The sequence below is a fragment of the Streptomyces sp. NPDC049813 genome, assembly GCF_044465085.1.
Taxonomy (GTDB): domain Bacteria; phylum Actinomycetota; class Actinomycetes; order Streptomycetales; family Streptomycetaceae; genus Streptomyces.
Genome location: NZ_JBITLI010000004.1, coordinates 112,759 through 170,429 on the forward strand (window position 1 = coordinate 112,759; position 57,671 = coordinate 170,429).

The window sequence follows — 57,671 nt, forward strand, 5'->3', positions numbered from 1 at the left end:
GATCGGGTCCTGTGCCGCCTGCTCACCGGGGTGGTCGTACTGCTGGGTGGGTGCCATGGGCTCATCGTGCCGTACGCCGCCGACAACCGTGAATAGCGTTTTCGACCGGCACGCGCGCGTGGCGGCTGGAGCCTCCTACAGGCGTGCGCCCGCCGGTCGCCGGCGGGCAGCGCCCTTCCGGGCGCGTCGTCCCGCTCCACGCGCGCCTCTGTGGTCGTACCGCTCCGCGCGCGCCTCTGTAGTCGTCCCGCTCCGCGCGCCCCTGTAGACGTCAGATGCGCCGTCGCGCCTTGCGCACGCGGCGTACGACCGCCGCGGTGCCCAGGAGCGCCACGGTCGCGCCCGCGGCCCCGGCCGCCGTCGCGTCCTTGCGGCCGAGCCGCCGGCCGGCCACTGTGCGCCGTCCCGCGACCTCTTCGAGCAGTTCGGCGAGGACCTCCTCGTTCGTCCACCGGGGGCGCCAGCCCGCGTCGTGCAGCCGGCTCCCGCTGACGACCCAGGGGTACATCGTGTAGGCGAGGTCCCCGGCCGGGGAGGGCGTCAGGCCGATCCGGTGCAGCCGGGCCGCGGCGCCGAGCGCGACGGCGGAGGGAAGTTCCATGCGCCGGATCCCGCTGAGCTCCTCGACCTCCTCCTGCTCCAGCCAGCCGTCGCAGCCGACCGCGAGCTCCCCGTCGACCTTCTCCAGGACCGCGTACTCCAGCGCACTGCACAGGTCCTCCACGTGGCAGAACTGCCAGGCGGGCCGGGAACCCGCCACCACAAGGAGGCGCGGCGACTCGAAGTACCGGGTCAGAGCGGTGTCCGTGCCGCCCACGAGCACCGCGGGACGCACCACGGTGACGTTGAGGCCGGGGTGGGCGCGCGGGGCGCGGCGCGCGAGCCGCTCGATCTCCAGCAGGTCGCCGACGCCCGTGGCCTCCGCCGTGGCACGCAGTTCCGCGTCCTCGGAGAGCGGCAGCTCGTTGTCGTCGAGCGCTCCGTAGACCATCGCCGAGGTGCAGAGCACGACGCGGTGCACACCGGCGGCGGCCGCGGCGGTCAGCACGGTCTGCGTGCCGCGCACGTTGTAGGCGGTGCGGGCCGCGGCGTCGGACTCCAGATCGAGATCGAGCGCCAGGTGGACGACGACGTCGGCACCGCGCAGCTTCTCGGCGATGGCCGGATCCCGCACGTCCAGGATGTGCCAGACCGCGTCGGCGCACTCGCCCCGCCGCTCGTCGATGGCGAGCACCTGCTTGATCTCCTCCGAGGCGGCGAGCCGCTCGGTGAGCAGGGCTCCGGTGCCGGAGGCTGCACCGGTGACCGCGACGACGGGGCCGCGGCCCGGCGGACGGGCCGAGGGGTTTCGCGCTGCGCGAACCTGCGGATCTGGGGAACTCACCGGGCGTCTCCAGCGGTTGTCTTCAGTACGGGCGCTTATGACGCGTACGTACCAGGAGGCATCCATCCTGCCGCAGGCCATGAGTTGGCGAAGCACCGAGGCCCGATCCCGTCACGGTGTCTACGCTGGGTGTGTGTAGTCGGGCAGTCGCCGCCGGGAGAGAAACCGGTGGCCTTACCAGCCGAGGAATCCCGTGAGTGACACCCCATTTGGTTTCGGCCTTCCCCCGGAGGAGCCGGACGACGGCGACGAGGGCAAGAAGAAGGACCAGCAGGGCGGTGGCGGTCAGGGACCTGCCAACCCCCTCGGATTCGGTTTCCCGGGCCTGCCGGGCGCCGGCGGACCGGGCGGCGCGGGCGGGGACAACCCGTTCGCGGCGATGTTCGGCTCGATGAATCCGAACGATCTGGGGGCGGCGTTCCAGCAGCTCGGCCAGATGCTCTCGTACGAGGGCGGCCCGGTGAACTGGGACATGGCGAAGGACATCGCCCGTCAGACCGTCTCCCAGGGCACGCAGGACGGCGTGAAGGACGCGAGCGTCAGCGCGGCCGACCGCACCGCCGTCCAGGAGGCCGTGCGCCTGGCCGACCTGTGGCTGGACGACGCGACGTCGCTGCCTTCGGGTGCCGGTTCCGCGGTGGCGTGGAGCCGCGCCGAGTGGGTCGAGGCGACCCTCCCGGTCTGGAAGGAGCTCGTCGACCCGGTCGCCGAGCGCGTCGGCCTGGCCATGGGCGATGTGCTGCCCGAGGAGATGCAGGCCATGGCGGGCCCGCTCATCGGCATGATGCGCTCCATGGGTGGCGCCATGTTCGGGTCGCAGATCGGGCAGGCCCTCGGCGTGCTCGCGGGCGAGGTCGTCGGCTCCACGGACATCGGCCTGCCGCTGGCCCCGGCCGGCAAGGCGGCGCTGCTGCCGCTGAACATCGAGGCCTTCGGCAAGGACCTCGGCATCCCCGAGGACGAGGTCCGCCTCTACCTGGCGCTGCGCGAGGCCGCCCACCAGCGGCTCTTCTCGCACGTGCCGTGGCTGCGCTCGCACCTGTTCGGCGCGGTCGACGGGTACGCGCGCGGGATCAAGGTCGACACCTCGAAGCTGGAGGACGTGGTCGGCCAGTTCGACCCGCAGAACCCGGAGCAGCTCCAGGAGGCGCTCCAGCAGGGCATGTTCCAGCCGGAGGACACGCCCGAGCAGAAGGCCGCCCTGGCGCGCCTGGAGACGGCTCTCGCGCTCGTCGAGGGCTGGGTCGACGCGGTGGTCCACGCCGCCGCGAAGCCGCGGCTGTCGTCCGCCGACGCGCTGCGCGAGACGCTGCGCCGCCGCCGGGCCTCCGGCGGCCCCGCGGAGCAGACGTTCGCGACGCTGATCGGCCTGGAGCTGCGTCCGCGCCGGCTGCGGGACGCCTCGCGCCTGTGGGCCTCGCTCACGGACGCGCGCGGGGTGGACGGCCGGGACGGTCTGTGGGAGCACCCGGACATGCTGCCGACCGCCTCCGACCTGGACGACCCGGACGGCTTCGTCCACCGGGAGCACCTGGACTTCTCGGAGCTGGACGCGATGCTCGGCGAGGCGGCCGGCGGCAAGCCGTCCCTGTCCAAGAAGGACACGGACGGCGGCCCGGACACGGACGGCGCCGGCCGTTCGGGCGACACCGGCGCGCCCGGCGGCACGAGCGACTCGGCCGGCCCGGCCGACGGGACCGACACGCCCGGCAAGAGCGACGAGGGCGATGGGGGCGTCGGCGACAAGTGACTCTGTACGACGACGCGGTCCTCGTGCTCAAGAGCTACGAGGACCAGCCGGAGCTGCGCCAGGGCTACCTGGACCACCTCGCGGCCCACGGTGACGCCGCCCTGTGGAAGCCCTGCACCGCGGGTCACCTGACGGCGAGCGCCCTGGTGATCGACCCGGAGCGCGGGCGCGTCCTGCTCACACTCCACAAGAAGCTGCGGATGTGGCTCCAGATGGGCGGTCACTGCGAGCCGGGCGACCCGACCCTGGCCGCCGCCGCGCTGCGGGAGGCGACCGAGGAGTCCGGCATCTCCGGGCTCACGCTCCTGGGCGGCGGCCCGGTCCGGCTCGACCGGCACGCCATCCCGGGTCCGTGCACGGAGCACCTGGACACCCAGTACGCGGCGCTCGCGCCCGCGGGCGCCACGGAGGCGATCAGCGACGAGTCGCTGGACCTGCGCTGGTTCCGCTACGACGAGGTCGCGGAGGTGGCCGACACGTCGGTGGTGCGGCTGATGGAGGCGGCGCGGAGCCGTCTGTAGGACGTCTTGGGGCTGAGGACGTCTTTGAGGCTGTAGGGCGTCGACCGTGGGTGGTCGGCGGACGAGTGAGGGGCGGGCACCTGGGTGCCCGCCCCTCACCTTCGTCCACGTGAGCGTCAGCTCCAGGCGTTGCCCTGGTTCTGACCGTGTGCCCCCTGCTGGCCCATTCCGTACTGGGCCGCGATCCCCTGCCCCACCACCGCGTTCTGCGGCGGCAGTAGCTCGCTGGGCTGGACGAGCGCGTAGCCGTGCCCCATGAAGCTCAGCTCCCAGCCCTCGCCCGTGTTGCCGCGGCGGCGCCAGACGCCCGACGAGTGGGTCTGCGCCTGCATCTGCACCCGCAGCCCGGTCGACCAGGCGACGACGGCGTCCGCGTCGGCGTTGACGTAACGGTCCGGTGTGACCTGGAGCATCAGCGGCTGGCCCGACGTCATCAGCGCGACCTTGCCGCGCCCGGTGATGTTGAGCTGGTACTTGCCGGAGCCGGAGATACCGAACTGGCTGTCCACCGCGATGACCTCGTGGTGCAGTGCCGAGTCCATCGCCAGCACATAGCTGCTGTCGACGGTCAGCCCGTCCTGCTCGACGTCCACGACGTGGATGTACTGGGCGAGGTTGGCGAGGTAGACGGTGCCCTGCCCGTGGCACCGCATCAGGTCGAGGCCCTCGCCGGTGTACGCGCGCGAACGGCGCTGGCCGGCCGTCTGGATCTCGCCGTCGAACTCCATCAGCCCCTGGTAGGCGACCATCGAGCCCTTACGGGCGAGGATGTCGTCGTGGCCTTCCAGGGAGACCCGCAGCATCTGAGGGTTCTGCACCGTGTAGCGCTCCTGGGTCTGCTGCTCGGTGTACGCGAAAAGCGGGCTCTGCATGGTGGTCGCTCCCCCTCAGCCCCGTGCTCGGAGACGGTCGGTGCTGTCTTCACTGGGCTGTACGACGACGATGCCCTCCCCGGAGAAGCCCATCTGGTAGGCCTCGCCGCTGCCGCGCCCGATCAGGGAACCGGCCTTGAAGCTGCGCTTGCCCTTCACCTTCAGGTTCGGTGACCAGGCGATGAGCGCGTCCGGGTCCACGTAGGTCTCGTCCTCGCCCCGGCCGCAGTCGACGACGATGGGGGTGCCGCGCGAGGTGAGGGCGACGTGCCCCTGCCCGCTGACCTTGATGTTCCACAGGCCCTGTCCGGCGAACTTGGCGAGGCCCTTCACCCGCTCGACGCCCCACTGGAGGTGGGCGTCGAAGGCGAGCAGGTTCGTGCCGTTGACGGAGATCGAGTCGCCGCCGAGATTGATGACGACGACGTCGGCACCGTAGTCGGCGAGGTAGAGCAGACCGTCCCCGGAGCACTTCATGAGGGGTGCGCCTTCGCCGGTGATCCAGTCGCGGGCGATCTGGCGTACGGCGGGCGGGTTGGGCTCGTACTGGACGAAGCCTTCGTAGGCGACCATCGAGCCCACGCGCGCGTAGAGGTCGTTGCCGGTCTGCATGGCGACCTTCAGCATGTTGCTGCCGTGGTTCTCCATGCGGGCGGCTACGGGTGTCGGGGCGAAGCCCGCGAGCGGCTGGTTCATGACGGGCTCCCTCAGACCTCGTACGGCTGGACGATGATGAAGTTGCCGGGTGCGCCCCGGAACTGGAGGTTCACGCTCTCCCCGCTGTGTCCGGGGTAGGCGTTGCGCCGCATCCGGACCTGGCTGGAGATGATCGCCTGCGCCGCCGCCGACCAGGCCACGACCGCGTTGCAGTCGGCGAAGGTCGTCGGGGTCACCGGCAGCACGACGGGCGTGCCGTGCGTCTTCACGACGACGGTCCCGGTGCCCTGGAACTGCATGACGAACAGGGCGCCACCGGGGATGCCGTGCCCCTCGATGCGGCGCACCTCGTGCTGGAGGCTCTCGTCGAAGGCGAGGACGTTCTCCGCGGAGACGCAGATCGCGTCTCCCTGGAGCTCGATGGGGTGCAGGTAGGTGGCCTCCTCCGCGAGGAAGACCTGACCGCGGCCCGTGCAGCGCATGAGCTGCATCTCCTGGCCGGTGGCGTTGCCGACGACCCGGCCGGCGAAACCCGCGCCCTTGTAGTTGAACTCGACCTTGCCCTGGTAGAGCACCATGCTGCCCTGTCGCGCGAGCACGGGCTGGTCGCCGCCCGCGCCGAGGTCGACCCGGATCAGCTTCTTGTTCTGCAGCGTCCAGCGCTGGCCGGTGGGGGCCTCGCGGTACTTCTCCAGCGCGGCGGCCACACCCGGCGGCCCGGCCTGCTGCGGGGCGCCCTGCGGCGCGCCGTAGGGGGACGGAGCGGCCGGCGGCTGGGCGTAGCCGGGGGGCGCGGTCGGCGCCGGGGACTGCTGGCCGTAACCGGGCTGCGGGCTGTACCCGGGCGGCAGGCTTCCTGCGCCCTGCGCGGGAACCTGCCCGTACTGGGGCGGCTGCTGCCCGTACGGCGCGGGGGCCGGAGGCGGGGGCACCGAGCCCGGAGGGGGCGACATCGGCGCGACGATGGTCGGCGCCGCGTGGACGGAGGGCGTGGCCGGGGCGGGCGCCGGGGGCGGCGTGGCCGTCTGCGGCTGCGTCGGGGCGGCCGGCGGCGCGAAGTGCTGCGGGGCGGCCGGGGTGGGCGCGGCGGGCGCCGGGGCGGGCGCGGCGGGAGCCGCGAAGGCGGGCGGGGCCGTGGCCTGGGCGGGCGGGGCGAACCCGGGAGCCGCGCCGGACTGCGGCTGCGCGGGCTCCTCTTCCGCGACCTCGCCGCCGAAGTTCTTCAGCAGCGCGTCCAGGCCGCCGTCGAACCCCTGTCCGACGGCCGCGAAGCGCCAGACGTCCTTCAGGTAGAAGTCCCCCAGCATCACCGCACGCTCGGTGGAGAACTCACCGCCGTGGAAGGAGTACCGCGCCACTTCCTCGCCGCCGGCGACGATGCGGATGTACCCGGGTGCCACCTGGGACAGCTGGCCCGGGCCGTCGAGCGTCGCCGTGAACGACAGCTTCTGGATGTGCGCGGGGATCTTCTCGAGCGTGACGCGGAAGGACTCCGCGTCACCGGCCTGGGCGCCGAGCAGCTGGACGGATTCCTCGGGCGTCTTCGGCTGGTTGAAGAAGACGAAGTACCGGTCGTCGGAGAGCCGTTCGTCCGCGTCGAGCCCGAAGCAACTGATGTCGAAGGTCAGTCCGGGGCCGGTGATCTGCACGCCGACGTACAGGTCCGTGCCCGCGGTGAGGTCGCTGATCTTGGCCTTGTGGCCGCGTTGGAATTCCCTGGCCATGCGTAACGACCGTCCCCCATCCGGATGTGATTGCGTCGCGTCAGGCTAACCGCAAACACCGGGGCCGGAAGAAGTCGGTACAGCCCTGGTACAGAACGGGGCCGCTCGGTCCCTCACTCGCCGCGCGCGGGCGGCGAGTGCGGTAGCCGGTCCGCCGCCACCACCCCTTCGAGGTACCCGCGCGCCCGCTCGGTGCGGGGGTAGGCCTCCAGAAGCCGCCAGAAACGCGGGCCGTGGCCCGGGACCAGCAGGTGGGCGAGCTCATGGACGAGCACGTAGTCGACGACGTACTCGGGCATTCCTTGCAGGCGGTGCGACAGCCGGATGCTGCCCTCCGCGGGGGTGCAGGAGCCCCACCGGGTGTTCTGGTTGGTGACCCAGCGCACCGAGTCGGGTCTTGCCTTGCCGTCGAGGTACAGCTCCGACAGCCGCGCGGCCCGCTCGACCAGCTCCGCGTCGCCGAGGACCCGCTTGCTCTCCTGCGCCGCGAGCTTGTCGAGCATGACCGTGACCCAGCGCCGCTCCTCGGCCTCCGACATGCGGGCCGGGATGAGGACCACGGTGCGATCGCCCTCGCGGTACGCGGAGACCGTCCTGCGGCGACGAGCGCTCCTGCGGACCTCGACCGCGCTCACTCCTGGGCCGCCGGAGGGCGGGCTGCTCATGCTGCGCAGCGGTTTCGTGGCACGGTGCGGAGGGTCGGCGGGCACGCCCCGACGTTACCGGTAGAGCAGGGTGGAAGTCCCGCCTCCCGGACGGTTCGGTGTGCTCCCGCGCACCCGACCGTTTGACTTGTACGACTATCACCCCCTGCCTGTGGACAACGCGCGTCACGCAGCCGGCGGACCGGGCAGGCTGGCCATCGATCGACGCGGACAAGCGACAGCGACGACACACATGGCGGCACGGGGGAAGCAATGCATCCGATCCTGAAGCCCGCGCTGCGGCGCGGCTGGCACGACCTGAACACGGTGCAGTTCGGACTGACACCCGCGCACGCCGTGGTGCTCGGCCCGGTCGACACGGCCACCGGCAGTTTCCTGACGCTGCTCGACGGGACTCGCGGGGTGCCACTGCTCCGGGAGGAGGCGCAGCGCATGGGCCTGCGCGACGGGCACGTGGACGCCCTGCTCGAGCGGCTCAGCGGGGCGGGACTGCTCGACGACGCCACCGGCGGCGGCCCGGCCGCGGAAGCCCTGCGTAAACAGACGCAGGTGATGGACCGGCTGCGCCCCGACCACGCCGCGCTGACGGTCACCACGTCCGAACCGGCCGAGGCCGCCCGGAAGCTGGCGGCCCGGCACGACATGCGGGTCCAGGTCAGAGGCGCGGGACGGGTCGGGGCGGTGGTCGCCGCGGTGCTCGCCGCGGCGGGCGTGGGCCATGTCGACGTCCGGGACGGTGGCCGCGTCGAGCCGTGGGACGTCGCCCCGGGCGGCCAGCCGGTGGAGGCGGTGGGCGAGCGCCGCGACGTGTCGGCGCGCCAGGTGGTGCGTGCCGTCGCCCCGGCCCGGGCGCCCCGGCCGGACCGGCGCAGGGCGCCGGCCCGACCGGCCGAACGGGAGGAGGCGGAGGCCGCGCTCACCCTCGTGGTGCTCGCCCCGCGCGACGGGCTCGCGGTCCACGCCCCCGACCCGTCGGCCGCCGAGGACCTGATCGCTGCGGGGATCCCCCACCTGTACGCGGGTGTGACCGAGGCGACCGGCATTGTGGGTCCCCTGGTCCTGCCCGGCGGCACCGGTTGCGCGCACTGCCTGCTCCTCGGACGCACCGACCGCAGTCCGGCGTGGCCGCGGCTGCTGGCGCAGTGGCGCTCGGGCCATGCCGCCCGCCAGGTCCAGGCCTGTGATCTCGGCCTCGCCACCGCCGTGGCGGGCCTGACCGCGGCCCACGCACTGACCTTCCTGGACGGGGAGCTGCCGTCGTCCACCGGGGCCCGGTGGGAGGCGTCGGCACCCGGCCTCGACTGGCACGCCCGGCCGGTGTGGCCGCATCCGGAGTGCCCGTGCGGTGCGGGTGAGGGAGGTAACGGGAAGGAGGCCCCCGTTCAGGGAGGGCCGCACGACACAATGGTGGAGTAAGCAACGGCTAGGGCGTCATGACGCCAGGGCATGCGCGGCACGGCTGTCCGGCACTTGGAGGGGTGTATGTCTGATCTTCCCCGGAAGGCGGTTACCCGTACCGCCAAGCTGGCCGCACTACCGATCGGCTTCGCCGGCCGCGCGACCTGGGGCCTCGGCAAGCGCATCGGCGGTAAGTCCGCGGAGATCGTCGGGCGCGAACTGCAGCAGCGCACGGCCGATCAGCTGTTCAAGGTCCTCGGCGAGCTGAAGGGCGGGGCGATGAAGTTCGGACAGGCCATGTCCGTCTTCGAGTCCGCGCTGCCGGAGGAGGTCGCCGGCCCGTACCGGGCGGCCCTGACGAAGCTCCAGGAAGCCGCGCCACCGATGCCCACCCGCACCGTGCACGCGGTGCTGGAGGAGCGGCTCGGGGCGGGGTGGCAGGAGCTGTTCCTGGAGTTCGAGGACAAGCCGTCGGCCGCCGCGTCGATAGGCCAGGTGCACCACGCCGTGTGGCACGACGGGCGCGAGGTCGCGGTGAAGGTGCAGTACCCGGGCGCGGGCGAGGCCCTGCTCTCGGACCTCGGCCAGCTCAGCCGCTTCGCCCGCCTGCTGGGTCCGCTGGTCCCCGGCATGGACATCAAGCCGCTGATCACCGAGATGCGGGACCGGGTGACCGAGGAGCTGGACTACGGCCTGGAGGCGGCGGCTCAGCGCGCGCACGCCGAGGAGTTCCGCGACGACCCCGACGTCGTCGTCCCCGACGTGGTGCACCAGTGCGACCAGGTCCTGGTGACCGAGTGGATCGAGGGGACGCCCCTCTCCGAGATCATCAGCGACGGGAGCCAGGAACAGCGGGACCGCGCCGGGCAGTTGCTGGCCCGCTTCCTGTTCTCGGGCCCGGCGCGCACCGGTCTGCTCCACGCGGACCCGCACCCGGGCAACTTCCGGCTGCTGCCGGACGGTGCGGCCGGATGGCGCCTCGGCGTCCTGGACTTCGGCACCGTGGACCGGCTTCCCGGCGGCCTCCCCGCGCCGATCGGCACGTCGCTGCGGATGACCCTCGACGGCGACGCGTCCGGTGTCTACGAGCTGCTGCGCGCAGAAGGCTTCGTCAAGGAGTCGATCGCACTCGAACCGGACGACGTGCTCGACTATCTGCTCCCCATCATCGAGCCGGCCCGGGTCGACGCGTTCACGTTCACCCGGTCCTGGATGCGCGGTCAGGCGGCGCGCATCGCCGACATCCGCTCCCCTGCCCACCAGTTGGGCAAGCAACTGAACCTGCCGCCCGCGTACTTGCTGATCCACCGGGTGACGCTCAGCACGATCGGGGTGCTGTGCCAGCTCGGCGCGACGGTGCGGTTGCGGGACGAACTGGAGGCGTGGATGCCCGGGTTCACGGTCGAGCCGGACGCGACCGGCCAGGAGACGAGCGCCGAGGCGTGAGCGCCGCCGGCCGAGGCGCCGGTCCGGTCGCGGTGCGGCTCACCACCACTCGGAGTCGAGCCGGCCTTCGATCGCCCTGATGTGCTCCCGGGCGCACGCCGCACAGAAGTACCGCCGCACACCGGCTTCGACCGAGCAGGTCCAGGTCAGGGGCGGTCCCTGGGCAGTCGTGCCGCACCGGGCGCACACGACGTCCGCGGGATCGGGCTGCTGCGCGGAGTCCCCGCAAGGAACAGACGTCACGTCGCGACGATAACCCCATGGGCCGATGATCGTCCGGCTCAACGCACCGCGGGGGCCGACCCCTTCCGGGCCGGCCCCCGCGGGACCACCGCGCTGCATGGCGGTGCGGATCGGTTGTGACCGATCACTCGTTACTGCATGACGGCCATGGCCAGGGCGCGCCGGGCGCGCAGCGACGCGCGCTCGGCACGACGCTGCATCCGGCGGGCGACCACCAGGCGCAGCGCCTGGCGTTCGGCGTGGGCGTCCCGCAGCTGTTCGTGCATATGCGCACGAGCCAGGGCTTCTGGGATGAGTTGCATCTGACGGGTCCTGTTCTGACGCGAGTCGTGTGCGTCGGACGGGGGGAAGTCTGGGATCGCCGAGCCGGCGGGCTCGCTCGTGGACGGCTTCATCGGGGCCTGCTTCTTGGGGTCGTGCGTCAGGGGGCGGTCGATCGTTCCTCGGGTGTTCATGCGGCGACCGGGTTCTTGCGCGGGCGGCCACGCGGCCGCTTCCGGGCGACCACGACGCCCTGGACGAACAGCTCGCCACCCCAGACGCCCCAGGGCTCACGCCGCTCCTTGGCGCCGGCGAGGCAGGCCTCCATCAGCGGGCAGGTACGGCAGAGGGACTTGGCGTACTCGACGTCCGCCGGCGACTCCGCGAAGAAGACCTCCGGGTCGTAGGCACGGCAGGGGACGGGCACGCCGAGGTTCTCGATGGCGTCGTCGAGCGCGGTGAGCGCAGTCAGCGGGTTCAAGGTGGTGTCCTCCGTGGGCACGGGCGGGGGAAGAGGGTCCGAAGGCGGTACGGACGGAGCGTGCGCTTCGAGTTGCACGGTGTTTTCTTCCTCGTCTTGTCATTCCGGCCGGTGGGCCGAGTGGCGGTGGTGCCGGGTTCTTCAGTTGTCCCGAGGCCCCTAGGTTCCGGTTCCTCGGAAGATCGCTGGATCTTCCGGGAAAACAGAAGGGCCGCGGATCCCGGGTGGGGTTCCGCGGCCCTGAAGGCGCCTGTCTGATCGTCGATCAGACTGGATCACTCCAGGGTTCGAGCCCACGGAAGGCCCACATCGTGTGGTGCTGCGTCGTCTGCTTCCGGAATCCGGCACCGGCCGCGGCTGCGGCATAGGCCTGAGCCTGTGCCGTCGCTACTGCTTCCGGTGCCTTCGTCGGTCGCTCATTGCCCTCGCGAATGGGAAGACCCGCGAGAGACAGACCGGACTCCGGACGCATGGCGCTGACGCCAGACAGACCGGTGCCCACGTTCGAGAAGCCGAGCAGGCAGGAAGCGACGACCGAGAGATCGGTCATTTTCACGGTGCTGATGGAGCTGGTGTTGATGCTGATCACGGGAATCGCCTCCTCTCGGCGTCTTGGGGACCGGCGCGAACCGGTCCAACGGCTTGTCAGTACAGCACGGAACCAGGGCCTTCGAGAAGGCCGCTGCTTTCGTGCTTAAGAACCTATGGGGATTGCTGGGGCATGCGCAAACTATTTTTTCGACGAGTTCGCATCAGTCGCCCCCGTCGGCGTCCTCACCCTCTCCGCCCAGCACCTGACCTGCACAAAGAGCCAGCACATCGGATCCGTGAGCCCGAAACTTCCGCACACCGACGCCCGGGACGCGGGACAGCTCGCCCTCGTCCTCCGGCGCGCTCTCGGCGATGGCGATCAAGGTCTTGTCGGTGAAGACGCAGAACGCCGGCTGGCCCAGGGCGGCGGCCGTGCGGGCACGCCACTCGACGAGCCGCTCGTACAGCCCCTCGTCCATGTCCGAAGGACAGTCCTCGCAGCGCATCAGCTTCATCTCCGCCGCGTCGAGCGTGCGCCCGCACACCCGGCAGCGCGCCACCTTCCTGGCGCCCCTGCGGCGCCCCGCGCTCAGCGGCTCCCCGGCCGCCGCCCGCACCCCGTGCTCGACGCCACCGCCGCCCCCGCCCGCGCTCCGTCCCGCCGAACCGGTGGAACCCGGCCGCAGCCCGTCCAGGAAGCGGCTCGGTCTGCGGTTCGGCCGCCCGCCGGGCGAACGCGACAGCGCCCAGGACAGGCCCAGGTGAGAGCGGGCCCGGGTCACACCGACGTACAGCAGCCGGCGCTCCTCCTCGATCTGCTCATCGGTCTTGGCGTACGTGATCGGCATCATGCCCTCGGCGAGGCCGACCAGGAACACCACGTCCCATTCGAGGCCCTTCGCCGCGTGCAGCGACGCCAGCGTGACGCCCTCCACGGTCGGGGCGTGCTGCGCCTTCGCCCGCTCGTCCAGCTCCGTCACGAAGTCGGCCAGGGTGGCGGCGGGCTGGGCGCGCGCACAGTCCTCGGCCAGCCGCAGGAGAGCCGCGAGGGACTCCCAGCGGTCCCGGACCGCCCCCGACCCTGCGGGCGGCTCGGTCGTCCAGCCCTCGCCGGAGAGGACCGCCCGCACCTGGGAGGGCAGATCTCCGGCGGCGTCCAGCTCCGCGTCGTTGCCCCCGAAGCGGGCCGCCGCCCGCAGCGCCCGGCTGGCCCGGCGCACCTCCTCACGCTCGAAGAACCGCTCCGCCCCGCGCAACAGGTAGGGGACCCCGGCGTCGGCGAGCGCCTGTTCGTAGGTCCCCGACTGGCTGTTGGTCCGGAACAGGATGGCAATCTCGCCCGCGGAGACGCCGGAGGCGATCAGCTCCTGGATGCGCCGCGCCGCCCCTTCGGCCTCGGCGGGCTCGTCCGCGTACTCGGCGAAGACCGGCTCGGGCCCCCTGTCGCGCTGCGAGATCAGCTCCAGGCGATGCTCGGCGGCCCGGCCCCTGGCTCTGGCGAGGACCCCGTTGGCCAGGTGCACGACCTGGGGCGAGGAGCGGTAGTCGCGGACCAGCTTGACGACCGTGGCGCCGGGGTGGCGGGTGCGGAAGTTCAGCAGGTGGTCGGGGGTGGCGCCGGTGAAGGAGTAGATCGTCTGGCTGGCGTCGCCGACGACGCACAGGCTGTCCCGGTCACCGAGCCAGAGGTCCAGCAGGCGCTGCTGGAGGGGGCTGACGTCCTGGTACTCGTCGACGACGAAGTGCTGGTACTGGGCGCGGATCTGGTCGGCGATGTCGTGCCGGTCCTGGAGGATGCCGACGGTCAGCAGCAGCACGTCCTCGAAGTCGATGACCGAACGGTCCCGCTTCAGCGCCTCGTACCCGGCATAGATCTGGGCGATCTCCGCCGGGTGCCGGACGGTCTCCCGGCCGGTCTTGTGCGCCGCGGCCACGTAGTCCGAGGGGACGGTCTGGGTGACCTTGGACCACTCGATCTCCGCGGTCACATCGCGCAGCTCCCCGCGGTCCAGGCGCACCCGGCAGGCCGCCGCGGCGTCGGAGACGAGCTGGATCTTGCGGTCGACGAGCCGGGGCAGCTCCCCGCCGACGGCCCGGGGCCAGAAGAACTGGAGCTGGCGCAGGGCCGCCGAGTGGAACGTGCGGGCCTGCACCCCGCCCGCGCCGAGCTGCCGGAGCCGGCCGCGCATCTCGCCCGCGGCGCGGTTGGTGAACGTGACGGCGAGCACACTGGCCGGCTGGAGGATCCCGGCGCGGACGCCGAAGGCGATGCGGTGGGTGAGCGCCCGGGTCTTGCCGGTGCCCGCCCCCGCGAGCACACACACCGGCCCGTGCAGGGCCGTCGCCACGGCGCGCTGCTCGGGGTCGAGCCCGTCGAGCACCGCGTCGGCCGTTTCCGGGACCTGTGGGAACAGGGTGGAGTGCGTTGCTGCTGTCACCCCGCCATGCTGCCAGGTCGGCGGGGACGGATGCGTCGCGTTGTCCACAGGCAGCCGGTCCTAGTCGTACTAATGCGGGCGGCGAGTGGGAATGGCCGCCGCCTCGCATACGTTCGACACATTGCGTCGCCATGACGCACCCAAGCCACGAAGGAGCGCGAGGAACATGCCGGGCACTGTGACGATGTACAGCACCACTTGGTGCGGCTACTGCCAGCGACTGAAGAAGCAGATGGCGCGCGAAGGCATCGAGTACACCGAGATCAACATCGAGCAGGACCCGGCCTCGGCGGCGTTCGTCGAGAAGGCGAACGGTGGGAACCAGACGGTCCCGACCGTTCTCTTCGATGACGGCTCGACCCTCACCAACCCCTCGCTTGCCCAGGTCAAGCAGAAGATCGGCCTCTGAGCCCGGCGCTCAGAGCGCGTCGCTCGGCTTCGGCAGGGGCTTGCCGTACCACAGTTCGATCAAGCGGGCCGCGATCGAGATCCCGTAGGGAGGCATGACCTCTCCGGTCTCGAAGGCGGCCCGCAGGTCGTCCCGGGAGAACCAGCGCGCCTCGTGGATCTCGTCGCCGTCGACGTTGATCTCCGTGGACGTCGCGTGGGCCATGAAGCCCAGCATCAGGCTGGAGGGGAACGGCCAGGGCTGGCTGGCGACGTACTCGACGTCGCCGACCAGCACGCCCGCCTCCTCGAAGACCTCGCGGCGCACGGACTGCTCGATGGACTCGCCGGGTTCCACGAAGCCGGCCAGCGTCGAGAAGCGGCCTTCCGGCCAGTGGACCTGGCGGCCGAGGAGGATGCGGTCCTGCTCGTCCATGACTGCCATGATCACGGCCGGGTCGGTGCGCGGGTAGTGCTCCGCCCCGCAGGCCTGGCAGCGGCGGATGTGGCCCGCGGCGGCGATGACGGTGCGCTCGCCGCAGCGCGAGCAGAAGCGGTGCAGTCGCTGCCAGTTCTCCAGGGCGACGGCGTGCACCATGAGGCCCGCCTCCCGCTGCGACAGGAGCAGGCCCGCCTCGCGCAAGCCCGCGGGCCGCGCGGACTGGTCCATGCGGCCGGGGAGCGTGTCCTTCTGGAGCGCGAAGTAGCTGACGCCGTCCTCGTCGGTGCCCAGGAAGTAGCGGTGCGCCTCGGTGAGAGGCGCTTCGAAGGACGGGGTCATGACCAGTTCCGTAGCGCCGTCCGCCGTCTCGTCGATGAGCACCTGGCCGCCGGAGACCACGAAGACGCGGGTCGTGGGGTGGCTCCACGCGGCGGCGAGCCACGCCTCGTCGAGGCGGTGGTGTGCGGCGCGGTCGATGCCGCTCGGGGCGGCCAGTGCGAGCGGTCGGTTCGCTGCGAGATCGGTGCGGTCGGTCCAGGTGGTCACAGGTGCTTCCAACTCCCCCGGTGGTAAGGGTGCTTAGGCGGGCGGTTCAGCAGACGTGCGGCGGGTGGGGGTGGCTCGTTCAGGGGGCATCCGTCCAGCTCTCCGCGAGATCGCCCCACAAGTAGGCGGTGGTTTCCACGCCCTTCATGAGCAGATCGAGTTCGACCTTCTCGTTCGGGGCGTGCCAGCCGTCGGAGGGGACGGAGATGCCCAGGAAGAGCACAGGCGCTTCGAGGACGTCCTGTAGGTCGGCCGCCGGTCCCGAGCCGCCTTCGCGCGTGAAACGGATCTTCTGCTCGAACGCGCGGCCCATGGCGCGGACGACGGACTGCAGAGCGGGGTGGTCGAGCGGGGTGAGGCACGGCCGGGTGGCGGCCCCGAAGGTGAGGGTGTGGCTGATGCCGGCGGGCAGCTGCTCGGCGACCCAGGCGGTGACCGCCTTCTCGATGTGGTCGGGGTCCTGCCCGGCGACCAGCCGGAAGGACAGCTTGAGCCGCGCGGAGGACGGCACGATCGTCTTGCCGCCGGGGCCCTGGTAGCCGCCCCCGATCCCGTTGACCTCGGCGGTGGGCCGGGCCCAGATGCGCTCCAGGGTGGTGTGGCCGGCCTCTCCGTAGGTGGCGTGCGACTTGGCCGTACGCAGCCACTGCGCCTCGTCGAAGGGCAGCTCGGCGAAGAGGGCGCGCTCCCGGTCGGTGAGCTCGATGATCCCGTCGTAGAAGCCCGGCACGGCCACGCGCGCGTGCTCGTCGTGCAGGGCGGCGACGAGGCGAGCGGCGGCGGTCGCCGGGTTCGGGACGGCGCCGCCGAAGGAGCCGGAGTGGATGTCCTGGCCGGGGCCGTGCAGCTCGATCTCGCAGTCGGCGAGGCCGCGCATCCCGGTGCACACGGTGGGGGTGTCCTCGGCCCACATGCCGGTGTCGGAGACGATCACGGCGTCGGCCGCGAGGCGCTGCCTGCGGTCTTCCACGAGGGCGCGGAAGTGCGGGGAGCCGGACTCCTCCTCGCCTTCGATCAGCAGCTTGAGGTTGACGGCGGGGGCGGTGCGGCCGGTCGCCGCGAGGTGGGCGCGCACGCCGAGTGTGTGGAAGAACACCTGGCCCTTGTCGTCGGCCGCACCGCGCGCGTAGAGGCGGTTCCCGACGACGACGGGTTCGAAGGGCTCGGTGTCCCAGCCGTCCTCGCGGGCGGCGGGCTGGACGTCGTGGTGCCCGTAGACGAGGACCGTGGGGGCCCCGGGGTCGCCGGAGGGCCACTCGGCGAAGACGGCGGGGGCGCCAGGCGTCTCCCACACCTCGGTGGTGGGAAAGCCGGTCGCGGCCAGTTGCGCGGCGAGCCAGTCGGCGCTGCGCCGTACGTCCGCGGCGTGGTCGGGCTGGGCGGACACAGACGGGATGCGCAGCCATGCGGCCAGGTCGTCGAGGAACGCCGTCCGATGGGTCTCGACGTAGGCACGGACGGTGCTGACGACCTTGTCAGCGCTCGCGGCGTTCGCGGCGTTCTCACCGTGGTCAACGGGCTTGCTCATGCTCACGAGCCTAGTCCCCCGCCGAGCCGTGCTCGTCCGGCGGCTCCTCCAGGGGCGCTCCCGGCGGCTGAGGCTCTTCGGTGAGGAGCCGCTCCAGCTCGGCGCGGCCGGGCAGCCGCCGCGGCCGGACCGTCTCGCCACTGCGTACGTAGACGAAGGCGGCGCTGACCGACTCCAGGGGAACGCCCTGTTTCTCGGCCCAGGCGAGTCGGTAGACGGCCAGCTGGAGGGGGTCGCCGGTCTGCTGGTGGCCGGTCTTCCAGTCGACGATCTCGTACGTCGTGCGGTCGCCGTCGTCCTGCCTGTAGACGGCGTCGATGCGGCCGCGGACGACCCGGTCCGCGACGGCCAGCTGGAAGGGGAGCTCGATCCGGTAGGGGGTGCGGTGCGCGTACGGGGTGCGCTCGAAGGCTTCCTTGAGTGCCTGGAGGTCCTGCTCGTCGGCGATCTCCGCGTCGCTGCCGGGCAGCTCCTCCGGGTCGTGCATGGGCAAGCGCAGTGCTTCGAAGCGGGATTCGACCCAGGCATGGAAGCGCGTGCCCCGGCGCGCGGCCGGCTGGGGCGGGCGGGGCATGGGGCGGGCCAGCTCCTGGGCGAAGCCGTCGGGGTCGGCGGCCAGGCGCAGCACTTGGGACGCGGTGAGCGAGTGCGGCACGGGCACCTCGCGCACGCCGGCGCGGGCGCGCAGCAGCTCGCCGGTGAGGGCGTCGAGGTCGCGGTCCCAGGAGTCGATCGTGCGGGCCTCTTCCGCGGTCAGCTCGGACCCGGCGGTGAGCTCTGCCTCCGGGGCGGGTGCCGGGTGCGGGACGGCGGCGGCCGGCTGGGGCGCGGGTACGCGCGCGTGGGACGTCGGCGGCTCTGGGTCCGGTGCGGGGTGCGGGAGGACGGGCCGCTCGGTGGAGAGCGCGTCCCAGTCGTCGGGGTGGTCGCTGCCCGGTTCGTCCTCGGGCGGGGGCGGCCAGTCCGGGTCCTCGTAGGGGGGTTCCACGGAGGCGGCGGGGTGGGTCTGCGTGTGCGTGCGGGCCTGCGCGGGGTCCGCGCCGCGCTCCACGTGGGCCAGGACGGTGTCGGCGGCGGAGCGGCGGCGGGCCAGGGATGCCGCGTCGAGCGGCAGCGGCCAGGCGTGCTCGGCCGATGTCTCCGTCAGGGCCGGGTTCTCCTCGTCCTCCGCCGGCTGCTCCGCCCACACCTCGATCTCGCCGTGTCCGGCGGCGCAGTGCTCGTACAGGGCGTGCAGGAAGTCGGAGGGGCCGCGCTGCTTCTTCTGGGTCGGGCCCCACCAGTGTCCGGAGCCGAGCAGCAGTGTGCGGGGGCGCGTGAAGGTGACGTATCCGAGGCGCAGTTCCTCGGTGTGCTGGTGCTCCTTCATGTCGGCGTGGAAGGCCTTCATGCCGCGGGAGTCCCACGCCTCGATGTCGGGCAGGATGGCGGCGTCGCCGCGCAGGGCGTGGGGTAGGACCTTGCCCTGCGCCGTCCACTTCTCGCGTCCCTGGGCGCTGGGGAAGGTGCCGGTGACGAGTCCGGGGACGGCGACGACGTCCCATTCCAGGCCCTTGGACTTGTGCGCGGTGAGGACCTTCACGGTGTTCTCGCCGCCCGGGAGCGCGTTGTCGAGGCCTTTCTCGTACTGCGCGGCGGTGCGCAGGAAACCGAGGAAGGCGAGCAGGGACGCCGAGCCGTCGTGAGCCGCGAAGGAGGCGGCGACGTCGAGGAAGTTGGAGAGCGTCTCGCGGCGTCGGGCGGCCAGCGCGTGCGGGGACGCGGAGAGCTCGACCTCCAGGCCGGTGACGGCCAGGACGCGGTGCAGGACGTCCATGAGCGGGTCGGACAGGGAGCGGCGCAGGTCGCGCAGTTCGGTGGCGAGCCGTGCGAAGCGCACGCGCGCGTCCGTGGAGAACGGCAGTCCGTCGTCGTCCGCCTCGGCGTCGACGGAGGTCTCCAGGAAGGTGTCGAGGGCGTCGGCGAGCGATATCACCTCGGAGGGGTCCACGCCTTCGACGGCCTCGGCCAGGCGGCGGTCCGGGTCGTCGTCGCCCCCGCGCGCGTGGGAGACCAGCAGCCGGGCCCTGCGTCCCAGGAGAGCGAGGTCGCGCGGGCCGATCCGCCAGCGGGGCCCGGTCAGCAGCCGTACCAGCGAGGCATTGGCCCCGGGGTCCTGGAGCACCTCGCAGACGGCGACGAGGTCGGCGACCTCGGGCAGGTGCAGCAGGCCGGACAGGCCGACGACCTCGACCGGGATGTCGCGTGCGACAAGGGCCTTCTGGATCTCGGCGAAGTCGGTGGCGGTGCGGCACAGGACGGCGATCTCGCCGGGCTCCTTGCCGGTGGCCACCAGGTGGGCGAGGGAGTCGGCGAGCCAGTCGATCTCCTCGCCGTGGGTGCGCAGGAGGGCGCAGCGCACGATGCCGTCGCGCTCGGCGCCAGGGGCGGGCCGCAGGGCCTCCACGCCCGCGTGCATCGCGCGCAGCGGCTCGGCGAGACCGTTGGCCAGGTCGAGGAGGCGGCCGCCACTGCGCCGGTTCTCGCTGAGCGCGTAGCGGTCGGCGGGGCGGCCGTCGGCGTACGCGAAGTGGCGGGGGAAGTCGTCGAGGTTGGCGACCGAGGCGCCCCGCCACCCGTAGATGGCCTGGCAAGGGTCCCCCACGGCGGTCACGGCGTGCCCGGTGCCGCCGCCGAACAGACCTGCCAGGAGGATGCGTTGAGCGACAGAAGTGTCCTGGTACTCGTCGAGCAGGACGACACGGAACTCGTCGCGCAGGATCGCGCCGACCTCGGGGCGGGTGTCGGCGAGCGTGGCCGACAGGGCGATCTGGTCACCGAAGTCGAGGACGTCCCTGGTGCGCTTGGCCTCCCGGTAGCGGCTCACCAGCTCGGCCAGCTCCAGCCGGGCGGCGGCGGCCTCGGGGACCTTGCGCAGATCGGCGTTGCTCAGCTTGGCGCCTTCGAGGGAGCGCCGCAGTTCGCCGTCGTACGCCCGCAGATCCGCCGGTGCGACGAGATGCTCGGCCAGCTCGGCGTCGAGGGCGAGCAGGTCGCTGACCAGGTCGGCGAAGGAGCGGGTGAGGGCGGGATAGGGGCCGGGGGCCTCGCGCAGGACGCGTGCGGCGAGCTGGAAGCGGGTGGCGTCGGCGAGCAGCCGGGTCGTGGGTTCGAGGCCGATGCGCAGCCCGTGGTCGGTCAGGAGCCGGCCCGCGAAGGCGTGGTACGTGGAGATCACGGGCTCGCCGGGAGGATGGTCCGGATCGATGGTGTCGGGGTCGGTGACGCCGGCCCGGACGAGGGCCTTGCGGACGCGCTCGGCCAGCTCGCCGGCGGCCTTGTTCGTGAACGTGAGCCCGAGGACCTGCTCGGGTGCGACCTGCCCGGTGCCCACCAGCCAGACGACGCGCGCGGCCATCACCGTCGTCTTGCCGGAGCCGGCTCCGGCCACGATCACCTGCGGGGCGGGCGGCGCGATGATGCAGGCCGTCTGCTCCGGGGTGAAGGGGATGCCCAGCAGCTCCTTGAGCTGCTCGGGGTCGGTGAGGCGCGTGGTCACCTCATCGAGGCTAACCGGCACCACTGACAGCACCGGCCCGTTCCGGCGCAGCGGAGGCGCACGTCACTCCACGACGTGGTGGCCCTCGGGTCGCGCGCTGCACGAGGCACGGAAGGCGCAGTGCGTGCAGTGCTGTCCGGCGGTCGGGGTGAAGCGCTCGTCGAGGACCTTGCCGGCGGCGGTGGCGAGGAGGTCGCCGACCCACTCTCCTTCGAGGGGCTCCTGCGCCTGCACCTTGGGGAGCGTCTCCCCGCCGTCCTTCTTGGCGGCGCCCTGGCGCAACTGCACCAGTTCGGCGCCGCCGGGGTGGGGGCGGGCACCGTCGAAGGGTTCGTCGACGGCGCCCTCGCGCACGGCGAGCTGGTAGACGGCGAGCTGGGGGTGGCGGTCCACGTCGGCCGCGCTGGGGGCCTGCTTGCCGGTCTTGAAGTCGACTACGTAGGCGCGTCCTTCGGCGTCGCGCTCGACGCGGTCCATGGAGCCGCGGATGCGTACTTCGTAGGAGCCCGCTTCGAGGGTCACGTCGAAGGCGTGCTCGCTGGCGACGGGGGTGCGGCCGGTGCGGTCCATGACGTGCCATTGGAGGAAGCGTTCGAGCGCCACGCGCGCGTGCTCCTTCTCCTGCGCCGACTTCCAGGGGGCGTCGAAGGCGAGGGAGTCCCAGACCGAATCGAGGCGCTCCATGAGGACGGCGAGGTCGGCGGGGGTGCGTCCGGACGCGACCTCGTCGGCGAGGACGTGCACGACGTTGCCGAAGCCCTGGGCCGCGGTGGCGGGGGTGTCGGCCTTCACCTCGCGGCCCAGGAACCATTGCAGCGCACAGGTGTTGGCGAGCTGGTCGAGGGCGCTTCCCGAGAGCACGACGGGCTTGTCGCGGTCGCGCAGCGGCACCTTGCTCTCGGTGGGTTCGTACATGCCCCACCAGCGGTAGGGATGGGCGGAGGGCACCAAGGGCCTTCCGTCGTCGCTGAGGGCGGCGAGCCGGGCGAGGCGGCGGGCGGCGGCCTCCCGCAGGGCGTCGGAGGCGCGCGGGTCGACCGTGGTCGCCCGCAGCTCCGCGACGAGCGCGGCCACGGCGAGGGGGCGGCGCGGGCGGCCGGTGACGTCCTTGGGTTCGACGCCGAGCTCGGTCAGGAAGCGGGACGGCTGGTCGCCGTCGTCGGCGGGCGCCTTCACCGCGGTGACCACGAGCCGCTCCCGCGCGCGCGTGGCGGCCACGTAGAACAGGCGTCGCTCCTCGGCCAGGAGGGCGCCGGGGGTGAGCGGTTCGGCGAGGCCGTCGCGGCCGATGCGGTCGGCCTCCAGGAGGGAGCCGCGGCGGCGCAGGTCCGGCCAGAGGCCTTCTTGGACGCCCGCGACGACGACGAGCCGCCATTCCAGGCCCTTGGAGCGGTGTGCGGTCATCAGGCGCACGGCATCGGGACGGACCGCCCGTCCGGCGAGGGTGTCGGCGACGATGTCCTGCGCTTCCAGCTCCTCCAGGAAGTTGCGGGCGCCCCGGCCACCGGAGCGCTCCTCGGCGCGGGACGCGAGGGCGAACAGGGCGCATACGGCGTCCAGGTCACGGTCCGCGTTGCGGCCCGCCGCGCCACCGCGGCGGGCGGCGCGCTCCAGGCGCTGCGGCCACGGTGTGCCGTTCCACAGCTCCCACAGTGCCTCTTCCGCGGTGCCTCCGGCGTCGAGCTTGGCGCGGGCCGTGGCGAGGAGGGCGCCCAGACGCTGTGCGCCGCGCGCGTAGGCCGGGTCGTGCAGGGCGAGACGCTCGGGTTCGGCGAGCGCGCGGGCCAGCAGTTCGTCGGAGGACGGCGGCAGGTGGTTGCCCGCGGCGCGCTCCTCCTCGCGCAGGGCGCGGCCCAGGCGGCGCAGATCCGCGGCGTCCATGCCGGCGAGCGGCGAGCCGAGGAGGGTGAGGGCGGTCTCGGTGTCGAAGCGGAGCCGGCCTTCGGGCTCGTCCGCTGCGTCCTGGAGGGCGCTGTCGGCCGCGTCCTGGGCGCTGTCGGCCGCGTCCTGGGGATCGCTTTCCGCCGCGTCCTGAGGGCCGTCGTCCGCCCCCTCCTGCGGGCGGCCGTCCGCCGCGTCCTGGGGGGCGCCCTCGGCAGGGATGTGTGCCACTGCCTTCAGTGCGGTGAGCAAGGGAGCCACCGCGGGTTCGTGGCGCAGCGGCAGGTCGTCCCCGTCGATGTCCAGAGGGACACCGGCCGCGGTGAGCGCGCGACGCACCACGGGGATGCTGCGCCCGCCCGCGCGCACGAGCACGGCCATCTCGCTCCACGGGACGCCGTCCTCCAGATGGGCCCGGCGCAGGACGTCCGCGATGTTGTCCAGCTCGGTGCCGGACGTCGGGTATGTGTAGACCTCGGTCCGGCCGCCGTCGCGTACAGGGGTGAGCGCGCGGTGGGCGCGTACCTTCTCGGCGGGCAGCCGGGTCAGGGGCATCCGCTGGGTGATGCGGCGGGTGGCCTCCAGGAGGCTGCTCGCGGAGCGCCGGGAGGCGGTGAGGACCTCGACCGGGGCGGGGGTGCCGTCCACCCGCGGGAAGGCGTCGGGGAAGTCCAGGATGCCGTTCACGTCGGCGCCGCGGAACGTGTAGATCGACTGGTCCGGGTCGCCGAACGCGACCAGGGTGCGGCCACCGCCCGCGAGCGCGCGCAGCAGCCGGACCTGGGCGGGGTCGGTGTCCTGGTATTCGTCGACGAATACGGCGTCGTACTGGGCGGCCAGTTGTCCGGCGACGTCTTGGCGCTGGGCCAGGAGCACGGCCCGGTGGACGAGTTCCGCGTAGTCGAGGACGCCCTGCAGGTCGAGGACGTCCAGGTACTCGGCGAGGAAGGTGGCCGCAGCCCGCCAGTCGGGGCGGCCGGTGCGCCGTGCGAAGGCGCCCAGCGCGGCGGGCCCCAGACCCAGTTCGCGGCTGCGGGCCAGGACCGCGCGTACCTCGTCGGCGAAGCCCCGGGTGGTCAGGCAGGCACGCAGTTCGTCGGGCCAGCGCACATGGGCCAGGCCGGCCTGCTCCAGGTCGATCTGGCCGGCGAGCAGCTCGCGTACGGCGACGTCCTGCTCGGGCCCCGACAGCAGGCGCAGGGGTTCCGCGAACAGTTCGGCGTCCTGATGGGCGCGGAGGAGCGCGTAACAGAACGAGTGGAACGTCGTCGCCTGAGGGGCGCGGGCGGCGCCTATGCGCAGCGCCATCCGGTCCCGCAGCTCGACGGCGGCCTTCCGGCTGAACGTGAGCACAAGGATGCGCTCCGGTTCGGTGCCCTGGGCGATGCGCGCCGACACCGCTTCCACCAGGGTGGTGGTCTTGCCCGTCCCGGGCCCGGCGAGGACGAGCAGGGGCCCTTGGGCGTGGTCAACCACAGCCCGCTGCGGCGCGTCCAGACGAGGGGGGTCCGTGGGCGCCTGCCGGTGACGCACCAGCCGGTACGCGCCCGGGTACCCCTGTCGAACCTGGTGGGGCGACAGGTACCGGGTGGACGAAGAGGAGCTCACGTGGATCGCTGGTCCTGGTGGGTGTGCTGGTGGTCGAAGTGCCGTCCTGGTGGGACGGCGGCCCTGGGGTGAAGGAGAGGTCTGCCATCGACGGTGCCGTCGACGCTACGCCGTCGAGTGTGGCGGAAGCCGGGCTTCCGAGGCCTCTGCGCGCTCGCTCCCAGCTCAGGTGTGCCCAGTCTCACGAACGTCCCCGGCCGCGGCGGAGTGCCCCGGGCGCCACTTTTCCCCCGTACGGGCCACCGGCACCCCGCCCGCCCGCGGGATGGCCGAAGCTGTCACTTGTGAGCTTCCGCACCCGCCTGTCCGTCCCACCGCGCCCGCTTCATGTCCAGGCGCGGGAGGTGGCCCTCGGAGGCCCGGGACGCCTCGCGCAGCGGCGTGCTCTCCTCCTGGTAGTGGCCGAGTGCCCGCAACTCGTGGCCCGGGAGCAGCGCTCCGTCCGCGCGCACCACACGCCACCACGGCACCGCGCCTCCGTAGAGGGCCATCACGCGTCCTACTTGGCGTGGCCCGCCCTCCTCCAGCCACTCGGCGACGTCCCCGTACGTCAGCACGCGCCCGGCCGGGATCAGCTCGGCGACCTCCAGGACCCGCTCCGCGTACGCGGGCAGTCCGTCCGTCGGCTCACTCTCCTCGCTCATCCGGCCCATCCTGCCTCACGGCACCGACACCACCGACAATATGGAGGGACGCACAAGAGGCACTGTGAAGAGACATACAAGAAGACGCTTGTCGATGACGTCACGTTCCTCGAATGCACCCTGATACCCCCCTATGACGATGGGACATGCCACCATCGTGCGGGCGGTGACTGGTGATACGAGATCAACAAGAGACGACGGAGCAGAGCGTGCACCCCGAAAACGCGGAGGGCACTTCTGTGACACCGGCGCGCCCTGACGACGCGGCCGGGAAGGCCGGCGAGATGAAGCACGAGCAGCCTCTGCACGACCCGGACTGCGTCGACGTCGAGGCGCACGCCGAGCGGGTCGACAGTGACGAACCGTTGCTCCCCGCGCGCGTGCACCGCCCTTCCGACCTGATGCGCCTTCTGGTGGGCGTGCTCGCGATCGCCGTCCTGCTGGCCATCGCCGCGTTCGCGCACGCCACGACCTCGGGCTTCGCCCAGGACATCAACAAGGGCACCGGACAGGCTCCCGACCTGCTGACCAAGTTCGCCGGGCTCGCCTCCAGCATCGCCATCCTCCTCGTACCCGTCGCGTTCGCCATCGAGCGGCTCATCAAGCGCGACGGGCTGCGGATCGCCGACGGGGTGCTCGCGGCGGTCCTCGCGCACGGGGTGACCCTCGCGACGGACCTCTGGGTCGCCAAGGCCGCGCCGCAGTCGATCCAGGACGCGCTCACCAAGGTGTCGCCGGGCGACATCCATGCGCTGACCGACCCCGTGCACGGCTATCTGGCACCCGTCATCGCCTACATGACAGCGGTCGGCATGTCCCGGCGACCACGATGGCGTGTGGTGCTGTGGGTGGTTCTGCTGCTCGACGCGTTCGCGATGCTGGTCACCGGCTACACCACACCGTTCTCGATCATCCTGACGATCCTCATCGGCTGGACCGTCGCCTACGGGACGCTGTATGCCGTCGGCTCGCCCAATGTGCGCCCTACAGGGCAGACGCTCCTCGCGGGCCTGCGGCATGTCGGCTTCCACCCGGTGAGCGCCTCCCGGGAAGAGGCCCACGAAGGTGCGACGGAGAACGGCGACCGAGGGCGGCGTTATTTCGTCACCCTGGAGGACGGCCCTCCGCTGGACGTCACCGTCGTCGACCGTGAACAGCAGGCACAGGGCTTCTTCTACCGGGTGTGGCGCCGGCTGACGCTGCGCGGCATCACCCAGCGCCGCAGCCTGCAGTCGCTGCGCCAGGCCCTGGAGCAGGAGGCACTGCTCGCCTACGCGGCGATCTCGGCGGGGGCCAACGCGCCGAAGCTGATCGCCACCTCCGAGCTGGGCCCCGACGCCGTGATGCTCGTCTACGAGCACATCGGCGGCCGGTCCCTGGACGCGCTGCTGGACGAGGAGATCACCGACGACCTCCTGCGGGACACCTGGCACCAGGTGCAGGCGCTCCAGTCGCGGCGGATCGCCCACCGCCGGCTGGCCGGCGACGCGCTCCTGGTGGATCGTTCCGGCACGGTGATCCTCACCGATCTGCGTGGGGGCGAGATCGCCGCGGGCGACCTCGTCCTGCGGATGGACACCGCGCAGATGCTCACCACGCTCGGCCTGCGGGTGGGCGCCGAGCGGGCCGTCGCCTCCGCCGTCGGCGTCCTCGGCCCCGACAGCGTCGCCGACTGCCTGCCCCTGTTGCAGCCCATCGCGCTCACCCGCACCACCAGAGCGACGTTGCGCAGACTCGGCCGGGAACGTGCCCAGCGCGAGCGCGAGGCCGTCCTGGAGGCGTCGGACAAGGCCAAGCAGGCCCGTCTGGAAGAGACCGCCGAGGCCGACAGCGAGAGCAAGAAGTCGCCGCGGGCGGAGAAGAAGTCCGAGAAGGCCGAGCGGCAGGCCGAGAAGCGTGCCATAGACGTGGCCCTCGACGAGGCGCGTGAGGAGGACCTGCTCACGCAGATCCGCCACCAGGTGCTCCGCATCCGGCCGCAGGCCCCGGTCGAACCGGCGCGCCTGGAGCGCATCAGACCGCGCACCCTGATCAGCTTCATCGCCGGCGCGATCGGCGCGTACTTCCTGCTGTCGCAGCTCACCCACATCGACTTCGGCGCGATCGTCCGCGAGGCCGAGTGGGGCTGGGTCGGCCTCGCGGTGCTGTTCTCCGCGCTCAGCTACGTAGCGGCGGCGATGAGCCTGATGGGGTTCGTGCCCGAACGGGTGCCCTTCATGCGGGCCGTGGCGGCACAGGTCGCCGGATCGTTCGTGAAGATCGTGGCTCCCGCCGCGGTCGGCGGCGTCGCGCTCAACACCCGCTTCCTCCAGCGGTCGGGCGTACGCCCCGGGCTCGCGGTCGCCAGTGTCGGCGCCTCCCAGCTGTTCGGCATGGGCAGCCACATTCTGTTGCTGCTGACGTTCGGCTACCTGACGGGGACCGAGAAGACGCCCTCCTTGTCGCCGTCCCGCACGGTCATCGCGGGCCTGCTGACGGTCGCCGTACTTGTCCTCGTCGTGACGTCGATCCCCTTCTTGCGGAAGTTCGTCGTCACGCGCGTGCGCTCGCTGTTCGCCGGGGTGGTGCCGCGCATGCTCGACGTGTTGCAGCGGCCGCGGAAGCTGCTCACCGGCATCGGCGGCATGCTGCTGCTGACCGCCTGCTTCGTGATGTGCCTGGACGCCTCGATCCGTGCTTTCGGCGACAACACGACGAGCCTGAGCCTGGCGAGCGTCGCGGTGGTCTTCCTCGCGGGCAACGCCCTCGGTTCGGCGGCGCCGACCCCCGGCGGCGTGGGCGCTGTCGAGGCGACGCTGACGGTGGGCCTGATCGCGGTCGGCCTGCCCAAGGAAGTGGCCGCTCCGGCGGTGCTCCTGTACCGGCTCCTCACCTTGTGGCTGCCCGTCCTGCCGGGCTGGCTGTTCTTCAACCACCTGACGCGCAAGGGCGCTTTGTAGGCGCCTGCCCGGCCTCACCCGCACAGCCCGCAGCCCGAGCGCGCCGCACCGGGCCCCCGCAGGATGGACCCATGCCGCTTCCGTCCCGGCCGCGTGCCGCCGCCCTGGTCACCACCGTCGCTCTGCTCTGCGCCTCGCTGGGGGCCTGCGGCGAATCCGAGAAGAGCGTGGACCTGCCGTCGCAGACGCTGAGCTGGAAGGACTGCCCCGCGCCGGCGGACTCCGAGGGCGGCGGCGGATCCCCCTCCCCGCTGCCCGGAGGCGCCACCTGGCAGTGCGCCACCATGAAGGCACCCCTCGACTGGGACGCTCCCAAGGGGCGGACGATCGACCTCGCGCTGATCCGTGCCAGAGCGAGCGGCGACAAGGACCTCCGCATCGGCTCGCTGATCTTCAACTTCGGCGGCCCCGGCGGTTCGGGCGTCACCAGCCTGCCCGCCTTCGGCTCCGACTACGCGCGCCTGCGCACGCGCTACGACCTGGTCAGCTTCGACCCGCGCGGGGTGGGCCGCAGCGCGGGCGTCACGTGTGAGGACGCCGAGCAGCTCGACGCGTACTTCCAGGAGGACTCGACGCCGGACGACAAGAAGGAGCAGCAGAAACTCGTCGACAACGTCACCTCCTTCAACAAAGCCTGCGAGAAGAACTCCGGCGCCACCCTTCCCCACGTCCGCACCACCGACGCGGCCCGCGACATGGATCTGATGCGCCAGGTCCTCGGCGACGACCGGCTGCACTACTTCGGGATCTCCTACGGCACCGAACTCGGCGGCGTCTACGCCCACTTGTTCCCCAAGAAGGTGGGGCGCGCGGTCTTCGACGGTGTCGTCGACCCCACGCAGGGCCAGGAACAGGGCTCCCTCGGGCAGGCCGAGGGCTTCCAGCTGGCCCTGGACAACTACGCGAAGGACTGCACGTCCCAGGCCGAGGACTGTCCGGTGGGCGACACCCCCGAGGAGGTCAAGGAGAAGATCGCGAAACTGCTCGACGAGCTCGACGAGCATCCGATCCCGGGGATCTTCCCGCGCGACCTGACCCAGACCGCCGCGACCAACGGGATCGCCCAGTCCCTGTACTCGAAGGACTTCTGGGAGTACCTCACCCAGGGGCTCCAGCAGGCGTACGACGGTGACGGCAAGATCCTGATGATGCTGTCCGACTCGATGAACGGGCGCAACGAGGACGGCACCTACAGCAACACCCAGGCCGCGAACGTCGCCATCAACTGCGCCGACGACACCGGCCGGTTCACGGCGAAGGACGTCGAGAGGCAACTCCCGCGGTTCCGGTCCGCGTCCCCGCTGTTCGGCGACTACCTCGCCTGGTCCATGCTCAGCTGCACCGACTGGGCCGTCGCGGGCGCCGCCGACCACCCGGACGTCAGCGCGGCCGGCGCCGCGCCGATCGTCGTCGTCGGCAACACCGGCGACCCGGCGACCCCGTACGAGGGCGCGCGGAAGATGGCGGACGCGCTGGGCAAAGGAGTCGGCGTCGAGGTGACGTACAAGGGCCAGGGGCACGGCGCGTACGACAGCGGAAACGCCTGCGTGCACCGCGCCGTGGACCGCTATCTCCTCGACGGGACGGTCCCGAAAGAGGGAACGGTCTGTTCGTGATCGCGGAGTTGTCCACAGGCTGAAGCGGATGTCCGCACCTGCTCCTACGATGGCCTGACCGCTCCTCGCACGGGGCGGCCGATGGGGGGAGGTGCCATGGCACCAGGGATTTCGCGTGCCCGCCCAGGCGCACGCACACAGCTGGGGACAGGGGCCCGCGCGACTGCCGGACGTGGAAGGCGCACCCAGGCGGGGGCAGGTGCGCGCACGCTCGCGGCTCTGGCGGCCGTCGTGGTGACGGCGGGCCTCGCCGCGGGGTGCAGCGACTCCGGCGGGGGCGGTGGCAGTGATCCAATGCCGTCGTCGGGCGGCGCCTCACGATCGGCCGCGCCGAGTGCGTCACGACCGGCCGCGCTGCCCGCTCTCCCCTCTTCTCTCACCGGCCAGCGGCTCGACTGGGGACGGTGCCGGGCCACGGAGAGCGGGCCGGCTCCCGGATCCGACTGGCAGTGCGCGACGCTGAAAGCTCCGCTCGACTACGCGGAACCGGCCGGGGCCACCATCGGCCTCGCCCTCATCCGCGCCAGGACCCGGGGCGACGAGAGCGACCGGATCGGCTCCCTGCTGTTCAACTTCGGTGGCCCGGGCGGCTCCGGCGTCGAGCTGATGCCGGCCTTCGCTCCGCAGTACGCGACGCTGCGCGAGCGCTACGACCTGGTCAGCTTTGATCCCCGGGGGGTCGCGGCCAGCGCCGGTGTGCGGTGCCGCAGCGACCGGGACATCGAGGCCGCGGAAGCCGTCGACCTCACGCCGGACACGGCGGCGGAAGAGGCCGCCTATCTGAAGGACGCCACCGATTTCGGCAAGGGGTGCGAGAAGGCCGGGAAGACACTCGGCCATGTGTCGACCGTCGAGGCGGCCCGCGACCTGGACCTGATGCGGCAGGTCCTCGGGGACGACGCACTGCACTACATGGGTGTCTCGTACGGCACCGAACTCGGCGGCATCTACGCCCACTTGTTCCCCGGCCGCGTCGGCAGGCTCGTCATGGACGGGGTCGTCGACCCCACCGCAGGACGGGTCGGGCAGGCCGAGAACCAGGCGCGCGGATTCCAGCGCGCCCTCGACAACTACTTCAGGTCCCGGGGCAAGGACCCGAAGGCGGGCTCCCGCGAGGTCGCGGCCCTTCTGAAGCGGCTCGACAAGCGCCCGCTGCCCGCGGCGGACGGGCGCGAACTGAACGAGTCGCTCGCGACCACCGGCATCGCGGTGACCCTGTACAGCAAGAACAGTTGGCCGGCGCTCACGCGCGGTCTGCGGGACGCGGCGGACGGCGACGGTACGGCCTTGCTCGCCCTCGCCGACTCCTACAACGACCGTGACGAGAGCGGCCACTACGGCACGTCGAGCCACTCCCAGCGCGCGATCTCCTGCCTCGACGACAAGGCCCGGCCGACAGCAGCACAGACGAAGGCGCGGCTGGCCGCCTTCCGTGCGCTCTCCCCGGTCTTCGGGCAGTACATGGGGTGGGACACCGCGGGCTGGTGCCACGACTGGCCGGAGGCGGGGCAGTGGGCCGACCCGGATGTGAGCGCGCCCGGCGCCGCACCGGTGCTCGTGGTCGGCAACACCGGCGATCCGGCCACTCCGTATGAGGGCGCGCGGCGGATGGCCGGCGAACTGGGCAAGGGGGTCGGCGTCGAGCTGACCTGGAAGGGCGAGGGCCACGGGGCCTACGGCTCCGGCAGCTCCTGCGTCGACTCCACGGTGGACGCGTATCTGCTGGAGGGTCGAATACCGCACGACGGCAAGGTGTGCTCCTGACCGCGGGCGGGCCCGGGACGCGCAGGGGCCCCGACATGGCGGACGGGCCCCGCGCGCAGTGCGCGAGGCCCGTCCGGGACAGCCGAGGCCGAGCGGTGGCTCAGTAGACGGGCTTGTCCGGTTCGATCTGGTTCACCCAGCCGATGACGCCGCCGCCGACGTGCACGGCGTCAGCGAAACCGGCGGACTTCAGGACGGCGAGGACTTCCGCACTGCGGACACCCGTCTTGCAATGCAAGACGATCTTCTTGTCCTGCGGAAGGCCCGACAGGGCGGTGCCCATGAGGAACTCGTTCTTCGGGATCAGCTTGGCGCCCGGGATGGAGACGATCTCGTACTCGTTCGGCTCGCGGACGTCGATGATCTCGATCTTCTCGTCGGCGTCGATCCACTCCTTGAGCTGCTTGGGAGTGATCGTCGCGCCGGCCGCGGCTTCCTGCGCCTCGTCGGAGACGACGCCGCAGAAGGCCTCGTAGTCGATGAGCTCGGTGACGGTCGGGTTCTCGCCGCAGACCGCGCAGTTGGGGTCCTTGCGGACCTTGACCTGGCGGTACTGCATCTCCAGGGCGTCGTAGATCATGAGACGGCCGACCAGGGGGTCGCCGACGCCGGCCAGGACCTTGATCGCCTCGGTGACCTGGATGGAGCCGATGGACGCGCACAGCACGCCCAGGACGCCGCCCTCGGCGCAGGAGGGGACCATGCCGGGGGGCGGGGGCTCCGGGTAGAGGCAGCGGTAGCACGGACCGTGCTCGGACCAGAAGACCGAGGCCTGGCCGTCGAAGCGGTAGATGGAACCCCACACGTACGGCTTGTTGAGCAGCACGCACGCGTCGTTGACCAGGTAACGCGTCGCGAAGTTGTCCGTGCCGTCGACGATCAGGTCGTACTGGCTGAAGATGTCCATCACGTTCTCGGCCTCGAGCCGCTCTTCGTGGAGGATCACGTTCACGTACGGGTTGATGCCGAGGACGGAGTCCTTCGCGGACGCCGCCTTGGACCGGCCGATGTCGGCCTGGCTGTGGATGATCTGGCGCTGCAGGTTCGACTCGTCGACCTCGTCGAACTCCACGATGCCGAGCGTGCCCACGCCGGCCGCGGCCAGGTACATCAGGGCCGGCGACCCGAGGCCGCCGGCGCCCACACAGAGCACCTTGGCGTTCTTCAGCCGCTTCTGCCCGTCCATCCCGACATCCGGGATGATCAGGTGGCGGGAGTACCTGCGGACCTCGTCGACGGTGAGCTCAGCAGCTGGCTCGACCAGGGGTGGCAGCGACACAGTGACCTCATTAATGCAGGTGGTCGGTATCTACGTACGGTTGTTCTGTCTGCAACACTGCCACGCCCCTCTTCATTCCGAGACACCTGGTCCGATACGCGAGACGATCTCGTCCCAGTAGCCGGGCATCGCTTCCCAGGGGTCACCCGCGCCGTCGCGGTCGGTGCGGTCCGTGAAGTAAACGGTGCCCGCGCCCTGCCAGCGGGCGATCCGCAGCGCCTCGTCGAGATGGCCGCGGGGCGTGCCGTGGACGAAGTGGCAGAACCGCTCGGGCGGATAGTCGGCCGTCCACTCCGCCACCTGGGACCAGCGGTAGTCGCTCCAGGGGCCGGTGAACGTCACCAACTGGTCGGCGGTCTCGGCGTATCCGGGGTACGGGTGAGTGCCGTGACCGAGCACGACGTACGCGTCGTCGACCAGGGCGCGCAGGGTCGTGACGGTGCGCCGTACTTCGGGGAGCGCGGTTCGCTCGGTGGGACAGCGGTCGAGGCTGAACCCGTCGACCCGGTACCAGTCGAGGAAGCGGTGGGCGTCCGAGACGACCTCCCCGAAGGAGCGGGCACCGTAAGTCATGTCGACGTGACCGAGGACACGGACGCCCGCGTTGCGCAGACGGCCCGCCGCTTCGAGGCAGTGCGGGTCGGGGCGGGCGCCGGGACCGTCGGCGACGTTCAGGACGACCCAGTGCAGTGGCGCTTTGGGGCGGGTCAGTTCGGCCCACTCCGCGGGGGCCACCAGGGGGTGCGCGAAGCCCGGGATGCCGAAGCCGAGGCGTATGTCGGTGCTCGACGTGCCGGTCGTGGTGGGAGTCAGATACGGCATGCCGCCTCCATCCAGATGTCGGCGAGGGACTCTTCGAGGTTGATGCGGGGGCGCCAGCCGAGCCGGTCGCGGGCCGTGCGGACGTCGGCCTGCTGCCAGCTTCCGCAGCCATCCGGGTACGGGTACGCCGCGGCGACCGGGCCACCTGGCACTCCGTGGTCGGACTCGGAGCGCGGGTGCACGACGGACGGCCGGAGCGTGACCGCGGGCGCGTCGAGTTCGTGGAGGGCGCCGCCGAACCCGGCGACCCGGGCGAGGACGGAGGCGGCGTCGCGCAGCCGCACGGCGCGGCCCGAACCGATGTTGATGACGCCTTGTGCGGCGGAGAGCGACGCGGCGTGCACGGCGCGCGCCACGTCGCGTACGTCGATGAAGTCGCGCTGCGCGCCCAGGCCGCCGAGCTTCAGCTCGCCGTCGCCGGCCTGCATCGCGCGGCGCATGGCCTCGGCGAGCCGGCCGAGCGGGGAGCCGGCCGGGGTGGCCGGGCCCGCCGGTGAGAAGACACGCAGGACGACGGCGTCGAGGCCGGAGCCGAGGACGAGCTCGGTGGCGGCGAGCTTGCTGACGCCGTACGGGCCACCCGGCCGGGGCACCGCGTCCTCGGCGGTGGACGAGCCGGGCTGCGACGGGCCGTACTCGGCGCCGCAGCCGATCTGCACGAGGCGGGCGCCGCAGCCGCTGCGGCGCAGGGCCTCGCAGATGGTGGCCACGGCGACGGTGTTGTGCTGGATGAGGTCGCGGGCGCCGCCGCGGGTGGCTCCGGCGCAGTTGATGACGACTCCGGGGTGGACTGCGTCCAGGAAGCGGGTGAGTGCGCCCGGGCTGCCGGTGGCGAGGTCGAAGCGGACGTCGGCGTCGTCGCCGCGGCCGAGCGCGGTGAGCTGGACGGCGGGGTCGGCCAGGAGACGGTCGGCGACGAAGCGGCCGAGGTATCCGTTGGCGCCGATCAACAGAACCCTCATCGGGCGCCTCCCGGGGTGCGCGTTCCGCACACCGCGCGGCGTGCGCGTGGCGCACGCGGGGCGCGCGGTGAGCGTGGTGCATGCAGTGACCGTGGTGCACGCGAGGCGGGGGTGTCGCGCTGCCCGTGAGGCCCGGAGTATCCGGCGTGTCCGGCGCCTCCGGGAGGAGGGGTGGTCATCTGGCGTTCTCCTTATGCGTGTTGCCGTGAGTCGTGGGGTGGGCCCGCGGTGTCGGCCCCGCGGGAGAAAGGTGTGCCTGGTCGTGCGACGGGCGGCTCGGCGCGCCCGCTGGCGGGCTCGGCCGTCGTTATGGAGCTCCTCCTGTCGCGCTCTCGGCGCGAGCGTGGGCGGAGGCGCGGGCCAGCGTGCGGACGGCGTGGGCGAGCAGCGCGAGGGCCGCGGCGCCGCAGGCGAGGGCGGGGACGAACCCCGCGCCGACCGCCGTGACGCCCGCTTCGACCGGCGTCCCCAGGGCGTCGCAGCCCGGCAGGCGCCCGGCGAAGACGGCGGCGACGGCCAGAGCCTCGACGCTGGCGGCGGCGCCCAGCACGACAGCGGGGGCGTGTGTGCGGCCATGAGCGGTGAGGAGGCGGGCGAGCAGCAGCAGGACACCGAGGGAGCCGGCGCCGGCGTAGTCCACGGGCTGGTCGAGGAGGGCTCCGGCCAGAGCGAGCAGGGCGGCGAGAACGGAGGTGAACAGGACGACGACGCCGATGAGCAGGGGCCTCGCAGAGGCGGCGAACTCGGCAAGTCCGCGGCTGGTGGCGAGGCGGCGGTGGGCTCCGGCGGTGTAGAGCCGGGCGCACCAGGTGGCGGGTGCGACGGCGACGGCGAGTGCGAGCAGGGGTGCGGTCGCCGGGGCCCAGGGTTCGTCGGGGCCGCCGGCCAGCGCGGTGGTCAGCAGGCCGTCGCCGAGCAGGGCGTAGGCGAGCAGCCACCCGGTCCACAGGCGGGTCGCCGGCGCGGCGGGCCCGTCGGCGCGCAGAGGGCCGTGTCGCAGGGTGGTGCGCAGGGCGGCGGCTCCGGCCAGGGTTCCGGCGGCGGCGACGGCCCAGCGGGTGGTGCCCGTCGTGGCGTGCACGGCGAGCAGGGTCAGCGCGCAGACGGCCCCCGGCAGCAGCGCGAGCAGCGCCCATGCGCCGGGTACGCCGGTCGTGGATGTCGGGAACGGGGTCGGGGCCTGGGCCGGTGGGGCGGTGGTCGGCGTCCCCTGTTCGCTGTCGCGGGGGACGCGGGCGTAGAGCTCCTCGGCGAGGGAGAACACGTCCTTGTGCCGGAAGCGGGCCGCGGCCCGGTCGGTCACGCCGTGCGCTTCGAGGCCCGCGGCGATCTCCAGGGAGTCGACGGCGCGTTCGCACAGGGCGCGGTGGCGGTGCATCAGGGCCTTGACGGGGTCGACGCCGGTTCGCCGCTGGGGCGGGCGCGGGGTCCCGGCGCGGTCCACGCGGTTGCCGGACACGCGACTGTCCCGGGTCCGGCCGACGCCGCTGATGCCGGTGCCGCCACTCAGGACTTCCGGGGCGCGGGCATCCCGGAGGGGTTCGTCGCCGCTCAGGGGCTCATGGGGGCGGGTCTCCCGGGTGGGCCCGTCAGTGCTCACGGCCTCCCGCGCGCGGGCCTCCCGCACGGGCCCGTCGCCGCTCACACCCTCGGGCGCGCGGGCTTCCCGGCCGTACCCGTCGCCCGCACCCAGGGTGCCCAAGGCACGGGCACCCCCCGCACACTCATCGCCCGCGCCAGAATCTGCCGAGCCGCGCTCATCCCGAGGTCGCCCGGCGCCCCCGCCCGAACCCTCCGCACCCGTACCCGACTCCCCCGCAGCGCCGAAGGCCTCGACCGCGCCCAGGTCGCCGAACGGCCCGAGGTCGCCCAGGTCGCCGCCGATCGCAGGGTCGGGGTGGGAGTTCCGCAGCGCATGCGCCGAGTCCGTGCCCCAGGCACCGGCGCTCGACGGTACGCGCGGTACGTCGGCCCCGGTGTCGGTCGTGGGGCCGAGCCCCGCACCCTCGCGCCCGCTCATACGTCGCCCTCCCCGCTGCCCGGCGCCACGCCCGCCAGTTGCTCCTGTTGCTCTCGTCGGTCCCGGTCGCCGTACCCGAGCCGGTCACCGTGCCCGCCGTGCTCTCGCGCACCGCCGTCCGGCGGCCCCCCACCCGCGTCATCGGCCGCGTCACCGGCATCGCCGCCACCCGCACCGGCATCCAGTCCCACACCCGCACCCGTACCGGCACCGGCACCCGCACGAGCACCGGTAGCCGCCCCAGACTCGGCCCCGACCGCCCACCGGGGCGCCGCCTCAGGAGACCGCCCGTTGCGCGACGAGCCGGTACCCCCGTCCGCGGACGGAGCCGTCCACCGGCCCGGGACATGTGCCTCGAGCGGATGGGCGAACGGCAGAGGGTCGCCCGCGTCGTCCACAGCGTCCCTGCGCACAGGGCAGTGCGACACGATGTCCAGGTAAATGCCGTGAAATGCCGTGAGGTTCTGCTCAACGGTGAAGAGTTCGAGCGCGCGCGCCCGCGCCGCGGCGCCCAGCCGCTCGCGCCGCCCGGAGTCGCGCAGCAGCGCCACGCACGCCTCGGCGAGCGCCCGGGGGTTGCGCGGCGGTACGACGAGCCCGGTCCCGCCGATGACCTCGACGACGGCGCCCACATCGGTGGAGACGGTCGCCCGCCCGCAGAACATGGCCTCGACGAGGCTGATCGGGAAGCCTTCGACGACGCTGGACAGGACGACGACGGCGCCCGCGCCGTAGACCTCGGCGAGGGCGGGGGTCTCGGGGCCGCCCAGTTCCTCGAAGGAGACGGGGTTCTCGCCGACCGCGTGCATGCCCTCGGCCTCGTCGGGGAAGAGCTGCGCGGCCAGCGCCTTGCAGTGGCCGAGGTAGGCGGCGGCCTCGTCGTCCGCCGGCGGCGCGCCGACGATCCGCAGCCGCGCCTTCGGTTCCTCCCGGCGGATCTCGGCGAACGCGTGCAGCAGGGAGACGAGGTCCTTGGCGGGGTCGATCCGCCCGACCCAGACGAGCGTGTCCGGCTCGCCCGGCTCCTCGCGCTCGCCGACCTCCGCGAACCGGCCCGCTTCCATGCCCGGGTGGACGGTCCGCAGCTTGGCGCGGTCGGCGCCGCACCGCTCCTGCCAGCGCCGGGCGTGTGCGTTGCCCGGGGTGATGACGGCGGCCTGCCGGTAGACCTCCGCGGCGAGCAGGCCGTGGAAGGCGGCGAGCAGCGCCCGCACCGGCGCGCTCAACTCGGCCTCGCCCGCCGCGATGTAGCGGGCCCTGAGCTGCACGCCGTACTCGGTGACGAGCAGCGGGACACCGAAGAAGCGTTTGGCGATCAGTCCGGGCAGGGCCGCCGCCCCGCCCGTCGTCGCGTGACACAGATCGACGGAGCCGAGCCCACCTCCCCTGCTCTCGCCCCCGCCCTCGACTCCGCCGAAGGAACCGGAAGGGCCAGAAAAGGCTGAGGGCACAGCGAACGTGGCGGACGCAGAGGAGCCCGCGGCGCCGGCCCCGCCCTCGTACCAGTCGAGCGACAGAGGACGCAGCGTGCGCTCCACGTGCCCGGCGAACGCGAGCAGATCGGGCACCCGGGCCGTGCGAGCGGCGCGCAGGGCGCCGGGCGCACGACAGGCGCGCTCCAGGATGCGCACCGCTGCCTCGGAACGGAGTGCGCCCCCCAAGGCGCCCTCGTCCAGGGCGAGCTCGGCGAGCCCGTACAGCGCGTTGGCGAAACGGTCCGCCTCGCTGGTGGAGCCGTCTACGGCCCCCGGTTCACTGCCGGAGCCGCCGACGACCGCAGCCGCCAGTTCCTCGTACAGCGCGGCGAACCGGCGGCGCGCCCGGCGCCCGAGTCCGCCGCCGCGCGCCCCGCGCACGCTCCCGGCGCCACCCGTCCACAGCGGCGCGGTCCGCACCCGCACCACCTGCGGGGGCAGTTCGAGCCGGGCCGCCTCCTCCTGCTCCTGGCTGCGGCTGAGCGCGTAGAGCTCGAATTCGTGCTGGTCGAGGCCGCGCACGAGCCGGTCGCACCAGAGTCCGGCCTCACCGCCCACAAACGGGTAGCCGCCCTCGGTCAACAGTCCGATACGCACGAGTACACCCCCGATCTCCCATGAGGGGAGCCGCCGTTGACCCGGCGGCTCGCAGCGGGACGAACGTATGCGGACATGCCGGTGGCGCGATGGACGGTTGTCCATCGCGCCACCAAAAGGGGTGAACGGTCGTAACTTTCGCGTGCGCGTGACGTTCTGTCGCGCTAGGAGATCGTTCCGCTACCGACCGCTACGGAGCGTCAGCCCTTGGGAAAGACCCAGGGGTTGGGCTTACAGGTGATCCCGTCGAGGCTCAGGAACTTGGTCTGCTGCTGCATGACCGGCGCCAGTGCGCCGTCCTGCGAGCAGCTCACGTGGTTGTGGCCGAGCCGGTGGCCGACCTCGTGGTTGATGAGCATCTGCCGGTACGGATAGATGGCGGCGCCGTGCAGCACGTCGTCGTACGTCTTGGAGCCCTGCGCCCAGCGGTAGGCGTTGATCATCACGCGCTCGGTGGCGGCGGAGTCGCACGACACGTTGTCCTCGGTCGTGTCGAGCCCCGACTTGGCGCACCAGGTGGCGGTGGTGCCGGGGCTGGCCAGCGTGATGACGAAGTTCGGCTCGCCGGAGGAGATGCGCTCGAAGGTGCGCGCGCCGTCGTGCGCCCAGCTGCGGTTGTCGTTCAGGGTCTTCTGCACCGCCTCCGCGAAGAGCGAGCCGTCGAGCCCGAGCCCCTTCTCCACGTCGATGCGGTAGCGGAACTTCTCCCCGCGCCCCGGCGCCTTGTCGAACCCGGGGATCGCCTCGAACTTCCCCGAACCCTTCAAGTCCGTGGCCAGGGGGTACTTCTTGCGCATCTGCTGCGCGTACGTCAGCGGGGCGGCCTGGGCCGTCTTCGACGGGGTGGCGCGGGCGTCCGAACGCGAGGCCGAACCGTCGTGGACGCGCGTGCCCTTCGCGGACTGCGCCTGTGCCTCGGCGGTGGAGCCGTCGCCCCGGTCGGTGACCTGCCCGGCGACGACGACGGCCAGGACGGTGGTGACGGCCGCGGCGGCGATCCCGGTGTAGGTGAGGCCCTTGCCGCGCTTCTCCCGTCCGCCGGGGAGCGGATCCGAGGCCTGGTCCGTGTCCCCGTCCGCGCGCGGGTCGGCCCGCGGGACCGCGAGCACGTCGGAGACCGCCGTCTCCGCTTCGTCCCGGCCGGTGACCGCGCCGTACGGGTCCTTGGGACTCCTCCTACCGAAGCCGTCCTTGCCGGAGCCGTCGTTGCCGACGCCGTCCTTGCCCGAGCCGTTCTCGCCGAAGCCGTCCTTGCCATAGGCGCCCTGGCCGAGAGCGTCCTTACCGAAGGCTTCCTTGTCGAAGGCATCGACATATTCCTGGCGGGGCCGCTGCCGGGGCACGAAGGGCGGTCCGGGGCGTTTCGCGGCGCCGCTCGGCCCCGGGGAGCCGCCGGGCGCGCCCCAGCCGCCACCGGGCTCCCGCTGCTCAGGGTGACCGCCGCGCACGCGCGGGGCCTGCGCGGCCGGGTGCGGGCGGCCGGACGCGGAGTCGGGCGCCGCCTCCGCGGGCGTCCTGCGCCGCCGGCCGGTACCGGGGTGCGCCGAAGCGGCCGCGGTCGACGCCATGGGGACTTGCGGTATGTCGGCGGTATCGCCGTTGTCTGCCGGTCCTCGGCGGCTGTGCCGTCCCACTGGCCGCCTCAGCTCCCCTGCTCGGTCGTGCTCTTGGTCGTGCCCTCAGTCGTACGCTCGGCCGCGGTCGCGGCAGCACCGCCGGCATGTTCAGCACCGTCGTCGCCGTCATCGGCACCGTCGGCACCATCCGCACGGACCGTGTCGTCCGCGCCCGCAGCGCTCTTTGCGCCGCCCCTGATGCTAGTGCCGTCCGCGGACCCCTCCCCGGCCGGGTCCGTCGCGTCCCGCGCGGGAGTCGTCGTGGGTGCGGGATCACGCTGCCGGTGCAACGCCTCGGTGTCCGCGACAAGTTCCCGGAACGCCGCGGCGACCCGCTCGGGGTACTCCATCATCGCGACATGCCCCGCATCGGGGAGCGTGAGGAGGCGCGCGTCCCGGTAGGTGCGCGCCGCGCGCGCCGCCATCCGGTAGGAGACGAGCTGGTCGCGCCCCCCGTAGACGAGCAGGGTCGGCGCGAGGACCCGTTCGGCCTGGCGCCACAGGCCGTGCTGGCCGCCGAGCGTGTACGCGTTCACCACCCCGCGCGCGGAGCGGGCCATCGCGTCCCAGAAGTACGGGAGTTGCAGCCGGCGCTCCATCTCCTCCACGGCGGCCTGGAAGCCCTCGGGCGAGACGCTGTCCGGGTCTCCGTAGCAGAGGGCGGTGACGCCGCGCACCCGCTGCTCCGCCGTCCACTCCTTGGTGAGCCGCGTGAAGAGCGCGGCCACGCCGGGCACGGCGAGCAGCCCGGTCGGCAGGGCGGTGCGCTGGACCCGCAGCTCGGGCAGGGCCGGGGAGACCAGGGTCAGCGTCCGTACGAGGTCGGGCCGGACGGCGGCGACGCGGGTGGTGACGGCGCCGCCCAGCGAGTTCCCGAAGAGGTGCACGGGACCGCGGTCGCGTGCGTCGAGGAAACGGATCACCGCGCGCGCGTGCCCGGTCACCGAGTAGTTGCCGTCGTCCGGCGGCGGCGAGTCGCCGAAGCCGGGCAGGTCGATCGCCTCGCCGTCCACGCTGTCCTCGAGGAGCGGCATGAGCGCCGACCAGTTCTGCGACGAGCCGCCGAGCCCGTGCACGTACAGGGCGGGCGGAAGACCCTCCGTGGTGCCCGGGCGGGACCGGACCGACAGCGTGAGCCCCGGCAGAGCGACCGAACGCAGCCGCTCCCCCTCCGCGACCTTGACGGTGCCCGGCTTGGGCACCGCGGCGGCGACGGCGGGAGGCACACGCGGCGAATCGGTCGAAGACATGCGGGATATGTTACGAGACGATCACGCGCTGGATCCTGTGTTCGCCGTCACAGATAGCTCATAGTTCTACCCAAAGCCCATCGGATCACTCGGCGAGGACCACATAGCGGCCCTCCCGGGTGTCTCCTACGCTCGATTCAGGGCACCCGCCCCGCACGAACAGGTGAGGAAGGGAGCCATTCATGACGGTCGACCCCAGCGATCCCGAGACCTTCGCGACCGAGGAGCCCCCGGAGATCGACGTGGAGGCCCCGGAGGCGGACACCGCCGAGCAGCTGACGGAGGTCGCGCCGGACCAGGACGACGAGCCGGACGCGACCGCGAGACCGGACAGCGCCGACGAGGGAGACCGGGCCGAACAGGCACGCGTCGTCGCGCTCGACGAGGACGACTACCGGTGACGGCGATCGCGACAGCGACAGCGACAGCGACAGCGACAGCGACAGCGACAGCGACAAGGGTGCCGGTGACCGTGACCGGGCGACGAAGGTACCGGTGACCGTGACCAGGGTGCCGGTGATCGCGTGACCGCGTCGGCGAAGGGCGTGGCAGTATGCGCCGCTTTGCGGACATAGGGGCGGCGGGCGCGGCTTTCCCGGGCGTCCGGTCCGTGAAATTCTGCGCTCGCACCGCGCACATCACGGTTACCCAAAAGTACGATGACGGCGCGGCGCACACCGCGCACGGACGATTTTGGGAGGCGGCGTGACAGCCATCGAGCAGACGGAGGCAGCGCGCCCCAAGGGCACGCGCCTGCCGCGCCGAGCCCGACGCAATCAGCTTCTGGGCGCGGCCCAGGAGGTTTTTGTCGCGCAGGGGTACCACGCGGCCGCGATGGACGACATCGCCGAGCGGGCCGGGGTCAGCAAGCCGGTGCTCTACCAGCACTTCCCGGGCAAGCTCGACCTGTACCTGGCCCTCCTCGACCAGCACTGCGAATCGCTGCTGCAGTCGGTGCGCACGGCCCTGGCCTCCACCACGGACAACAAGCAGCGCGTCGCCGCGACGATGGACGCCTACTTCGCGTACGTACAGGACGACGGCGGTGCCTTCCGGCTGGTCTTCGAGTCGGACCTGACGAACGAGCCCGCGGTGCGCGAGCGCGTCGACCGGGTCAGCCTGCAGTGCGCCGAGGCCATCTCGGACGTGATCGCCGAGGACACCGGCCTGTCCAAGGACGAGTCGATGCTGCTTGCCGTGGGCCTGGGCGGCGTCTCGCAGGTCGTCGCCCGCTACTGGCTCTCCAGCGCCAGTCCGGTCGAGCGTGACAAGGCGGTGCAGCTGCTGACGTCGCTGGCCTGGCGCGGCATCGCCGGGTTCCCGCTGCACGGCGCGGACCAGCACTGAGGGCGACGCTGAGGGCCCTCTGCCCACGTCGCGCACCCGTCACACGATTTTGTTCCCGCCCCGGTGTTCGCTCTTGGCGTGCTACCGGGGCGCCGGGTGCCTCGTCTCACCGGGCTAATGTTTGCTGCGTACGGCGCGCGGTCGTCCGCGCACATCACGGATCGTCGGAGGGACAAGGCCGTGGAGGTCAAGATCGGCGTGCTGCACACGCCCCGCGAGATCGTTCTGGAGAGCGGCCAGTCCGCCGAGGAGGTCGAGAGCGCGGTGTCCGAGGCGTTGTCCGGCAAGGCGCAGCTGCTCTCCCTGACGGACGAGAAGGGCCGCAAGGTGCTGGTGCCGGCGGAGCGCCTCGCCTATGTGGAGATCGGTGAGCCGTCGGTGCGCAAGGTGGGCTTCGGCCCGCTGTAAGGCACCGACCAGCAGCGAAGCAGTACGGGTGAGGGCCCGATGGCGCAGTCGCCGTCGGGCCCTCAGCTGTCGTGGGACGCGTGTGCCGTACGCGCGGGTGCCGCCCCGCGTTCACAGGGCACGCACAACGGGCACACACGAGGAGGGTTGCCTTCCGGGTGCCGGGGGTAGACCGGCTAGGACCGATTTGCACCCACTGGCAGCGCGGGAGGGACCCTCAACATGCTTCTCGAAGCTCTCGGCTCCGCACTGCTCGGCCTGGCCCTCGCATGGGCCGCGGGCCAGCGTGTACCGAACCGCCTTCCGTCGCGCACCCTGGTGCTGCCGACCGGAATCGCGGGCGCTCTCTTCGGAGCCTTCATCACCCACAGCGCGCTCGGCCCGGGCCACGCGCTCGCGACGCTCGTCGGCGCGTTCGTCCTGTCGGCAGCGCTGCTGTCGCTGCTGCTGCGCCCGACCCGGGGCCGAGCGCACCGGCTCAGTCCGAACCCGTAGCGGGATCGGGCAGCCTCTCTCGAACGAAGCAGTAACTACCCCAGGGGCAGCCGCCGAAGGAGCGGCTGCCCTTCCGGGTGTCCCGACGAGCGCCCCGCGGGGCCGGGCCGCGCGGCCCGGTGAAGCTATGCCGCGAGACCCGGTGAGGCTACGCCGCGAGTCCCAGCGCCGCCATCCGCTTGGTGTGCGCCTCGGTGATGCGCGAGAACATCCGGCCCACCTCGGCCAGGTCGAACCCGTCGGCCACGCCCCCGACCAGCATCGTGGACAGCGCGTCACGGTCGGCGACCACCCGCTGCGACTGCGACAGGGCCTCGCCCATCAGGCGGCGTGCCCACAGGGCGAGCCGGCCGCCCACGCGCGGGTCCGCGTCGATCGCGGCGCGCACCTTCTCCACGGCGAACGACGCGTGCCCGGTGTCGTCGAGCACGGCGAGCACCAGGGAACGGGTGTCCGAGTCAAGACGGGCCGCGACCTCCCGGTAGAAGTCACTGGCGATCGAGTCGCCCACGTACGCCTTGACCAGGCCCTCCAGCCAGTCCGACGGGGCGGTCTGGCGGTGGAAGCCGTCCAGGGCGCCGACGAACGGGTCCATCGCCTCGGTCGGCTCGACACCGACCGCCGAAAGCCGGTCGCGCAACTGCTCGAAGTGGTGGAACTCGGCGGAGGCCATCTTCGCCAGCTCCGCCTTGTCGGCCAGCGTCGGCGCCAGCTTCGCGTCCTCGGCGAGGCGCTCGAACGCCGCCAGCTCCCCGTACGCGAGGGCGCCGAGCAGGTCGACGACGGCGGCGCGGTAGTGCGCGTCCGCGGACGCGGTGGCCCAGTCCTGGGCGGCGATCCCGGTCGGGGCGGGGGTCGCTTCGGCGGACGGCGTGGCGTTGTCAGGCGTCTCCATGAAGCGCACAATAGCCCGCTCGCCGCCCCCCGGAACTCCCTGGTCAAGGAGTGTGACAACGACTACGTGACCAATTCGGCCATCGCGTATGCGGGTTTCCGGGGTATGGTGGTAAAGAGCCCGCCGAGTGCAAGCGCGTTTCTTGGCGTTTGCGCGTACACGCGACGGGCCGCACGAATGAGGATGCCCGGTCGGAGGCCCGATCGGCTCCGACCCGACAGCCCTCCAGCCGGTCCGTCACACGACGTACGGCATGAGGAGGGGCCCTCAGCGGTACGAGCGCTCGAGCGTCGGCAGTGGTCCCGCGTCACCCGGTCCACCCGCACCCGCGGATCGAGACCGGCGTAACACCGGCACGGTCACGACCCCCGCGTTCGCCTCGCACCGCACCTCACAGAAGAGGCAGCACCCTGACTACGCAGACTTCCACCTTTCGTCAACTGGGCATCCTGCCCGAGACCGCCGAGGCCCTGGAGGCCGTCGGCATCGTCACCGCCTTCCCCATCCAGGAGATGACGCTCCCCGTCGCCCTCGCGGGCTCGGACGTCATCGGCCAGGCGAAGACCGGCACGGGCAAGACCCTCGGCTTCGGACTGCCGATCCTGGAGCGCGTCACCGTCCCCGCGGACGTCGAGGCGGGCCGGGCCCGGCCCGAGCAGCTGACCGACGCCCCGCAGGCGCTCGTCGTCGTCCCGACGCGCGAGCTGTGCACGCAGGTGACCAACGACCTGCTGACCGCCGGCAAGGTGCGTAACGTGCGCGTGCTCGCCATATATGGCGGCCGCGCCTACGAGCCCCAGGTCGAGGCCCTGAAGAAGGGCGTCGACGTGATCGTCGGCACCCCGGGCCGCCTGCTCGACCTCGCCGGACAGAAGAAGCTCGACCTCTCGCACGTGAAGGCGCTCGTCCTGGACGAGGCCGACGAGATGCTCGACCTGGGCTTCCTGCCCGACGTCGAGAAGATCATCAACTACCTGCCGGCGAAGCGGCAGACGATGCTGTTCTCGGCGACCATGCCGGGCGCCGTCATCGGCCTCGCCCGCCGGTACATGTCGCAGCCGACGCACATCAGCGCCACCTCGCCGGACGACGAGGGCGCGACCGTGCGCAACACCGCGCAGCACGTCTACCGCGCGCACAACATGGACAAGCCCGAGATGGTCGCGCGCATCCTGCAGGCCGAGGGCCGCGGACTCGCGATGATCTTCTGCCGCACCAAGCGGACCGCCGCCGACATCGCGGAGCAGCTGCAGAAGCGCGGCTTCGCCTCCGGCGCCGTCCACGGCGACCTCGGTCAGGGCGCCCGCGAGCAGGCGCTGCGCGCGTTCCGCAACGGCAAGGTGGACGTGCTGGTCTGCACGGACGTCGCCGCGCGCGGTATCGACGTCGACGACGTCACGCACGTCATCAACTACCAGACGCCCGAGGACGAGAAGACGTACCTCCACCGCATCGGCCGCACCGGCCGCGCGGGCAAGAAGGGCATCGCGATCACGCTGGTCGACTGGGACGACATCCCGCGCTGGCAGCTGATCAACAAGGCGCTCGACCTGAAGTTCAACGACCCGGTCGAGACCTACTCCTCCTCGCCGCACCTGTACGAGGAGCTGAACATCCCGGCCGGCACCAAGGGCGTCCTGCCGCGCGGCGAGCGTACGCGCGCCGGGCTCGCGGCCGAGGAGATCGAGGACCTGGGCGAGACCGGTGGCCGGGGCGCGGCCCCGCGCGGCCGCGGTGGCCGTCCCGGGCAGGACCGCGACCGTGGCGGCCGGGACCGCGGCCGCGACCGCGGTGGCCGGGACCACGACCGGGACCGGGATCGGGACCAGGAGCGTTCGGCCCGTACCCCGCGCCGTCGCCGCCGCACGCGCAACGGTGAGCCGGTGGCCGCCGAGGCGGCCGCCACCGCGGCACCGGTGACGCCCGCACCCGTCACGCCGGCGCCCGCCGGCGAGACCGCCGAGAACGCTTCCGGGCCGCGCACCCCGCGCCGTCGCCGCCGCACGCGCGGTGCCGCGCAGGGCGCTCCCGCCGCCGAGGCCGTCGTCGAGACGGTCGAGACCGTCCCCGCGCAGGTGGCCGAGCCGGTCGCCGCCGAGGTCGAAACCCCGGCCGCGCCGCGTCGCCGTACGCGCAAGAAGGCGGAGACCGCCGTCGACACGGCCGAGACCATCCCCGCGCAGGTGGCCGAGCCGGTCGCCGCCGAGGTCGAGACCCCGGCCGCGCCGCGTCGCCGTACGCGCAAGAAGACGGAGACCGCCGTCGAGACGGCCGAGACCATCCCCGCGCAGGTAGCCGAGCCGGTCGCCGCCGAGGTCGAAGCCCCGGCCGCGCCGCGTCGCCGTACGCGCAAGAAGGCGGAGACCGCCGTCGACACGGCCGAGGCCGCCGCGCCGGTCGCCGTCGCCGAGGCTCCGGTCGTCGCGCCGCGTCGTACGCGCAAGAAGGCGGAGGCCGCCGTCGACACGGCCGAGGCCGTCGAGGCCAAGCCGGCCCGCACGCGCAAGAAGGCCGTCGCCCCGGTCGAGACCGCCACGGAGGTGGCCGAGGCCGCCCCCAAGCGGACCCGAAAGAAGGCCGTCGCGCCCGTCGAGACCGCCACGGAGGCCGCCGAGGCCGCCCCCAAGCGGACCCGCAAGAAGGCGGAAGCCGCCGTCGACACGGCCGAGGCCGTCGAGGCCAAGCTGGCCCGCACGCGCAAGAAGGCCGTCGCCCCCGTCGAGACCGCCACGGAGGTGGCCGAGGCCGCCCCCAAGCGGACCCGCAAGAAGGCGGAAGCCGCCCTCGACACGGCCGAGGCCGTCGAGACCGCGCCGAAGCGGACCCGCAAGAAGACCGTCGCGCCCGTCGAGACCGCCACGGAGGTGGCCGAGGCCGCCCCCAAGCGGACGCGTAAGAAGACCGTCGCTGCCGTGCCCGCGCAGGCCGAGGCGGAGGCCGCCGAGGTCAAGCCGAGGCGGACCCGCAAGAAGGCCGTCGCCGCGGTTCCGGCGCAGGCCGAGGCCGGGACCGAGAGCGCCGAGGCGAAGCCGAAGCGCACGCGCAAGAAGGCCGTGGCCGAGGCCCCCGAGGCCTGATCCGCGCCGCGCCCGAAAGGCCCGGACTCCGCACCGCGGGGTCCGGGCCTTCGCCGTCGCCCCCGGGACACCCGGCCGCCGCGCCACGTAACCTCACCGCATGAGCAGGCCGCCGACCTTCACCCCGCCGCCCGGAACCCGCGCGCACGTGCTGCGCACCGACAGGGGCGACTTCGCCGCGCTGGTCGGTGAGCCCGCGTCCGGCCCCGTACGGGGCACCGCGCTGCTGCTGCCGGGGTTCACCGGCAGCAAAGAGGACTTCGTCGCGCTGCACGGACCGCTGACCGCGGCCGGATACCGCACGGTCAGCGTCGACGGCCGCGGCCAGTACCGGACGGCCGGCCCCAAGGACGACGAGCGCCCCTATGCGCAGCGGGAGCTGGCCCGGGACGTGCTCGCCCAGGCCGCCGCGCTCGGCCCGGACCGGATCCAGCTGCTCGGGCACTCGCTCGGCGGGCTCGTCGCCCGTGCCGCGGTCCTCGCCGACCCGGCCCCCTTCGCCTCGCTGACCCTGATGGCGTCCGGTCCCGCCGCGGTCGCCCCGGCCCAGCAGCAGCGCATCGAGATGCTGCGGAACGCGCTCGCCGCGTTCGACATGGCGCAGGTGTGGGAGGCGATGCAGGCCCTGGAGACGGCGGACGCCGCGGTCGACGACGTGCTGGACGTGCGGGGCGACGAGGAGGAGCTGCGGCAGCGCTGGCTGAGCAACAGTCCGGCCCAACTGATCGCCACGGGGCGGCAGTTGTGTGAGGAGCCGGACCGGGTCGACGAGCTGGCCGCGGTCGCGCCGCCGGTGCACGTCCTGTCCGGCGAGCGGGACGAGGCGTGGCCGGTGCCGCTGCTCGACGACATGGCCCGACGGCTGAAGGCCGAGCGGACCGTGATCGCCGGCGCCGAGCACTCGCCGAACACGGACCGCCCGGACAAGACCGCCGCGGCCCTCATCGCCTTCTGGGACCGGCACCCGGCACAGCCGAACGGTGCCCCCTAGAACTGCGCGTGCAGATGCGCCCAGAACCCGTCCCGCAGCGCCCGCCGCAGGTCGGACTGGCCGCGCAGCGAGTACTGGAGGATGGCCTCCGCCTCGACGAGCAGGTCCTGGTCGACCGGGCCCGGCAGGTACGGGTGGCCGGGCAGCACCTCGGTGAACGCCTCGCGCCCGCGCTCCGCGAGCCACTGCGCCGCGATCCGCGCCCCCGTGAAACGGACCTGCTCGCGGGTGGGGCGCGGCGCGTCCCCGGGCTCGTACGAGGTGAGGGCGCGGCGCGTGACGTAGGGCCGGAAGAAGTCGAGGTCGAGCGTGCGCTGGCTGTCGACCTCCCAGAGCAGCGGCTCCGCCTGGTTGGGGCCGCCGACGGCCTCGATGCCCCACAGGTGGACGCGGGCCCCGTATCCCTGGGCCGCCTCGACGGCGGAGACCAGGTCCTCGTCGCCGCCGAGCAGGGCCGCGTCGCTGATGGCGCGGTGCCGGGCGAGGGACTCCAGGTCGCTGCGGATGAGGGAGTCGACGCCCTTCTGCTGGTTGTTCGCGTTGAGGTTGCCCAGGCGGACCTTGACGTCGGGCAGCGCGGCGATGGACTGCTGCTCCGTGGTGTGGATGCGGCGGCGCGCGCCGTCGTACCAGTAGACGCGCAGCAGCCGGCTGTCCGCGAAGATCGTGCGGGCCTTGTCGATCAGGGCGTCGATGAGTCCCTCGGCGTCCAGGTCGAAGGAGCGCCGGTCCTCCGTGCCCGCGACGAGGCGGCCCGCGGCGGCGTAGAGGTACCCCGCGTCCACGAAGATCGCGTGCGTGGAGGGTGTCTTGGCGACCTCCGCCAACATCCGCCTGAGCAGGTCGTTCGTGGTGGCGAGATGTTCTTCTACGCGCTCCGCGACGGAGGCGGGCAGGTCGTCCGGGTGGGTGGCCGGGTGGGTGGCCGGGTGGGTGGCGTTCATCGCCGTCCATTGTCCCCGCGCGTCACACGCTGTGCATGACCGGCCCCGCTACCCGCAAGTAATTAGGTTCCCGAAAAATTTCTTTAGCGTAGGGAATGTTTGCTGGGGGCAACTCGTTGTCACCCATAGAACGTGGGGCACTCTGGCCCCGCAATCCACTCTTAACGGTCAGGCAACCGCCTGGCCGTACGGCAGGTTCACGATGGTGACCTGCACCGTAGTTCTCCTTCAGGAGGATCACCAGACGAAGGGAGAAGCCCTTGCGCTTCGAAATCATGCGTCTTGACGACGTCGACGGTACCGCCGTGGACACCACCGTCGTGGACGCCGCCTCCGTCAACCGGATCGTTCAGCAGGCGGCCGCCATAGGGCAGCGCCTCTACATCCGCCCGGCCGAGTCGTCCGCCTCGTAACGGCGTCGCGACACACTCTTCGAAGCCCCCGTACGCACGCCGCGTACGGGGGCTTCGCATGTCCGCCTCCCCGGATCGGCCCCCGGACCGGCCGGCGGCACTGATGCTCAGGCGTTCTGGATCACCTGGGTCACGCCGTTGATGATCTGCTGCACGGCGATCGCCGAGAGCATCATGCCGGCGAGCCGGGTCACCAGGACGACGCCACCGTCCTTGATGACGCGGATGATCACGAGCGAGTAGCGCATCACGAGCCACAGGACCACGTGGATGGCGAGGATCGCCGTCCAGACGGAGAGCTGCGTGGCGACCGTGTGCGCCTTCTGGACGGCCAGGATGACGGAGACGATCGCACCGGGGCCGGCGAGCAGCGGCATGCCGAGCGGGACGAGGGCGACGTTCACGTCCTTCGTCTGCTGCGGCTCGTCGGTCTTGCCGGTGAGCAGGTCGAGGGCGATCAGCAGGAGCAGCAGGCCGCCCGCGATCATCAGGGCCGGGACCGAGACGTGCAGGTAGTCGAGGATCTGGTGGCCCAGGACACCGAAGACGGCGATGACACCGAAGGCGACGCACACCGCCTGGAAGGCCATGCGCTTCTGGACCTTGGCGGGGCGGCCCGCGGTGAGGGCGAGGAAGATCGGGGTGATTCCGGGCGGATCCATGATCACGAAAAGGGTAAGGAAGAGGGATCCGAAAACAGCGACGTCGAACACGATGTGGGCTTGCCTTGCGGGTGTGGAGCCGGAGCGCGACGGGGGGCGCGAGCCGGGCGGACGGTCGGGACAAGGGCGGGAACGGGCAGAACGGGCAGAACGGGCAGGCGGCGAGCCGGAGCAGGCCTGGGGGCGGGCGATGGATCGGACCAGACGGGGGGATCGGGATCGGCCGGCGTCCGGCGGGTCACCGACGTCCGGCGGGTCAGAGGTCAGAGCAGAGGTCAGACCTGAGGTCCCTACGCGCCCGGCGAGTCAGACGCAGGGCGGGCGCGAAGTCCCGCGGCGCCCGGCGGGCCGGACGCGGAGTCCTGCGCGCCAGGCGCGGAGTTCCGCGGGCCGCGGACGCGGAGTCCCGCGGGCCGGACGCGAGGTCAGGCGTGGGTTCCGCCGGCGCCCGGGACCGGGAAGGCCCCGGTGGCACGCCGCGTGATCTCCCCGTAGATCTCGGGGTCCGTCGTGTACTCGCCGAGCACACACGTCTTGCGGCTGCCGTGGTAGTCCGAGGAGCCGGTGGTGAGCAGGCCGACGTCGGCGGCCAGGCCGCGCAGCCGGTCCCGGGTCGCCGGGTCGTGGTCCATGTGGTCGACCTCGATGCCGTCGAGGCCGGCCGCGGCGAGCTCCGCGATCGCCGCCTCGGGAACGGTCCTGCCGCGCTTGGCGGCGCCCGGGTGCGCGAAGACGGTGACCCCGCCCGCGGCCTTCACGAGACGGATCGCCTCGAAGGGGTCCGTCTCGTGCTTGGCGACGTAGGCGCGGGCGCCGTCGGCCAGCCACTCGGGGGTGAACGCGTCGGAGACCGTGGGCACGACACCGAGCTCGACGAGCGCGGAGGCGATGTGCGGGCGGCCGACCGAGCCGTCCCCGGCGATCCGGGCGACCTGCTCCCAGGTGACGGGGACGCCGAGCTCGTTCAGCCTGGCGATCATGGCCTTGGCGCGCGGGACCCGGTCGTCGCGGACCAGCTCGCGCTCGGCGAGCAGCGCGGGCTCCTCGGGGTCGAACAGGTAGGCCAGCATGTGCAGGCCCACGCCGTCGAGCCGGCACGAGAGTTCGGCGCCGGTGACCAGGGTCGGTCCGGCGGGCAGCGCACGCAGCGCCGCGATCGCCTCGGCGTGGCCGCGGGTGGAGTCGTGGTCGGTGAGCGCCACGACGTCCAGTCCGGCCGCCGCCGCGTTGCGCACCAGCTCGGCCGGGGTGTCCGTGCCGTCGGAAGCGGTGGAGTGGGTGTGCAGGTCGATGCGCACGGCTGCGTACTCCAGGCTCGGACTCGGACGGACAGGGCGGGTCTCTCCCGCCCGGCGCGTGTCCGGATACAGGAGGGAACGCTCAAGGGTAACGGGATTTCGGGACACCCCCGTCCCGGCCCGGCCCGGCCGCGGACCCCTACGCCGCCCGACCCGGCCGAGTGCGGCTCACCACCCGACCCGGGCGCACCCCGCCCGCAGCGGTCCCGACTCAGCGGAGTGCGGCTCACCACTCGACCCGGGCGCACCCCCCGCCCGCAGCGGTCCCGACTCGGCGGAGTGCGGCTCACCACCCGACCCCGTCCACACCCCGCCCGCAGAGGTAGGCCCCCGACCCCGGCCGCATCACGCCCGCCCAAGGCCCCGCCCTTACCCCTCCCCGCCCTGGAGGATCCGCGGCGACAGCGCCCCGCACGGCAGCAGGTCCACCTCCGCGCCCGCGTCCCGCAGGTCCGTGAGGACCAGTTCGTCGTACATCAGCAGTCCGGACTGCTCGGGCCAGACGATGCCCCACAGCCACAGGCCGCGCGCCTCGCCCGCGAAGACTGCGCGGTCGGCGGGCGTGCCCGAGACGTGCCACATCGGCGTCGGCCGGCCGGCCGCGAGCAGCTTGACCTGGGGCGGCCCCGACACGTCCATGGACGGGCCCGGGTCGGGGCCGTCGATGCCCGCGTACCGCGCGCCGAGTCCGACACCGAGCTCCTCGGCGACGAGCACCAGCTCACCGATGCCGCCGAGGGGGCCGGGGCCCGAGCAGGCCACGGCGGTGGCGCGGCCGCCGGTACGGTCGTCCCCCGCGTTCGCCACGCCGGTGAACAGCCAGCCGACCGGGAGCGGCCACGGCATCCACACGGGCACCTGGGCGCGGCGCACCACGACGCCGAGGGCCTCGACGCTGGGCGGGATCACGGGCTGCAGCGGGTGCACCGGCCCGTGTGCGTCGCACTGCCAGGAGTCGGCGAAGAGGCCGGGAGCCCTGACCCGGCCACCACACTTCGGGCAACTGGGTTCGCCCCTCATAAAGCCCCACGGTCCTCCCCGTCCCGCGCCGCGTCAAGGACGATCACCCGTCCGGAGGCGGCCGCGTCCGGGGCCTCGGCAGGGCCCCCGGAACAATCTAGGTGTAGCTTGCATTAATTAGCCCGGCTAACTTAATATGTGTATAGGCCAACGACCCACGCGACAAGGAGCCGGCATGAGCCACAGCAGTACAGGAGGGACCGCCGAAGGGGACACGCTCGACGCGGGAGCGACCAGCATCCTGCGTCAGCCGAAGGCGGTCTGGGCGACCGCCGGGGCATCCGTCGTCGCCTTCATGGGCATCGGGCTCGTCGACCCGATCCTGCCCTCGATCGCCAAGGGGCTCCAGGCGACGCCCAGCCAGGTCTCCCTCCTGTTCACCTCCTACTTCCTCATCACCGCCGTCGCGATGCTGGTGACCGGGTTCGTCTCCAGCTGCATCGGCGGCAAGAAGACCCTGCTCGTCGGGCTCGCGCTCGTCGTGGTCTTCGCCGCGCTGGCCGGCACCTCCGGCTCGGTCGGCGAACTCGTCGGCTTCCGGGCCGGCTGGGGCCTCGGCAACGCGCTCTTCGTCTCGACCGCCCTCGCCGTCATCGTCGGCGCGGCGGCCGGCGGCAGCGCCGCGGCGATCCTGCTCTACGAGTCCGCGCTCGGCCTCGGCATGGCGTGCGGGCCGCTCGTCGGCGCCCTGCTCGGCAACGCGAGCTGGCGCTACCCGTTCTTCGGCACGGCCGCGCTCATGGCCATCGGCTTCGTCTGCATCACGGTGTTCCTGAAGGAGCAGCCCAAGCCCGCCACGAAGACCTCGATCCTGGACCCGATCAAGGCGCTCGGCCACGGCGGCCTCGCGTCGGCGGCGGTCTCCGCGTTCTTCTACAACTACACGTTCTTCACGGTGCTGGCCTTCACACCCTTCGTGCTGAACATGACCCCCTACAAGTCCGGCGGCGTCTTCTTCGCCTGGGGCGTCCTGCTCGCGCTGTTCTCGGTGATCGTCGCGCCGCGCATGCAGGCCAGGTTCGGTTCGCTGAAGGTGCTCGGCGGCTCCCTGGTGCTGCTCGCCGTGGATGTCCTCGTCCTCGGGTACGGCAACCACACCGCGGCGGTCGTCTGCACGATCCTGTCCGGCGCCTTCATCGGCGTGAACAACACCGTCTACACCGAACTCGCGCTCGGCGTCTCCGACGCGCCGCGCCCGGTGGCCAGCGCCGGCTACAACTTCGTGCGCTGGTTCGCCGCGGCCGCCGCCCCGTTCTTCGCGCCGAAGATCGAGGAGTGGAGCAACATCCACATCCCGTTCGTGGTCGCCGCGATCACGGCGGTGCTGGGCGCGGTCGTCGTCTGGGTGCGCCGCAACGCGCTCACGCACGAGGCCGAGGAGCTGGAACCGCACCACGCCGCCGAGGACAGCGTGAGCGTCTTCGCCCAGTGAGCCCGGCCGACATGCGCGTCTTCGCCCAGTGAGACCGGCGCGCGCGTCCTCACCCGGTGAGACCGGCGCGCGCGTCTTCGCACAGTGAGAAGCGTCAGTCGAGAGCGACGGGCCTGCGCAGCGGATCGCGCAGGTCCGTCCCGCTGTTCAGCCACTTCTCCTGGAGCGCCGCCGCGCCGTGCACCCGCTTCCACGCCGCCTCGTTCTGCGTCATCGGCAGCAGCGGCAGGAACCGTACGGGATCGAGCGGGTGATCCAGCTCCAGGTCCTCGACCAGGCCGCCCGGCTCCGCCACCAGGACCGAGGTGAACGGAGCGCCCGGCCACAGCGGCTCCCCCACGTCGAGCGACGCGCCCGGCGCCACGACCACGCCCTCGACCTGCGGCGACGCGGCCAGGACGGCCAGCGGGCGCAGCACCTTGTCCGTGTCGGCGAGCCCCGCGCGGACCGTCAGGACCAGCTCGGCGCGCGGGCCCTTCACGGGGTCGGCGAGGGCCGCGGTGGGGTCGGACATGGGGGACGACGACATGCCGAGGCTCGCGTACCGGACCAGGCCCCCGTCATCGCCGCTGCCGCCGCCGGTGAAGCGGAGCACCTCGATCCGGTCGGTGCCGAGGAACGTGACCGCCGCGCGCGCGTCCGGCTCGCCCAGGGCCGTGATCAGCCGGGCCTCCACCAACGCCAGAACTTCTGCCATCCCGCGAGCATAGAACTCGCATGCAATGGGTAAAGAAGGGGCTCGCTCCTGTCAGTCGGCTGATAGTCTTGGCCGCTGGTCGGGATGGTGCGCAGTGCGCACCCGCCGCGAGCTCTCGGAGCCCGCGAAGAACCGAACCACACATGTCCCCCACGGGGGACCGGCCGGAGGAGGTGGGGCTGTCATGGATCGAAGTCGACCGTGCAGTATCACCCGTTCTTCCGGCCTCTAGGCCCGCACGCCCCTTCACAGTCAGCAGATCTCTCCTGCTTCCCGGGCTGCCCGCTTACGCCGGAAGAGCGCTTCAACACCGCCTGATCATTCCGATCTTCCTGATCTGAATCAGTAAGCGAAGCCGCCCAGCGTCGGTCGGTGCTCCCCGCTTTGTGGACGTGCAGCATGTCCGATCGGCACGGACGTCCTCATTCCGGGTAGTTCCACCCGTCACGGCGCGGCTCCCGCCCGCGAAGGAGCCTGCCCATGTCGATGATGCGCGACCTGCGTGCCGCCGTCCGTCCCTCGCTGCGCAAGAGCGTGGCCCCGTACGGCAATGAGGCCCGCAGCTCCTACGACTCCACCCGCGACCCCTCGGCCGTCTCCGCGGTCGTCGACTGCGCGGTCTACCGCGACGGGGCGCGCGTCGAGTCCCCCGCCTGCCTCACGCCCCGCGAGGCCCGCCTCCAGGTGCGCCGGGACGGGGGCTTCGCCTGGATCGGGCTGCACGAGCCGACCGAGGCCGAGTTCGCCGGGATCGCCGCCGAGTTCGGGCTGCACCCGCTCGCCGTCGAGGACGCGGTCCACGCGCACCAGCGGCCCAAGCTGGAGCGGTACGACGACACGCTCTTCACCGTCTTCAAGACCATCCACTACGTCGAGCACGCCGAACTCACCGCGACCAGCGAGGTCGTGGAGAGCGGCGAGGTCATGTGCTTCACCGGCCGGGACTTCTTCATCACCGTGCGCCACGGCGGCCAGGGCTCGCTGCGGGCGCTGCGCCACCGGCTCCAGGACGACCCGGAGCTGCTCGCCAAGGGGCCGAGCGCCGTGCTGCACGCCATCGCCGACCACGTCGTCGACGGCTACCTAGCGGTCGCCGACGCGATGCAGGACGACATCGACGAGGTCGAGACCGACGTCTTCTCGCAGACCGGCAAGGGCGCCCCGCGCGGCTCCGACGCGGGCAGCATCTACCAACTCAAGCGCGAGGTATTGGAGTTCAAGCGTGCCGTCGCCCCGCTGCGCCGCCCCCTCGCCCTGCTGAGCGAGCGGCCGATGCGGCTGATCGACCCGGACATCCAGAAGTACTTCCGGGACGTCGCCGACCACCTGGAGCGGGTGCAGGAGCAGGTCGTCGGCTTCGACGAACTGCTGAACTCCATCCTCCAGGCCAATCTGGCGCAGGCCTCCGTCGCGCAGAACGAGGACATGCGCAAGATCACCTCGTGGGCCGCGATCGTCGCCGTGCCGACCATGGTCTGCGGGGTGTACGGCATGAACTTCGAGCACATGCCCGAGCTGCACTGGCGGTTCGGCTACCCGCTCGTCCTCAGCGTCACCGTCGCCGCCTGTTTCACCATCCACCGGACCCTGAAGCGCAACGGCTGGCTGTGAGCGGCCGGGGCGGCCCCTCGCCGCTCCGGCCTCGTTACGCTTGCCCGCATGACGACTGAACTGCTCGATGCCGCCCTCGTCGAGGAGGCCACGAAGAAGTCCGGGCTCATCTGGGTCCAGGGCACCGCGGGCCCCGAGCGCGCGCTGTGGCACGTGTGGCACGAGGGCGCGGCGCTGCTGGTCGGCGACGGGCCCGGCGAGCAGCCGCTGCCCGGCCTCGCCGACGGCGGTACGGCCACGGTCACCGTGCGCAGCAAGGACAAGGGCGGGCGGCTCGTCGGCTGGCGGGCGAAGGTCGTGGAGCTCGGGGCCGGGACGGAGGCGTGGGAGGGCGCTGTCGCGGAGCTCAAGGGGAAGCGGTTGAACGCGGTCGATGGTGAGGGCATGCCTGCGCGGTGGGCTCGGGAGTGCCGGGTGGTTCGGCTGGAGCCCTTGGTGGGGGCGGGGGTGCTGGCCGCCTCGGACGGGGATCTTGCCGCGCCGCCGTTGCCTACGGGGGCGATCACGCGGGACGCGGTGCCCTCCGGGTTGCCTCGGCTGCTCGGGCGGCGCCGACGCGGGTAGGGGCTGGTTCCTCGCGGAGTGCCCCGGGTCGGCGCTGAGCCCTGGGGGCTCTGCCCCCGGACCCCCGGTCCTCAATCGCCGGACGGGCTTGATTTGTGCCGGAGCGGGCTTGATTTGTGCCGGAGCGGGCCTGATTTGTGCCGGAGCGGGCTTGGTTTGTGCCGGAGCGGGCTTGGTTTGTGCCGGAGCGGGCTTGATTTGTGCCGGAGCGGGCTTGAACCGGCTTGGTTGCGCTAGGAGGCCGGGAGGGCTCGGCCGTAGTCCACCGTGTCCGTCGACTCCGGTTCCGTCAGGGTGAAGTCGTGGCCCCAGTCCGTCAGTTGCAGGGTGCCCGCGCCGCCGGCCCGCTCCAGGCGCACGGGGTACGCCGTGCCCTCCAGGGAGACGTCGAGCGTGCCGCCCGCGCCCTGGTCGCCGGTGAGCTGGATCGTACGGGTACCGCCGGAGGTGCCGTGCTCGCCCTTCTCCAGGGCGCCGTGCAGCGTGAGCAGACCGTCGAGCAGCACGTCCTTGTCCGTGAACGTGCTGAGCC

The 57,671-nt window shown here is 72.4% G+C and carries 47 protein-coding genes and 2 pseudogenes (2 of these 49 only partly in view); 18 read left to right on the forward strand and 31 right to left on the reverse strand.

What is annotated here, in order from left to right:
• Positions 1–57: the 5' end (the start) of a molybdenum cofactor biosynthesis protein MoaE gene (locus ACIBW6_RS10935; RefSeq protein WP_399058930.1), read on the reverse strand. It extends 411 nt beyond the left edge of the window; only the first 57 of its 468 coding nucleotides appear in the window; the start codon lies at positions 55–57; its stop codon lies beyond the left edge, outside the window.
• A 214-nt stretch (positions 58–271) separates the two neighbouring features.
• Entirely contained in the window at positions 272–1,384 is a 1,113-nt protein-coding gene (locus ACIBW6_RS10940; RefSeq protein WP_399058931.1) for an SDR family oxidoreductase, read from the reverse strand.
• Between the two features lie 193 nt (positions 1,385–1,577).
• Between ACIBW6_RS10940 and ACIBW6_RS10945 the strand changes: the two genes are divergently transcribed.
• Both ACIBW6_RS10945 and ACIBW6_RS10950 read left to right on the forward strand, forming a co-directional pair.
• Positions 1,578–3,134 carry a zinc-dependent metalloprotease gene (locus ACIBW6_RS10945; protein WP_399058932.1) on the forward strand — a complete coding sequence of 519 codons (1,557 nt, stop codon included), beginning with the start codon at positions 1,578–1,580 and terminating at the stop codon, positions 3,132–3,134.
• Positions 3,131–3,655, forward strand: a complete 525-nt coding sequence (locus tag ACIBW6_RS10950) for an NUDIX hydrolase (protein ID WP_399058933.1) — start codon at positions 3,131–3,133, stop codon at positions 3,653–3,655. Before ACIBW6_RS10945 ends, ACIBW6_RS10950 begins: the two co-directional genes overlap by 4 nt.
• 116 nt (positions 3,656–3,771) lie before the next feature.
• Here ACIBW6_RS10950 and ACIBW6_RS10955 read toward each other — a convergent pair whose 3' ends face one another.
• The 4 genes from ACIBW6_RS10955 to ACIBW6_RS10970 all read right to left on the reverse strand — a co-directional run bounded on the left by ACIBW6_RS10955 (position 3,772) and on the right by ACIBW6_RS10970 (position 7,618).
• Positions 3,772–4,527, reverse strand: coding sequence for an AIM24 family protein (locus ACIBW6_RS10955; RefSeq protein WP_399058934.1), 756 nt, complete (start codon positions 4,525–4,527; stop codon positions 3,772–3,774).
• Between the two features lie 15 nt (positions 4,528–4,542).
• On the reverse strand, positions 4,543–5,223 hold the full coding sequence (locus tag ACIBW6_RS10960; RefSeq protein WP_399058935.1) for an AIM24 family protein: 681 nt from the start codon (positions 5,221–5,223) through the stop codon (positions 4,543–4,545).
• Between the two features lie 11 nt (positions 5,224–5,234).
• The gene (locus ACIBW6_RS10965) at positions 5,235–6,908 is read right to left on the reverse strand and encodes a TerD family protein (protein WP_399058936.1); all 1,674 of its coding nucleotides are present in this window, start codon (positions 6,906–6,908) and stop codon (positions 5,235–5,237) included.
• 113 nt (positions 6,909–7,021) lie between these two features.
• Positions 7,022–7,618: a M48 family metallopeptidase gene (locus ACIBW6_RS10970; RefSeq protein WP_399058937.1), complete on the reverse strand. Its 597-nt coding sequence runs from the start codon at positions 7,616–7,618 to the stop codon at positions 7,022–7,024.
• Positions 7,619–7,825: 207 nt separating this feature from the next.
• Between ACIBW6_RS10970 and ACIBW6_RS10975 the strand changes: the two are divergent.
• Positions 7,826–9,050: pseudogene (locus tag ACIBW6_RS10975) on the forward strand (TOMM precursor leader peptide-binding protein); the annotation flags it as partial.
• Between the two features lie 5 nt (positions 9,051–9,055).
• A complete protein-coding gene (locus ACIBW6_RS10980) occupies positions 9,056–10,417 on the forward strand; it encodes an ABC1 kinase family protein (RefSeq protein WP_399058938.1) in 1,362 nt (453 codons plus the stop codon).
• 39 nt (positions 10,418–10,456) lie between these two features.
• On the opposite strand, the gene ACIBW6_RS10985 is transcribed toward ACIBW6_RS10980, so the two are convergent.
• The 5 genes from ACIBW6_RS10985 to ACIBW6_RS11005 form a co-directional block, all read right to left on the reverse strand.
• Positions 10,457–10,660 (reverse strand): hypothetical protein, encoded by a 204-nt coding sequence (locus ACIBW6_RS10985; RefSeq protein ID WP_399058939.1) that lies wholly within the window; start codon positions 10,658–10,660, stop codon positions 10,457–10,459.
• A 131-nt stretch (positions 10,661–10,791) separates the two neighbouring features.
• A complete protein-coding gene (locus ACIBW6_RS10990; RefSeq protein WP_399058940.1) occupies positions 10,792–11,115 on the reverse strand; it encodes a hypothetical protein in 324 nt (107 codons plus the stop codon).
• Entirely contained in the window at positions 11,112–11,480 is a 369-nt protein-coding gene (locus ACIBW6_RS10995; protein ID WP_324771169.1) for a WhiB family transcriptional regulator, read from the reverse strand. Before ACIBW6_RS10995 ends, ACIBW6_RS10990 begins: the two co-directional genes overlap by 4 nt.
• 187 nt (positions 11,481–11,667) lie before the next feature.
• The gene (locus ACIBW6_RS11000; protein WP_399058941.1) at positions 11,668–11,991 is read right to left on the reverse strand and encodes a hypothetical protein; all 324 of its coding nucleotides are present in this window, start codon (positions 11,989–11,991) and stop codon (positions 11,668–11,670) included.
• A 163-nt stretch (positions 11,992–12,154) separates the two neighbouring features.
• The gene (locus ACIBW6_RS11005) at positions 12,155–14,371 is read right to left on the reverse strand and encodes an ATP-dependent DNA helicase UvrD2 (protein ID WP_399058942.1); all 2,217 of its coding nucleotides are present in this window, start codon (positions 14,369–14,371) and stop codon (positions 12,155–12,157) included.
• Positions 14,372–14,537: 166 nt separating this feature from the next.
• Between ACIBW6_RS11005 and ACIBW6_RS11010 the strand changes: the two genes are divergently transcribed.
• Positions 14,538–14,780, forward strand: a complete 243-nt coding sequence (locus tag ACIBW6_RS11010) for a mycoredoxin (protein WP_399058943.1) — start codon at positions 14,538–14,540, stop codon at positions 14,778–14,780.
• A gap of 9 nt (positions 14,781–14,789) precedes the next feature.
• Here ACIBW6_RS11010 and nudC read toward each other — a convergent pair whose 3' ends face one another.
• From nudC to ACIBW6_RS11035, 5 genes are all read right to left on the reverse strand, one after another.
• Positions 14,790–15,746, reverse strand: a complete 957-nt coding sequence (gene nudC, locus ACIBW6_RS11015; RefSeq protein WP_399058944.1) for an NAD(+) diphosphatase — start codon at positions 15,744–15,746, stop codon at positions 14,790–14,792.
• Between the two features lie 79 nt (positions 15,747–15,825).
• Positions 15,826–17,274, reverse strand: a complete 1,449-nt coding sequence (locus ACIBW6_RS11020; RefSeq protein ID WP_399058945.1) for a dipeptidase — start codon at positions 17,272–17,274, stop codon at positions 15,826–15,828.
• A 10-nt stretch (positions 17,275–17,284) separates the two neighbouring features.
• Positions 17,285–20,812, reverse strand: a complete 3,528-nt coding sequence (locus ACIBW6_RS11025) for a UvrD-helicase domain-containing protein (protein ID WP_399058946.1) — start codon at positions 20,810–20,812, stop codon at positions 17,285–17,287.
• 63 nt (positions 20,813–20,875) lie between these two features.
• Entirely contained in the window at positions 20,876–24,301 is a 3,426-nt protein-coding gene (locus tag ACIBW6_RS11030; RefSeq protein WP_399058947.1) for an ATP-dependent helicase, read from the reverse strand.
• Positions 24,302–24,579: 278 nt separating this feature from the next.
• A complete protein-coding gene (locus ACIBW6_RS11035) occupies positions 24,580–24,945 on the reverse strand; it encodes an MGMT family protein (RefSeq protein ID WP_399058948.1) in 366 nt (121 codons plus the stop codon).
• Between the two features lie 284 nt (positions 24,946–25,229).
• Here ACIBW6_RS11035 and ACIBW6_RS11040 point away from each other — a divergent pair, with 284 nt between their 5' ends.
• The 3 genes from ACIBW6_RS11040 (at position 25,230) to ACIBW6_RS11050 (ending at position 31,264) form a co-directional block, all read left to right on the forward strand.
• The gene (locus ACIBW6_RS11040) at positions 25,230–27,884 is read left to right on the forward strand and encodes a lysylphosphatidylglycerol synthase domain-containing protein (protein WP_399058949.1); all 2,655 of its coding nucleotides are present in this window, start codon (positions 25,230–25,232) and stop codon (positions 27,882–27,884) included.
• Positions 27,885–27,955: 71 nt separating this feature from the next.
• A complete protein-coding gene (locus tag ACIBW6_RS11045) occupies positions 27,956–29,500 on the forward strand; it encodes an alpha/beta hydrolase (RefSeq protein WP_399058950.1) in 1,545 nt (514 codons plus the stop codon).
• 294 nt (positions 29,501–29,794) lie between these two features.
• Positions 29,795–31,264 (forward strand): alpha/beta hydrolase, encoded by a 1,470-nt coding sequence (locus ACIBW6_RS11050; protein ID WP_399058951.1) that lies wholly within the window; start codon positions 29,795–29,797, stop codon positions 31,262–31,264.
• A 100-nt stretch (positions 31,265–31,364) separates the two neighbouring features.
• Here ACIBW6_RS11050 and moeZ read toward each other — a convergent pair whose 3' ends face one another.
• The 7 genes from moeZ to ACIBW6_RS11085 all read right to left on the reverse strand — a co-directional run bounded on the left by moeZ (position 31,365) and on the right by ACIBW6_RS11085 (position 41,285).
• Positions 31,365–32,543, reverse strand: a complete 1,179-nt coding sequence (gene moeZ, locus ACIBW6_RS11055) for an adenylyltransferase/sulfurtransferase MoeZ (protein ID WP_356495017.1) — start codon at positions 32,541–32,543, stop codon at positions 31,365–31,367.
• 72 nt (positions 32,544–32,615) lie between these two features.
• Entirely contained in the window at positions 32,616–33,365 is a 750-nt protein-coding gene (locus tag ACIBW6_RS11060; RefSeq protein ID WP_399058952.1) for a spherulation-specific family 4 protein, read from the reverse strand.
• A complete protein-coding gene (locus ACIBW6_RS11065) occupies positions 33,353–34,327 on the reverse strand; it encodes an NAD-dependent epimerase/dehydratase family protein (RefSeq protein WP_399058953.1) in 975 nt (324 codons plus the stop codon). Before ACIBW6_RS11065 ends, ACIBW6_RS11060 begins: the two co-directional genes overlap by 13 nt.
• A gap of 307 nt (positions 34,328–34,634) precedes the next feature.
• Entirely contained in the window at positions 34,635–35,786 is a 1,152-nt protein-coding gene (locus ACIBW6_RS11070; RefSeq protein WP_399058954.1) for a hypothetical protein, read from the reverse strand.
• Between the two features lie 557 nt (positions 35,787–36,343).
• Positions 36,344–38,419, reverse strand: coding sequence for a DUF3492 domain-containing protein (locus tag ACIBW6_RS11075; protein WP_399058955.1), 2,076 nt, complete (start codon positions 38,417–38,419; stop codon positions 36,344–36,346).
• Positions 38,420–38,619: 200 nt separating this feature from the next.
• Entirely contained in the window at positions 38,620–39,987 is a 1,368-nt protein-coding gene (locus ACIBW6_RS11080) for a DUF3152 domain-containing protein (RefSeq protein ID WP_399058956.1), read from the reverse strand.
• Positions 39,988–40,061: 74 nt separating this feature from the next.
• Positions 40,062–41,285 (reverse strand): alpha/beta fold hydrolase, encoded by a 1,224-nt coding sequence (locus tag ACIBW6_RS11085; protein WP_399058957.1) that lies wholly within the window; start codon positions 41,283–41,285, stop codon positions 40,062–40,064.
• Positions 41,286–41,467: 182 nt separating this feature from the next.
• On the opposite strand from ACIBW6_RS11085, the gene ACIBW6_RS11090 reads away from it, so the two are divergent.
• From ACIBW6_RS11090 to ACIBW6_RS11105, 4 genes are all read left to right on the forward strand, one after another.
• Positions 41,468–41,686, forward strand: coding sequence for a hypothetical protein (locus tag ACIBW6_RS11090; RefSeq protein WP_399058958.1), 219 nt, complete (start codon positions 41,468–41,470; stop codon positions 41,684–41,686).
• A gap of 304 nt (positions 41,687–41,990) precedes the next feature.
• Entirely contained in the window at positions 41,991–42,632 is a 642-nt protein-coding gene (locus ACIBW6_RS11095; protein ID WP_356492286.1) for a TetR/AcrR family transcriptional regulator, read from the forward strand.
• A 180-nt stretch (positions 42,633–42,812) separates the two neighbouring features.
• Entirely contained in the window at positions 42,813–43,040 is a 228-nt protein-coding gene (locus ACIBW6_RS11100; protein WP_399058959.1) for a DUF3107 domain-containing protein, read from the forward strand.
• A gap of 222 nt (positions 43,041–43,262) precedes the next feature.
• A complete protein-coding gene (locus ACIBW6_RS11105) occupies positions 43,263–43,535 on the forward strand; it encodes a hypothetical protein (protein ID WP_399058960.1) in 273 nt (90 codons plus the stop codon).
• A gap of 148 nt (positions 43,536–43,683) precedes the next feature.
• On the opposite strand, the gene ACIBW6_RS11110 is transcribed toward ACIBW6_RS11105, so the two are convergent.
• The gene (locus ACIBW6_RS11110; RefSeq protein WP_399058961.1) at positions 43,684–44,430 is read right to left on the reverse strand and encodes a ferritin-like fold-containing protein; all 747 of its coding nucleotides are present in this window, start codon (positions 44,428–44,430) and stop codon (positions 43,684–43,686) included.
• Between the two features lie 512 nt (positions 44,431–44,942).
• Between ACIBW6_RS11110 and ACIBW6_RS11115 the strand changes: the two genes are divergently transcribed.
• A complete protein-coding gene (locus ACIBW6_RS11115; protein ID WP_399058962.1) occupies positions 44,943–47,507 on the forward strand; it encodes a DEAD/DEAH box helicase in 2,565 nt (854 codons plus the stop codon).
• Positions 47,508–47,607: 100 nt separating this feature from the next.
• Positions 47,608–48,498, forward strand: coding sequence for an alpha/beta fold hydrolase (locus ACIBW6_RS11120; RefSeq protein WP_399058963.1), 891 nt, complete (start codon positions 47,608–47,610; stop codon positions 48,496–48,498).
• Here ACIBW6_RS11120 and ACIBW6_RS11125 read toward each other — a convergent pair.
• A complete protein-coding gene (locus ACIBW6_RS11125) occupies positions 48,495–49,442 on the reverse strand; it encodes an NYN domain-containing protein (protein ID WP_399058964.1) in 948 nt (315 codons plus the stop codon). The two genes, ACIBW6_RS11120 and ACIBW6_RS11125, sit on opposite strands and share 4 nt — an antisense overlap.
• A 260-nt stretch (positions 49,443–49,702) precedes the next feature.
• On the opposite strand from ACIBW6_RS11125, the gene ACIBW6_RS11130 reads away from it, so the two are divergent.
• Entirely contained in the window at positions 49,703–49,855 is a 153-nt protein-coding gene (locus tag ACIBW6_RS11130) for a hypothetical protein (RefSeq protein ID WP_181512666.1), read from the forward strand.
• A 107-nt stretch (positions 49,856–49,962) separates the two neighbouring features.
• Here the strand turns inward: ACIBW6_RS11130 and ACIBW6_RS11135 are convergent, their stop codons facing one another.
• The 3 genes from ACIBW6_RS11135 to ACIBW6_RS11145 form a co-directional block, all read right to left on the reverse strand.
• Complete coding sequence (locus ACIBW6_RS11135; protein ID WP_399058965.1) at positions 49,963–50,568, reverse strand: MarC family protein; 606 nt, start codon at positions 50,566–50,568, stop codon at positions 49,963–49,965.
• 374 nt (positions 50,569–50,942) lie between these two features.
• On the reverse strand, positions 50,943–51,815 hold the full coding sequence (locus tag ACIBW6_RS11140; RefSeq protein WP_399058966.1) for a PHP domain-containing protein: 873 nt from the start codon (positions 51,813–51,815) through the stop codon (positions 50,943–50,945).
• A gap of 369 nt (positions 51,816–52,184) precedes the next feature.
• The gene (locus ACIBW6_RS11145; RefSeq protein WP_399058967.1) at positions 52,185–52,835 is read right to left on the reverse strand and encodes a DUF6758 family protein; all 651 of its coding nucleotides are present in this window, start codon (positions 52,833–52,835) and stop codon (positions 52,185–52,187) included.
• Positions 52,836–53,010: 175 nt separating this feature from the next.
• Between ACIBW6_RS11145 and ACIBW6_RS11150 the strand changes: the two genes are divergently transcribed.
• Positions 53,011–54,267, forward strand: coding sequence for an MFS transporter (locus ACIBW6_RS11150; RefSeq protein ID WP_399058968.1), 1,257 nt, complete (start codon positions 53,011–53,013; stop codon positions 54,265–54,267).
• A 94-nt stretch (positions 54,268–54,361) separates the two neighbouring features.
• Here ACIBW6_RS11150 and ACIBW6_RS11155 read toward each other — a convergent pair whose 3' ends face one another.
• Positions 54,362–54,964: a suppressor of fused domain protein gene (locus ACIBW6_RS11155; protein ID WP_399058969.1), complete on the reverse strand. Its 603-nt coding sequence runs from the start codon at positions 54,962–54,964 to the stop codon at positions 54,362–54,364.
• 480 nt (positions 54,965–55,444) lie between these two features.
• Between ACIBW6_RS11155 and ACIBW6_RS11160 the strand changes: the two genes are divergently transcribed.
• Positions 55,445–56,575 (forward strand): magnesium and cobalt transport protein CorA, encoded by a 1,131-nt coding sequence (locus ACIBW6_RS11160; protein WP_399058970.1) that lies wholly within the window; start codon positions 55,445–55,447, stop codon positions 56,573–56,575.
• A gap of 48 nt (positions 56,576–56,623) precedes the next feature.
• Positions 56,624–57,139 (forward strand): hypothetical protein, encoded by a 516-nt coding sequence (locus ACIBW6_RS11165; protein ID WP_399058971.1) that lies wholly within the window; start codon positions 56,624–56,626, stop codon positions 57,137–57,139.
• On the opposite strand, the pseudogene ACIBW6_RS11170 reads toward ACIBW6_RS11165, so the two are convergent.
• Together ACIBW6_RS11170 and ACIBW6_RS11175 are read right to left on the reverse strand one after the other, a co-directional pair.
• Positions 57,078–57,344: pseudogene (locus ACIBW6_RS11170) on the reverse strand (hypothetical protein); the annotation flags it as partial. The gene ACIBW6_RS11165 and the pseudogene ACIBW6_RS11170 sit on opposite strands and share 62 nt — an antisense overlap.
• Before the next feature lie 28 nt (positions 57,345–57,372).
• A protein-coding gene (locus ACIBW6_RS11175) for a hypothetical protein (RefSeq protein ID WP_399058972.1) crosses the window boundary here: on the reverse strand, positions 57,373–57,671 show its 3' portion. The gene runs 454 nt beyond the window's last position; the window shows 299 of its 753 coding nt (coding positions 455–753); its start codon lies beyond the right edge, outside the window; the stop codon is at positions 57,373–57,375.

Bases quoted from the DNA above. Each gene is read 5' to 3' on its own strand.
- ACIBW6_RS10955 (WP_399058934.1), bottom strand. From the start codon at position 4,527: ATGCAGAGCCCGCTTTTCGCGTACACCGAGCAGCAGACCCAGGAGCGC.
- ACIBW6_RS10960 (WP_399058935.1), bottom strand. From the start codon at position 5,223: ATGAACCAGCCGCTCGCGGGCTTCGCCCCGACACCCGTAGCCGCCCGC.
- ACIBW6_RS10965 (WP_399058936.1), bottom strand. From the start codon at position 6,908: ATGGCCAGGGAATTCCAACGCGGCCACAAGGCCAAGATCAGCGACCTC.
- ACIBW6_RS10980 (WP_399058938.1), top strand. From the start codon at position 9,056: ATGTCTGATCTTCCCCGGAAGGCGGTTACCCGTACCGCCAAGCTGGCC.
- ACIBW6_RS10990 (WP_399058940.1), bottom strand. From the start codon at position 11,115: ATGAACACCCGAGGAACGATCGACCGCCCCCTGACGCACGACCCCAAG.
- ACIBW6_RS11010 (WP_399058943.1), top strand. From the start codon at position 14,538: ATGCCGGGCACTGTGACGATGTACAGCACCACTTGGTGCGGCTACTGC.
- ACIBW6_RS11020 (WP_399058945.1), bottom strand. From the start codon at position 17,274: ATGAGCAAGCCCGTTGACCACGGTGAGAACGCCGCGAACGCCGCGAGC.
- ACIBW6_RS11035 (WP_399058948.1), bottom strand. From the start codon at position 24,945: ATGAGCGAGGAGAGTGAGCCGACGGACGGACTGCCCGCGTACGCGGAG.
- ACIBW6_RS11040 (WP_399058949.1), top strand. From the start codon at position 25,230: ATGAAGCACGAGCAGCCTCTGCACGACCCGGACTGCGTCGACGTCGAG.
- ACIBW6_RS11045 (WP_399058950.1), top strand. From the start codon at position 27,956: ATGCCGCTTCCGTCCCGGCCGCGTGCCGCCGCCCTGGTCACCACCGTC.
- ACIBW6_RS11050 (WP_399058951.1), top strand. From the start codon at position 29,795: ATGCCGTCGTCGGGCGGCGCCTCACGATCGGCCGCGCCGAGTGCGTCA.
- ACIBW6_RS11060 (WP_399058952.1), bottom strand. From the start codon at position 33,365: ATGCCGTATCTGACTCCCACCACGACCGGCACGTCGAGCACCGACATA.
- ACIBW6_RS11065 (WP_399058953.1), bottom strand. From the start codon at position 34,327: ATGAGGGTTCTGTTGATCGGCGCCAACGGATACCTCGGCCGCTTCGTC.
- ACIBW6_RS11080 (WP_399058956.1), bottom strand. From the start codon at position 39,987: ATGGCGTCGACCGCGGCCGCTTCGGCGCACCCCGGTACCGGCCGGCGG.
- ACIBW6_RS11085 (WP_399058957.1), bottom strand. From the start codon at position 41,285: ATGTCTTCGACCGATTCGCCGCGTGTGCCTCCCGCCGTCGCCGCCGCG.
- ACIBW6_RS11090 (WP_399058958.1), top strand. From the start codon at position 41,468: ATGACGGTCGACCCCAGCGATCCCGAGACCTTCGCGACCGAGGAGCCC.
- ACIBW6_RS11105 (WP_399058960.1), top strand. From the start codon at position 43,263: ATGCTTCTCGAAGCTCTCGGCTCCGCACTGCTCGGCCTGGCCCTCGCA.
- ACIBW6_RS11110 (WP_399058961.1), bottom strand. From the start codon at position 44,430: ATGGAGACGCCTGACAACGCCACGCCGTCCGCCGAAGCGACCCCCGCC.
- ACIBW6_RS11115 (WP_399058962.1), top strand. From the start codon at position 44,943: ATGACGCTCCCCGTCGCCCTCGCGGGCTCGGACGTCATCGGCCAGGCG.
- ACIBW6_RS11120 (WP_399058963.1), top strand. From the start codon at position 47,608: ATGAGCAGGCCGCCGACCTTCACCCCGCCGCCCGGAACCCGCGCGCAC.
- ACIBW6_RS11125 (WP_399058964.1), bottom strand. From the start codon at position 49,442: ATGAACGCCACCCACCCGGCCACCCACCCGGCCACCCACCCGGACGAC.
- ACIBW6_RS11145 (WP_399058967.1), bottom strand. From the start codon at position 52,835: ATGAGGGGCGAACCCAGTTGCCCGAAGTGTGGTGGCCGGGTCAGGGCT.
- ACIBW6_RS11150 (WP_399058968.1), top strand. From the start codon at position 53,011: ATGAGCCACAGCAGTACAGGAGGGACCGCCGAAGGGGACACGCTCGAC.
- ACIBW6_RS11155 (WP_399058969.1), bottom strand. From the start codon at position 54,964: ATGGCAGAAGTTCTGGCGTTGGTGGAGGCCCGGCTGATCACGGCCCTG.
- ACIBW6_RS11160 (WP_399058970.1), top strand. From the start codon at position 55,445: ATGTCGATGATGCGCGACCTGCGTGCCGCCGTCCGTCCCTCGCTGCGC.
- ACIBW6_RS11165 (WP_399058971.1), top strand. From the start codon at position 56,624: ATGACGACTGAACTGCTCGATGCCGCCCTCGTCGAGGAGGCCACGAAG.